The organism is Pseudactinotalea sp. Z1732 (assembly GCF_049724975.1).
In the GTDB taxonomy this organism is placed as follows: domain Bacteria; phylum Actinomycetota; class Actinomycetes; order Actinomycetales; family Beutenbergiaceae; genus CALKWS01.
In genome coordinates this window covers 1-56,096 of record NZ_JBMPQC010000010.1, presented here as the reverse complement: position 1 = coordinate 56,096, position 56,096 = coordinate 1, and the positions used below count along the sequence as shown (strand labels likewise).

Genomic DNA, 56,096 nt, shown 5'->3' with positions numbered 1-56,096 from the left:
CGGACCGCCTGTCGAGGAACCCTAGGGAGGCCGCGGATGGTGGCGTCTTGGTCACCCCGATCCGTTCGCATCGTGAGACGGAAGACTCAGCGAGAGAGTCGAGAACCCCCGTACCTCTTGTGCACCGCCTGCTTGGAGATCCCCAGTGAGGCAGCGATCTGGGCCCAGGACGCGCCGTCGTTCCGGGCGCGACGCACCAGCACGGCCTCGAGGCGATTGGCTTCGGTGCGCAGGGATTGCAGGGTGGCCAGATCGGTCAAGGGGGCGCCTGCGGAAACCTGGGCAGCGAGATCGACGAGGGATGCCATGGGGTCAGCATGGGCCGGGTGCCGACCGGGTGTCAATGTGCGTTGACGCGGCGGGCAGGGTCCGGGTATTCCCACGCCGGCAGGGGGTGCGTAGATTGGCCCGGTGACGTCTTACTGCGCGCTGTTGCGTGGGATCAGCCCGAGCAATCCGGACATGCGCAATGACCGGCTCCGCGCCGTGTTCACGCGGCTGGGCTACGCGGACGTGGCCTCGGTGATCTCCAGCGGCAACATCCTCTTCCGCACCAAGGAAGCCCACGCTGCCGCTCTGCTGGAGGACCGTATCCAAGCCGCGCTGCAGCAGGACCTGGGCATCGAGGGGGGAACGATTCTGCGCACCCGCGCCGAACTGCAGGCCCTGGTGGACCTGGACCCGTTCGCCGGATTCACCCACGGCAAGTCCACCTACCTGACGGTCACCTTCTGTAAGCACCCACTGGATCCGGTGCCCGAGCGCTTCCCCGAGCCAGACCTGCCCGGCGCGCGCGTGCTCGGTTACGACGCCGATGCCCGGGCGGTCCTGGCCATCACCGACACCACCGGGGTGAAGACGCCGGACCTGATGAGTTGGCTACAGCGCCGCCTGGGCACCGGCATCACCACGCGCACCTGGCTGACGGTCACCCGGATCCTGAATAAACTGCCGCAGGAGGACTGAGGCCTGCGGGTGTGGGCCCTCCGCGCGGTGACTAGCGGGGCGCTGGGGAGTCAGGGGAGAGTGGGTCCTCGGCGGGGGGCCGACGGCGTGGCTCGCCCGGGCGAGCCCGGTGCTCACAGGTAGCGGGCGTAGCCGCGCAGGGTGAAGAACTCCTCGAACTCCTCGCCCAGTGCCACCTCCCGGAAGAGTTCGATGGCATCGTCGAGACGATTGGACGATCCGTCACCGCCACCCTCGTCGGCGATCTCGCGGGAGATCCGGGCAGCCTCGTTGCCGATGAGGCGCTCCACCAACTCGGTGGTGACATCCAGGCCCTCCTCCAGACGCACGGCCTGGTTCACCCATTGCCACACCTGGGTGCGGGCGACCTCCACGGTGGCGGCATCCTCCATCAGGTGGTCGATCGCGACCGCGCCCTGGCCCTGCAGCCAGGCCTGCAGGTACCGCAGCGACACGGCGATGTTGGAGCGCAACCCTTCGTAGGTCACGCCGCTGCCGGCGGTGTGCAGCTCCAGCAGGTCGCCCGGGTCGAGGAAGTCCTCGCGCTGCCGCTCGAGCTGGTGGTCCCGGCCGCGCAGCGCCGGGCCGAAGGCGTCGCGTGCGGTGTCAACCAGCCCCGGGTGGGCCACCCAGCCGCCGTCGAAACCGTCCTCGGCGTCCCGGGCCTTGTCCGCCCGGACCCGCTGCAGCGCCCTGAGCGCCGCGGGCCGATCGGTGCGGCTGGGCAGGTAGGCGCTCATGCCCCCGATCGCGTGGGCGCCACGCTTGTGACAGAGAGCGATCATGCGTTCGCAGTAGGCACGCATGAACGGCGTGGTCATCGTGACCGCTGCACGGTCGGGCAGGACGGCCTCGCGGCCCCTGCTGCGCAGGGTTTTGATGATGGAGAAGATGTAGTCCCACCGCCCGGCGTTCAGCCCGGCGGAGTGCTCGCGCAGTTCATACAGGATCTCCTCCATCTCCAGGGCCGCCGGCAGGGTCTCCACCAGCACGGTGGCCCGCACTGTGCCACGCGGGATGCCGTAACGGTCCTGGAGGAAACAGAAGACCTCGTTCCACAGGCGTGCCTCCAGGTGTGACTCCAGTTTCGGCAGGTAGAAGTAGGGGCCCTGGCCGCGCTCGATCAGAGCCTGGGCGCAGTGGTGGAAGTACAGCCCGATGTCGACCAGTGCCGCTGCGGGGTGCTCGCCGTCGACGAGTAGGTTCTTCTCGGGCAGGTGCCATCCGCGCGGGCGCATCATCACGGTGGGCCGGTTCGGCCCCACCCGGTAGGCCTTGCCGGCCGTGGAGGTGAAGTCCAGTTGCCCGGTGGTGAACCGGATCAGGTTGAGTTGGGCGGCCATCAGGTTCGCCCAGGTGGGGGAGGTGGCATCCTCCAGGTCGGCCATCCACACATCGGCCCCGGAGTTCAGGGCGTTGATCGCCATGGAACGGCTCACCGGCCCGGTGATCTCCACCGTGCGGCGTGCCAACCCCGGTCCCGGCGGGGCAACCTGCCAGGTGGGGTCCTCGCGCACCGTGCGGGTCTGGTCCAGCAGGCCCAGGGCCTCACCGGCCGCGATGCGCTCCTGGCGCGCCACCCTGGCCTTCAGCAAGGTATGACGACGACGGCCGAACCGGCGGTGCAACTGCGCCACCGTGTCCTGGGCCCCGGGGGTGAGAACGGTCCCGGCCTCGGGCACCGGCGGTCCGCTGATCCGCACCGACGGCGTGGCCGGGCTGGCGCCGGGGTGTGCGGCCGGCGGCGTCTGGGTCGTTGGCGACATCGTGGGGGTGCTCATCAGAACTGCTCCTCTTCGGTCGAGCCGGCCAGCGCCAGCGTCTGGGAGGTGGGGTTGAGTGCGGTGGCCACCCGGTCGAAGTACCCGGTGCCGACCTCTGCCTGGTGCTTGACGCCGGTGTAGCCGCGCTCGGCGGCGGCGAACTCGGCCTGCTGAAGCGCGGCGTAGGCGCTCATCCCGGTGCGGGCGTAACCGTGGGCGAGTTCGAACATGGAGTGGTTCAGGGCGTGGAACCCGGCCAGGGTGATGAACTGGAAGGAGTAACCCATCGCGCCCAGTTCGCGTTGGAACCGGGCGATCTGGTTCTCATCCAACGCGGCCCTCCAGTTGAACGACGGCGAGCAGTTGTAGGCCAGCATGGTGCCCGGATGCTCGGCCTGGATGGCCTCGGCGTACCGGCGCGCGAAGCCCAGGTCCGGGGTTCCGGTCTCCACCCACAGCAGGTCCGCATAGGGGGCGTAGGCCAGTCCGCGAGCAATCGCCGTCTCCTCACCGGCACGGGTGTGGAAGAAGCCCTCGGCGGTGCGCTCGCCGGTGAGGAAGGGCTGATCGCGCTCGTCCACGTCGGAGGTGATCAGGGTCGCGGCCAGGGCGTCGGTTCGGGCGACGACCAGGGTGGGCACGTCGCTGATGTCCGCGGCCAGCCGGGCGGCACCGAGGGTGCGGATGTGCTGTGCGGTGGGCACCAGCACCTTCCCGCCCAGGTGGCCGCACTTCTTCTCACTGGCCAGTTGGTCCTCGAAGTGCACTCCGGCCGCACCGGCGGCGATCATGGACTTCATCAACTCGAAGGCGTTCAGGGGGCCGCCGAAGCCCGCCTCGGCATCGGCGACGATCGGGGCGAGGAAGTGCTGGCTCTCGCCGCCCTCGGCGTGGGCGATCTGCCCGGCCCGCAGCAGGGCGTTGTTGATGCGGCGCACCACCGCCGGCACCGAGTTGACCGGGTAGAGCGACTGGTCGGGGTAGGTCTGCCCGGCCAGGTTGGCATCGGCGGCGACCTGCCAGCCGGACAGGTAGATCGCCTGCAGGCCCGCCTTGACCATCTGCACCGCCTGGTTGCCGGTCAGCGCGCCCAGTGCGTTGACGTAGTCGGTGGTGTGCAGCAGGCCCCACAGCCGCTCCGCCCCGAGGCGGGCCAGGGTGTGCTCTTCGACCACCGGCCCGCGCAGGGCGATGACGTCCTCGGCGGTGTGCTCGCGGCGCACCCCGGCCCAGCGGGGCTCGGTGGCCCACCGATGGCGTAACTCCTGGGCGGGGTCCGCTCCTGCCCCGTCCGGCTGCGGGGCGCCGTTGGTGTCCGTCAGGTCGGTTCCGGTGCGGTGATCGCTCGCGGTCATGGTCATCGTCGTCTCCTTGGATCGGTGCGGGATGCCTTATCGGCCGGACTGGCCATGACCCGAGCCTGGACAACGTTGTGCCGTACTTCTACGCCAAAGTTCGTGAAAGAACGGCGCTTCTTTCGCTATGGTGAGGAAATGTCCCTCACATCCGCGACCAGAGCGGGAAACACCGTCCTGACCGTCGGGCGCCGCATCCGGCACTTCCGCACCGCGGCCGGCATGACGCTGGATCAGGTGGCCGCCCAGGTCGGCGTGGCCGCCAGCCAGTTGTCGCTGATCGAGAACGGCCACCGGGAGCCCCGCCTGACCCTGCTGCGCACCTTGGCCGAGGCCCTGGGCACCACGGTGGCCGACCTGCTCGATGAGTCACCGCCGAGCCGGCGCGACGCCCTGGAGATCGAACTGGACGCTGCCCAGCGCGGCTCGCTGTACCGGGCACTGGCGCTACCCACCGTGCGTCCCGGGCGCAAACTCCCGATGGAGGCCCTGGAGGCGCTGGTGGGTTTGCACGGCGAACTGGCCCGCCGCTCCAACGAGGCCAGTGCCACCCCGGAGGAAGCCCGTCGCGCCAACACCGAACTGCGCCGGGACATGCGCGCGCGGGACAACTACCTGGTCGAGATCGAGGAGGCCGCCGAGAGTCTGCTCTCCGCGGTCGGTTACACCGCCGGCCCGGTCACGCACCGCACCGTGGAGCGGATGGCCGACCACCTCGGGTTCACGTTGCACTACGCCAGGGACCTACCGTCGTCGACTCGTAGCGTCACGGACCTGGAGAACCGCCGGATCTACCTGCCGCCGCAGTCCATCCCCGGCGGGCACGGGCTGCGCTCCCTGGCACTGCAGGCGCTGGCGCACCGGGTGCTGGAACACACCCAGCCGCGTACGTATGCGCACTTCCTACGCCAGCGTCAGGAGATCACCTACTTCGCCGCCGCGGTGCTGATGCCCCGCCACCAAGCGGTGCAATTCCTCGCCTCCGCCAAGAAGGACCGGGAGTTGTCCATCGAGGACCTGCGCGATGCGTTCGGGGTGACCCACGAGGGTGCGGCGCACCGGTTCACGAACCTGGCTACCTCTCAGTTGGGGATCCGGGTGCACTTCGCCCGGGTGGGGCGGGACGGGACGTTGTACAAGGGATATGAGAACGATGACGTCACCTTCCCCACCGACGTGACCGGTGCGATCGAGGGGCAACTGGTGTGCCGGTACTGGACCTCCCGGACCGTGTTCGATCACGCCGACCGGCCGGGGGAGTTCCATCAGTACACCGACACTCCCTCCGGGACGTTCTGGTGCACCGCCCAGATCGGTACCGGCGCCGGCGGTGACTTCTCCATCACCATCGGTGTGCCCTTCGCCGACGCGAAATGGTTCCGGGGCAGGGATGCCACCTCCAGGTCGCTCTCGCGCTGTCCGGACCTGAGTTGCTGTCGTGAGCCCGAGCCTGCTCTGGCCAGGCGGTGGCGGGCCTCGTCCTGGCCGAGTGCCAAACTGCACACCCACATCATGCAGGCCCTGCCGGGCGGGACGTTCCCGGGTGTGGATGACTCCGAGGTCTACGCCTTCCTGCAGACACACGCTCCCGATCAGGAGTGATCGGACCCGTCCGCACGAGCCCGGGGGCGCGGTGGGATGAAAGCCGGAGCTCGATCGGTTGTCCCCATTGGCGGTGCCAGTCGGCACCGTCCCGTCTGTGAAAGGTGCCCGATGCCGCTTCCGCTCTCTATCCTCGACCTTGCCACCGTTGCCCGTGGTCAGACTGTTGCCGAGTCACTGGCTGGAACCGTGGCGCTGGCCCAGAAGGCGGAGGAGACCGGTTACCAGCGGGTCTGGTACGCCGAGCACCACAACATGGCCTCGATCGCGTCCTCGGCGACCTCGGTGCTCATCGCGCACGTCGCCGCCCACACCAACTCCATCCGGCTGGGCTCGGGCGGCATCATGCTGCCCAACCACGCGCCGCTGCTGATCGCTGAGCAGTTCGGCACCCTGGAGACCCTCCACCCCGGCCGGATCGACCTCGGCCTGGGCCGCGCCCCGGGCACCGACCAGAACACCCTGCGTGCGCTTCGCCGCAACCCCGCCTCGGCGGAGTCCTTCCCCCAGGACGTCCTGGAACTGCAGGCCTACCTGCGGGGCGAGAGCCGCATCGCCGACGTGGACGCCTACCCCGGCAAGGGCACCGACGTGCCCCTGTACATCCTGGGATCCTCGCTGTTCGGCGCGGAACTGGCCGCCGTCCTCGGACTGCCCTACGCCTTCGCCTCGCACTTCGCCCCGGCGGCACTGCACGAGGCGATCGCGCTGTACCGCAGCAAGTTCACGGCATCGGAGCAACTCGCCGAGCCCTATGTCATCGCCGCCTACAACGTCATCGCCGCTGATGACCAGGCCGACGCCGAGCGTCAGTTGCAGGAAGTCATGCGCAGCCGGGTGGCGCTCCTGCTGCGTCCGGGGGCCGAGTTCACCGACGAGCAGGCCGACGCGCTGCTGAAGTCACCGAAGGCCCAGCATCTGCACCAGATGATGACCTACAGCGCCGTCGGGACTCCGGACGTGGTGGGCCGGCAGGTGACGGAGTTCGCCGAGCAGACCGGCGCGGACGAACTGATGATCGCCCACCAGGGACCTCGAGTGGACGATCGGCTGCGTTCGGTCCAACTGCTGGCCGAGGCGTACCTCGCCTGAATTGATCGGGTTCACCCGCGGCGAGCAGTGTTCTGTAGCGACCTTCATCGACTCACATCGAAGGGAGAACCAGGTGCGAGCCTGGTCGACGCGGTCGAGGCCGCGACGAGCGGGCATCGCGCGACACCTCTGATCATCTGGGTCCGCGTATCGAGAGCCGTTGATGAACGAGGTGGGGCGTCTCGCCGCTCCGGACGCTGTGGCCGTGCGCGTGTGGGGAAGGACCTCCGCACTCGATCGTCGCACCGGGGACCACATGCCCGGCCGCGGCGATCCGCAACATCGTGCTCGGATTCGTTAACGAGCCTGGCGTCTCAAGGTGGCTTACCCACGCTGAGATCTCACAGGTGTGCTGGACGCTCTGGACGGACCTGACGGGGCACATCTCATTTGACAGGTCGACCCGTGGGATGCCCTATGCAACCCGGCAGTCCGAACCCCGCACCCGTCCGCTAGGAGCGAGGCGAGAACGGGGCCGATCAAGCCCGGAACGTCACAGGCCTGAACAACGACGCTTGGGTGCCCCCGGCAGGACTCGAACCTGCAACCTACGGATTAGAAGGCCGTTGCTCTATCCATTGAGCTACGGGGGCGCACCGAGCAGAATACCGCCGCGCCGGATCCCAACCCCCACCAGGGACCCGGCTCGTTCGAGTTGCAGGCACGCACGTCTGGTTGTTGGGTGAGCAGACGTCGTCGTACGAGGGAGCGCAAGGAGGCCACGTGTCCCGAGTTCGTGTGGTGGGGCCGCTGCTGGCCGTTGCCGTGGTGATGTCGCTGGCGGCCTGCGCCGACGACTCCGGGCCACCGACGCTGACCTGGTACATCAACCCCGACGACGGGGGCCAGGCCGAGATCGCCCAGACCTGCACCGAGGAATCCGACGGCGCCTACGTGATCCAGACCGCCCTGCTGCCCCGGGAGGCCTCCGATCAGCGCGAACAACTGGCCCGCCGCCTGGCCGCCCAGGACGCCTCCATCGACATCATGAGCCTGGACCCCCCGTTCATCCCCGAGATGGCCGAACCGGGCTTCCTGGCCGAAGTGCCCGAGGAACTGCAGGACACCGACGGCGTGGTTCAGGGCGCGATCGACTCGGCGACCTGGGAGGACGAACTGGTCACCGTCCCCTTCTGGGCCAACACCCAGTTGCTCTGGTACCGCGAATCCGTCGCCGAGGAGGCCGGGTTGGACATGAGCGAACCGGTCACCTGGGAGCAGTTGATCGAGGCTGCCGCCGAGAACGACCTGTACCTAGGGGTGCAGGGGGCCCGTGCGGAGTCCCTGACCGTGTGGATCAACGCGTTGGTGGCCTCCGCCGGGGGAGAGATCCTGACCAACCCCGAGGCCACCTCGGACGAGTTGGAACTGGACCTGGACTCCGAGGCGGGCCGGCAGGCCGCCGAGGTGGTCAGCCGGATCGGTTCGGAGGGCCTGGGCGGCCCGGGGCTGCCCACCGCCGATGAGAACGCCTCGATGAACCTGTTCCAGGGAGACGGTGGCTCGTTCATGGTGAACTGGCCGTTCGTATACCCCGCGATGATGGACGCGGAGTCCGACGTCATCGACGACCTCGCCTGGACCGCTTACCCGCGCATGGACGCCGATACCGAATCAGCCCCACCGGTCGGGGGCATCAACCTCGGCGTCGGTGCCTTCTCCAGCAACATCGAGGAGGCCTGGGAGGCGGTGGCCTGCATCGTGCAGCCCGAACACCAGGCCGAGTACTTCGTCACCAACGGCAACCCGCCCTCGGCGATCGAGGCCTACGACGACGAACGGGTGCAGGAGGAGTTCCCGATGGCAGATGTGATCCGGGACTCCCTGGAACAGGCTGCCCCGCGCCCGCAGACCCCGTTCTACAACGAGATCTCGATCGGGCTGCAGACCACCTGGCACCCGGTCTCCGGGGTCGACCCGGAGAACACCCCGGGCAGTTCCCAGCAGTTCATCACCGAGGTGCTGCGAGGGGAGCGGTTGCTGTGAGCGCCTCGGCCACGACCCGTCCGAGGGACCATAGCCAGGACCGGCCCCGCAAGAAACGTGCCTCCGACCGGACCCGCTCCGAGGCGCGGCTGGGCTGGTGGCTGGCCGGCCCTGCCTTCGGCCTGATGCTGCTCGTGACGCTCTATCCGATCGGTCAGGCCACCTTCGACTCGCTGTTCTCGCTGCGGTTGACCGCCCCGGACGAACGGGAGTTCATCGGGCTGAACAACTACGCGATGATCCTGACCGATTGGGCCTTCTGGCGTTCGATGCTGGTGACCCTGTTCATCACGGTCACCACGGTGGCGATCGAGTTGGTGCTCGGCTTCGCCCTGGCGATGATCATGCACCGGGCGATCAAGCGCCTGCGCGGGATCGTCAGGACCGCGATCCTGGTGCCCTACGGGATCATCACCGTGGTCTCGGCGTTCGCATTCTTCTATGCCTTCGACATCAACTCCGGGTACATCAACAACTGGTTCAGTTGGGTGCCCGGCATCGACGATGGCTTCAACTGGTTCGCCTCCCAAGGGCCTTCACTGTTCGTGATCGTGCTGTCGGAGGTGTGGAAGACCACCCCGTTCATCTCCCTGCTGCTGCTGGCCGGTCTGGCCCAGGTGCCCGGGGAACTGGAGGAGGCCGCCAAGGTCGACGGGGCCCGGTCCAGGCAGGTGCTGCGCAAGGTGACCCTGCCGAACATGAAGGCCGCAATCATGGTCGCGGTGCTGTTCCGGGCGCTGGAGGCGTTCCGGATCTTCGACAACATCTTCATCATGACCGGCGGCGCCAACAACACCGAGGCGCTGTCCCTGTTGGCCTACAACACCTCGATCGGACGCCTGGAGATCGGGATGGGTTCGGCGATCTCGGTGCTGCTGTTCCTCAGCGTGCTCTTGATCAGTTTCATCGCGATCAAGGGGTTCCGCGTGGATCTGTCCGGCGGGAAGGGGGACGACTGATGGGTATGACGACGAAGGGCAAGGTCGGCTGGGCCGTCGCCACCGTGCTGGTGCTGGTCTGGTCGCTGTTCCCGGTCTTCTCCATCCTGATGACCTCGTTCAAGACCCAGGCCGGGCTGTTCTCCGGCACGCTGCTGCCTCGGGAGTGGACTTGGGAGAACTACGCCGAGATCCTGGCCCCCGGGGGCAGCGCCCAGGACCTGTTCCTGCCTGCCCTGCGCAACTCCATCGGCATCTCGCTCATCGCCACCGTGATCGCGGTGGTGCTGGCCACCCTGTGCGCATACGCCATCGCCCGGCTGGACTTCCGCGGTAAGAAGATCATCCTGACCTCGGCGCTGGCCGTCTCGGTGTTCCCGGTCGTGTCCATCGTCACCCCGCTGTTCAACCTCTGGCGCGTGGTGGGCCTGTACGACACCTGGGCCGGGCTGGTCATTCCCTACCTGTCGTTGACGCTGCCGATCTCGATCTGGACGCTGTCGGCGTTCTTCCGGCAGATCCCCTGGGAGTTGGAGCAGGCCGCCCAGGTCGACGGCGCCACCCCTTTCCAGGCGTTCCGTAAAGCGGTGGTTCCGCTGGCCGCACCCGGGGTCTTCACCACCGCGATCATCGCCTTCTTCATCGCCTGGAACGATTTCGTCTACGGCATCTCGCTGACCTCCACAACCGCCGCACGCCCGGTGCCGGCGGCGCTGTCCTTCTTCACCGGGGCCTCCCAGTTCGAGGAGCCCACCGGGGCGATCTCGGCCGCGGCGATCGTGGTGACGGTGCCGGTGGTGGTCGTGGTGCTGATCTTCCAACGCCGGATCGTCTCCGGCCTGACCCAAGGCGCCGTCAAGGGCTGAGTCCCGCGGCCACACCAGCCACACAAGAGGAGGAGTTCCGATGGCGTCGATCACCCTCGACAATGTCGTCAAGACCTACCCCGATGGGTTCACCGCCGTGCGCGGTATCGACCTGGACATCGCCGACGGCGAGTTCGTCATCCTGGTCGGGCCCTCCGGCTGCGGCAAGTCCACCCTGCTGCGCATGATCGTGGGCCTGGAGGACATCACCGACGGGGAGTTGCGCATCGGGGACGAGGTGGTCAACGACAAGGCCCCCCGGGACCGGGACCTGGCGATGGTGTTCCAGAACTACGCCCTCTACCCCCACCTGAGCGTGTACGAGAACATCGCTTTCCCGCTGCGCCTGACCAAGGGCGAGCACACCGACACCGAGATCGATGAGCAGGTCCGGCGTGCCTCGTCGCTGCTGGAGCTCGATGAGCACCTGGAGCGTAAGCCCGCGAACCTCTCCGGTGGTCAGCGCCAGCGGGTGGCGATGGGCCGGGCGATCGTGCGGGACGCCCAGGCCTTCCTGTTCGATGAACCGCTGTCGAACCTGGACTCGAAGTTGCGTGGGCAGATGCGCACCGAGATCGCGCGGTTGCAGCGCAACCTGGGCACCACCACCGTCTACGTCACCCATGACCAGACCGAGGCGATGACGCTGGGGGACCGGGTGGCGGTGCTGCGCCGGGGGGAGTTGCAGCAGGTGGCCAGCCCCCGCGGGCTGTACGAGGAGCCGATGAACCTGTTCGTGGCCGGCTTCATCGGTTCCCCGCCGATGAACTTCCTGCCCGCCACCGTCGAGGGGGACACCCTGCGGCTGCCGTTGCTGGAGGTGCCGCTGGACGAGCGGCTGCGCAAGGCGGTGGGGGACCGGGAGGTGCTCATCGTGGGGATCCGGCCCGATGCCTTCGAGGATGTCGACGTCATGCAACCCACCGAGCGCGAGGGCGTGACGTTCGAGGCCGAGGTGGATGTGACCGAGTGGCTCGGGGAGGTGCTCTATGCCTACATCCCCTTCGAGGCTCATGCCGACCTGGCCGACAAGTTGGAGGAACTGGACCGGGACCTGGACGGGGAGAACCTGCGCCCTCAGGTGGTGGTGGCGCTGGATTCGGTGAGCGGGGTACGTGCCGGCGACGTGGCGGAGTTGTGGCTGGACCCGGACTCTCTGTACGTGTTCGATCCGGAGTCCGGGGAGAACCTGACCCGGGAGAGTGAGCGGGCCGAGAAACTGGAGGCCGAGGCGCGTGACCAGCGCGCCCGTGCCCTGGAGCGTGCCAAGAAGCGCCAGCAGAAAGCAACAGCGGCCGACGACGGTGCGCGCGGCTCCGCGGCGTGAGTCACCGGCCGTGGCACCCTCCCCGCCCGGGCGGGTGGCCGGAGCGTCTCAGCCCAGGGCGTCCCGGAGCGCCGGCACCACGTTCCCGCCTGGGCCGGTGACCGGGTCGGCGGCGACCAAAGCGTTCAGGACCGCTTCCTCGGTTGCGTCCAGTCCGGCCTCGAACACCGGGCTCAGCGCCCGATCCGGTGGTGGTAGACGCCCGGCGGAGGTGGAGACCGCGATCGCGTAGTCCCCGGAGCCGTGGGTGTAGGCCGCACCCAGGCGGCCCAGGGCGAAGACCGCCCGCGCGGCCAGGCGGGAGAGCTGGCGCCCGTCCAGTGGGGCGCTGGTGGCCAGCACCACCATGCACGAGCCCAGATCGGGTTGGGGTGCAGAAGGTGTCGGTGGACGTACCTGCCGGCCGTGCACCCGCAGTACCCCGGCGAAGTTCGCCTGCACCAGCACACCCAGGGTGTGCTCGTCGTCGACCTCGATGATCCGGGAGGCGGTACCGATGCCGGCTTTGAAACCCAGGGCGACCAGGCCGGTGCCCGCACCCACGCTGCCCTCGGGAACCGCGCCGTCGTCGGCCTCATCCAGGGCGGCATGCACGTGCTCCGGGCGCACCGGCCGGGCCCGGATGTCGGAGAGCACCGAGTCGTTACACTCGCCCACCACGGGGTTCAGCGTGCGCACCTGCTCATTGCCGGGCTGGTCCAGCACCCAGGTCAGCAGGGCATCGGCGGCCCGGAACGCCGACAGCGTCGACGTCAGCACGATCGGGGTCTCCAGGTGCCCCAGTTCGGCCAGCTGGGTGGCGCCGATGAGTTTGCCGAACCCGTTGCCCACGCTCAGCCCGGCCGGAAGCGCTCGCCCCGGGCTCACCCCGTCGCCGAACCGGATCGCGCTCACCCCGGTGCGTATGCTCGGCGCCCGGATGATCGTGGTGTGGCCCACCCGCACGCCGGGGACGTCGGTGATCGCGTTGTGGGCACCGGTGCGCCCGGTAGCGGGGTAGAGGCCCAGGTCACGGGCCCGGGCCGGGTGGGCCTGCGGTGCTGCCATCGCCCCCGATCCTGCCCACAACGCAACTCAGTCGGGGTTCCGCCACGCCGTCCGGGGCGGCACAGCGGTAACCGGACGCTCCGGTGCAGCGATGCACCACACCAAGATCGAGGACACCGGCGCGACGCATGGAAGTTCAGGCCCAAACCAGGCAGGCTAGGAGGGTGAGCACCGATCCCGCCCCCCGCCCCGCAGACGACGGCCCGGGCGAGAGCGGTACCGGTGAACGATTGCCCATGGTCGAGGTGATCGAGGACCTGCTCGCCAACCTCGAGGCCGCGCCGCTGCTGCTGGATGCCGACGACGTCGCCCAGGCCCGGGAACTGCGCGCCCGCCTGGTGGCCCAGGTGCGCAACCACTTGATCCCCCGGTTGCGGGAGGTGGCCGCACCGGTGCTGGTAGTGATCGGTGGCTCCACCGGGGCGGGCAAGTCCACGCTGCTGAACTCGGTCCTCGGCGAGGAGGTCAGCCCGGCCGGGGTGCTGCGGCCGACCACCCGCCAACCCGTGCTGGCGACCCATCCCGCCGACGCCCATTACCTGGAGGGCCACCCGGTACTCGACCTGGCCGACGTGGTCACCCACGAGCAGGTGCCGCGCGGGCTCGGGCTGCTGGATGCCCCCGACCTGGACTCGGTGCGTGCGGCCAACCGGAACCTGGCCCTGGAACTGATCGAACTGGCCGACCTGTGGGTGTTCGTGACCACCGGCTCCCGGTACGGGGACGCGGTGCCGTGGTCGAGGCTGCGTGAGGCCATCGAACGGGGGCTGTCCCTGGCGGTGGTGCTGAACCGGATCGAACCCGATGCCCTGATCGAGGTGCGTCGCGACCTGTTCCAGCGACTGCAGGCGCAGGGCTTCGGTGCGCTGCCCTTGTTCGTGGTGCCGGATGTCGGTCCGCACCAGGGCCTGCTGGAGCCGAAGCTGGTGGGGGAGTTGGTGGCGTGGTTGAAGATCCTGGGCGCCCAGAGCCAGTCGCGAGCCGTGATCGCCCGGACCGTGCGCGGCGCCTGGCCGTCGCTGCGCCGCGACGTCCAGGAGGTGGCCGCGGCGGTGGAGATCCAGCGGCGCACCTCCCGGTCCCTGCGCGGGCAGGTCGTGGCCGCGGTACGTCCAACCGCTGAACAGATCCACGCCGACCTCGGCTCGGGGGCGGCCGCGATCGGGGCCCCGAGCACCGCGTGGCTCTCCAGTGCGGGTTCCGGTGGTGTCCTGGCACCGCTGGTCGACGAACCTGCCGGCCCGCGGCAACGCTGGCGCGCCAAGCGCTCCACCGCCGCCCGGGTGGAATCGGTGCGGTCCCTGCGTGACACCGCCGTCGGTGCGGCCGGATCGATGGTTCGTGAGGCCGGCACCGCGGCCGAGTTGTCGGTGCGTCGGATGCTCGCCGAATCCGCCGCCGGGCGTCAGATCGCCGAGCTGGTGGACGTCGACGAGGCAGCCCGGGCCCGGGAGCAACGGGTGGAGACCCTGATCAGCGAATGGGGCACCGAGGCCGAGCGGCGCGGCGGCGAACTGGGTCTGAGCGCGGAGCAGGTGGGCCTGGACGATCAGGGGGCCGCGTCCCTGGTGGAGGTGGCCGCGGTGGGCGTGGACGGAGCCGAGCGGGCGGTGGGGCGGCTGTTCGGCACCAGGGGTGAGACGATGGTCGCCGAGATGCGAAAGATGCTGGCCGAGTGGGCCGGGGCCGCGGTGGGCGCCGAGACGACGCCGTACCTGGATGCGCTCGATGAACTCAGTATCGATGACGCACCGGCCCGGAGCCTGCGGCTACGCGCCAGTGAACTCAGGGGGTACGTGTGAGCACCACGATCGAAGACAGGGTCGCCGACGGTGCGGACCAGGGCTTCGATGCCGATGCCCTGATCCGTCTGCGGGCGCAGATAACCGAGGCCCTGGATGTGGCCGGCGATCGGATCCCCGCTCCGGCGCGCGAGCAGGCGCAGGTGAATCTGGATCGGGTGGATCAGCGCTTGCAGTTGGGCGTGGGGCACACCGTGGTGGCCCTGGTGGGCGGGACCGGCTCGGGTAAGTCCTCGCTCTTCAACGCGCTCTCGGGCCTGGACTTCGCCGATGTGGGCGTCATCCGGCCCACAACCGCTCAGGCGGCGGCCTGTACGTGGGGCAGCAGAGCCGAGGAACTGTTGGACTTCCTCGGGGTGGCACCCGGACGGCGCATCCAGCGCGACTCGGTACTCGATCACGATGAGCACACCGGCCTGCACGGCCTGGTGCTGATGGACCTGCCCGATCACGATTCGGTGGAGCAGGGGCATGCCCGCCAGGTGGACCGGCTGCTGCCGTTGGTGGACCTGCTGATCTGGGTGGTGGACCCGCAGAAGTACGCCGACAACGTGCTGCACGAGCGTTACCTGCGTACCCTGTCCGAACGGCAGGGAGCGATGCTGGTGGTGGTGAACCAGGTCGACACCATCCCCGCGCACACCGAGGGGCAGATTCGCGACGACGTGGGCCGGCTCCTCAGCGAGGGGGGCCTGGATCAGGTGCAGATACTGCTCACCTCGGTGCGCGAGGGCACCGGGCTGGGCCAGCTGCGCGAGCGGATCGCCCAGGTGAGCGCCTCCGCTTCGGTCTCGGCCCGCACGGCCCGCGCCCAGTTGGAGGCCACCGCTCGGACGCTGATGGAGCACCTGGGCCCAGCGCAGCCCGAACCCGACGACGCCGAGACGGTCGCGGAGAACCTGGCCACCGCATCGGGGGTGGCCTCGACGTCCGAGGCCATCCGCGAGGCCGTGGCCAGCCCGCGACAGGTGCTGCTCGACCCCCTCCGGCGGCCTGCTCGCTCCCGGATCGACGCCATCCGGGAGCGATGGCTGGCCAAGGCCACCGTGGGCCTGCCCCGGGCGTGGCAGGAGTCGGTGACGCGGCACGTGGCATCGCCGCAGACGTTCTACGACCACCTGTGGCGGGCGCTGAGCAAGGTGGAACTGTCTGCCACCACCGAGCACCGTTCACGTCGGATGCGTGCCTTCGCCCAGGGGTTGCTGGGGCTTGGCGTCCTTGCCCTGATCACCGGGGTGGCGCTCTGGGTACTCGGGATCGCCGGTGTGCTCACGGGTCTGTCCGTGGCGGCGTGGGTCGGCGTCGGTGCGGGTGCGGCCGCGATCGTGGCCGGGCTGGCGCTGCGGCTCTGGGCCAGACGACGCCGGCGGGCCGCGGCCGCAGAGCGCGCGAGCAGCTACTTGTCCAGGGCCACCCACGAGATCCGTCAGGTGGTCGCCGCCGATCTGATCGAGCCCACGGCCGGGCCCCTGGCCGAGCACGATCAGGTCCGCCGGGCACTGACCACGTTGTAGCCGGAGCCCGCCCGCGCGGTGGCGAGGCTCGGCGCCGCACGTGCGCCTGGGCGGTGGCATGGCCGCAGCGGCGCCGCGCACGCATCGGTGCCGGCCATCCACAGGGCGGGCGTGACGTTGCCGCCGTCCACAGGCCGCCCGCTCTTCCCGGCGGCCTTCGGTGGTCACCGGCATCGTCGTCGGTGCCGGAAGTCCCGGCAGCTCGACACCGGCGGCGCAGACCGCAGGGAAGGACCAATCATGCGAGAGACGATGATCACCGTGACCGGCAACGTCGGGGGCGCCCCGACCTTCTTCGAGGCCGAGGCGAACGGGGACCCGCGGCTGCGGCTGAGTGTGGCCACCACCCCGCGGTTCCGGGACCGCGGCTCCGGCGAATGGCGGGACGGTCGTACCTCCTGGTACGACGTGTGGATGCACGGGAGGATGGCCCTGAACGCCAAGGACAGCATCAGCAAGGGCGATGCGGTGGTGGTGACCGGGTCCGTGGAGTTCGTGCGCTGGGAGGACGGGGAGAAGTCCGGCCGCAAGGCGGTCATCAACGCCCGTGCGTTCGGCCCGGACCTGAACAAGTTCCCGGTGACCATCTCCCGGGTACGCCTGGTGGAAGCAGCCGGTGACGGTGCGGCCCAGGACTCCGGACCAGGTACGGAACATGATGGCAACGGTTCGGACCAGATTCCGGACGTGACCGGGTATGCCGAGGTGGACGAGGACGGCAACCCCCTCCCCGCCCTCGATCCCGATGCCGACGCCGACGGCGACCCGCAGGACCCGGCCGATACCTCCTCGATCGCCGGCAGGATGGTGGCCGGCCTGTGACGCAGGGGCGGCCCCGGTAGGCACTGGTGGTCACGGCGCCTATAGTTGGGGCTGGCCCGGGCCGTGCCGAGAGTGTGCGTTGCCCGGCATCAGACCAGGTAACAGGCCCGCACCTGCCGCGCAGGCCCGGGGGCCGCTTCTGCGAAAGGTTCTTCACCTGTGGCCGAATACATCTACTCGATGGTCCGCGCGCGCAAGGCGCACGGGGACAAGGTCATCCTCGATGACGTGACGATGTCGTTCCTGCCCGGGGCCAAGATCGGCATGCTCGGGCCCAACGGCGCAGGTAAGTCCACCATCCTGAAGATCATGGCCGGTCTGGACACGCCGTCCAACGGGGAGGCCCGGCTGAGCCCCGGCTACACCGTGGGCATCCTGGAGCAGGAGCCGCCCCTGAACGAGGACAAGACCGTGCTCGGCAACGTCGAGGAGGGTGTGGCCGGGATCAAGGGCAAGGTGGATCGGTTCAACGAGATCGGTGAACTGATGGCCGAACCCGATGCCGACTTCGATGCCCTGATGGCGGAGATGGGCACCCTGCAGGGAGACATCGACGCCGCCGACGCATGGGATCTGGACTCCCAGCTCGAGCAGGCCATGGACGCCTTGCGCACCCCACCGGGCGATGCGCCGGTGTCCAACCTCTCCGGTGGTGAACGGCGCCGGGTCGCACTGGCGAAGTTGCTGCTGGAGAAGCCCGATCTGCTGCTGCTCGATGAGCCCACCAACCACCTGGACGCCGAGAGCGTGTTGTGGATGGAGCAGCACCTGGCCAAGTATCCCGGCGCGGTGATCGCCGTCACCCACGACCGGTACTTCCTGGACCACGTGGCCGAGTGGATCGCCGAGGTCGACCGCGGCCGGCTGTACCCGTACGAGGGCAACTACTCCACCTACCTGGAGAAGAAGCAGGAACGGCTGAACATCCAGGGTAGGAAGGACGCCAAACTCGCCAAGCGCCTGGCCAGTGAACTGGAGTGGGTGCGCCAGGGCACCAAGGGACGCCAGGCCAAGTCCAAGGCCCGGCTGGCCCGGTACGAGGAGATGGCCGCTGAGGCCGAGCGCACCCGGAAGCTCGACTTCGAGGAGATCCAGATCCCGCCCGGCCCGCGGTTGGGCTCCCAGGTGATCGAGGCGGAGAACCTGCGTAAGGGCTTCGGGGACCGGGTGCTCATCGACGGCTTGAGTTTCAACCTGCCCCCGAACGGCATCGTGGGTGTGATCGGTCCCAACGGTGTGGGTAAGACGACGCTGTTCAAGACGATCGTGGGAATGGAACCGCTCGATGGTGGCGACCTGAAGATCGGCGACAGCGTGAAGATCTCCTACGTCGACCAGACCCGCGGCGGGATCGACCCGGACAAGACCCTGTGGGAGGTGGTCTCCGACGGCCTGGACTTCATCGAGGTCGGCAAGGTGGAGATCCCCTCCCGGGCCTACGTCTCCCAGTTCGGGTTCAAGGGCGCCGACCAGCAGAAGCCGGCCGGGGTGCTCTCCGGTGGCGAACGCAACCGGCTGAACCTCGCCCTGACGCTCAAGCAGGGTGGCAACCTGCTGCTGCTGGACGAACCGACCAACGACCTGGACGTGGAAACCCTCGGCAGCCTGGAGAACGCGCTGCTGAACTTCCCCGGTTGCGCGGTGGTGGTGTCCCACGATCGGTGGTTCCTGGACCGGGTGGCCACCCACATGCTCGCTTGGGAGGGCACGGAGGAGAACCCGGCGAACTGGTACTGGTTCGAGGGCAACTTCGCCGCTTACGAGGAGAACAAGGTCGAGCGCCTGGGAGCCGATGCCGCGCGCCCGCACCGGGTCACCTACCGCAAGCTCACCCGCGACTGACCCGTGGGACGCATCACGGTGCCCGTCCCGATTCGCTGGAGCGATATCGATGGGTACGGCCATGTGAACAACGCCGCCATCCTGACCTTGCTGGAGGAGGCCCGGGTCGCCACGTTCTGGGACACCGGCACCGGCTCCGGTGGTGCCGGCACCGCGGCCGGGACGGGTGGCGCCGGCCCCTCCGGTGCCGCGGGTCCGGAGCAGTCCGAGGGCGACGTCCGCAAAGCGGCGCAGGTGCTGGCCGGAGGCGTGCACGCCGACAGCCACACCCTGGTGGCCCGCCAGGAGATCGAGTACCTGGCACCGCTCACCTACTCCCAGGAGCCGGTGAGCGTGCAGTTATGGATCGGCAGGATCGGGGGCGCCAGCCTGGAGGTCTGCTATGAGGTGTACGCACCCAACGGAGGGCTGTGCGCCCGGGCCGCCAGTTCGATGGTGATGGTCGAGGCCGCCACCGGACGCCCGCGCCGGCTTACCGAGCACGAACGCTCCGCGCTACAGATCCTGGTGGAGGAGCCGCTGACGTTCCGGCGCCGCTGAACCCGGCGCGACTGCCGACCTGACGCCGGGGGTGCCCGCCGCTTCGAAGCAGGCCCAGCCGCTTCGGTGGCAGCGAGGGCGATCCGGTGTATCTTCGGTGGATCAATGTCGATCCCAGGGGGGTTCATCTTGACCTGTGTTTTCTGTGCCCATGTGAGCGCGTTCCGGTGAGCCCCGAGGGTGACAAGTTGTGCCGGGACATCCACGGGGTGCTCCTGCCAGGGTTCAACGGCGCTACACCGCCGCCGTGGTTGTGGGCAGCCGCCGAACAGGGGCTGGCCGGCGTGCTGTTGTTCGGACACAACACCGGTTCCCCGGAGCACACCGCGGAGATCACCGCCCAGTTGCACCATCGCGCCCCGGACTTGATCATCAGTTCCGATGAGGAGGGCGGGGATGTCACCCGCGTGCAGATGGGCACCGGGTCCTTCCTGCCCGGGGCATGTGCCCTCGGCGAAGTCGACGACGTCGCCCTGACCCGCCGCGCGGCCGTGGCTCAGGGCCACCTGATGCGGGCCGTGGGCGTGGACCTGCCGCTCACGCCGGTCCTCGATGTGGCCTCGCAGCCGGCCAACCCCGTGATCGGAGTGCGCTCGTTCGGCCCCGACCCGTACCTGGTGGCCCGGCACGGCGTGGCCACGGTGCGCGGTCTGCAGGAGGCCGGGGTGGCGGCGTGCGCCAAGCACTTCCCCGGCCACGGCGACACCGACGTCGACTCCCACCTCGCCCTACCCAGGCTGGAGGTGGGCGAGGAGTTGCTGCGCGGTCGGGACCTGCCCCCGTTCACCGAAGCGATCAGCGCGGGACTGGACACCGTGATGACCGGCCACCTGGTGGTGCCGGCCCTGGGTGAGCTGCCCGCCTCCCTGGAGCCGAAGGTGGCCGCCCTGCTGCGCCGGCTCGGGCACAACGGCCCGATCGTCACCGACGCCCTGGACATGGCCGCCCTGCACGCCGATGACGGGGCCGGCCCCGGCACCACCGCGGCGGAACTGGTCGGCATCGCCGCTGTTCGCGCGCTGGCGGGGGGCGCGGATCTGCTCTGCCTGGGGTCAACCCCGGATCGTGACGACGCGGCGTTGTTCCAGACGGTGTACGCGGGGATCCGCCGCGCGGTGCAGGAAGGCCGCCTGGACGCCGCCGCACTGGCGCGTAGCGCGGCCCGTAACCGCGCCCTGGCCGCCGGCATCCGCAGCCGCCAGGCCCGGACCGAGGCCCCGGACCTGCTCACCGCCCTGACCGACCTGGAACACGTGGGGGCCCGGGTGGCCGCCGCTGCGGTGCGTACCACCGGGCGGGTGCGACTGGCGCGCGATGACGCGCTGGTGGATTTGCGTGCGGGGGTCAATATCGCAGCCGGGCCGCGCGCGGGCGCGGTCGTGGACCTGCTCACCGCCCGAGCCGGCCTGGTACCGGTGGCTGCGGCGGAGCTGCCCTCCTGGCTGTCGGACCACCCGGGAAAGGGGGTCGCGCTGCTCACGCGTGGGCCCGCCGACGCGGTGGCGCCGGTCCTGGCGCGGGCGCCGCACGCCGTCGTCATCCACCTGGGGGTACCCGGCTCCGCACCGCGGGCGCCCAACCTGGTGCTGGCCCACGGATCGGCGGTGGCGAACGGTCGCGAGATCCTGGCTCGGACCGCCGGCTGAGTCGCGAGCCCATGGCGGCGGGCTCAGTCGCCGCCGCGGACCATGCCCTCCTGAGCGATGGTGGCCACCAACAGGCCGTTCCGGTTGTACACCCGCGCAGTTCCCAGGCCCCGGCCGCCCTGGGCGGAGGGGGAGTCCTGGACGTAGAGCAGCCAGTCGTTCATGTCGACATCCCGGTGCCACCACATCGCGTGGTCCAGGCTGGCCACCGCGATCCCGCGGGCCCGCCAGTGCAGGCTGTGGGCGCGTAGGACCGGCTCGAGCATGATCTGGTCACAGGCGTAGGCCAGCACCGCCCGGTGGTGCATCTGGTCCCCGGGCACCGGGCCGCGAGTGCGCATCCACAGGTGCTGGGCCGGCTCGGGGCGCGTGGGTTCTCCCAGGAACAGCCCTCCCTCGACGTGGCGGACGTCGAAGGCGAAATTGCGATAGAAGTACTGGGCGAGTGGATGTTCGATGGTGCGGAACATCTCCACCGAACTGGGCAACTCCTCCGGTTCGGGCACCCGCGGCGGCCGGTCGGCGTGCTCAACGCCCTCCTGGTCCTCCTGGAAGGAGGACATCATGGTCAGGATCGGTTTACCGAACTGCAGCGCGTGCACCCGGCGGGCGCTGAAGGAACGCCCATCACGCAGCCGCTCCACGGTGAAGGTGATCGGCTCCTCCAGGTCCCCGGGGCGGAGGAAGTACCCGTGCACCGAATGCGGTAGCCGGCCCGGGGCCGTCGTGGCCGCGGCCGCGATCATCGACTGCGCCAGCACCTGCCCGCCATAGACCCTGCCGTGCACCTGCGGAACCGAGCGAGCCGTGTAGGTGTCGGCCTGCGCACCCGGGGAGAGTTCCAGGTAGGTCAGCAGCGCGCCCAGGGGATCCGGCTCGTCGTCCGCGAAGGCTGGCCCCGGACCCGTTGCGCCCATCAGACCTCGTCCTCGTCGGCGCTGTTGATCATGAAGTGTGCGGCCCGTTCCAGGTAGTCCCACAGGGTGGCCTCATGGATCGGGCTCAGGTCCGCCTCCCGCACGGCCACCCGCATGTGCGCCAACCACCGGTCCCGGGCGGCGGGGGTGACCCGGAAGGCCGCGTGGCGCATCCGCAGGCGAGGATGACCGCGCTGCTGCTGGTACGTCGTCGGACCTCCCCAGTACTGCTCCAGGAAGGTACGCAGCCGGTCCTCGGCCGGACCCAGATCCTCCTCGGGGTACATCGGACGGAGCAGATCGTCGGTGGCGACCAGTTCGTAGAAACGGCTCACGATCGCCCGGAACGTGGGCTCCCCGCCCACCGCCGCCCAGAATGAGTCGGCGCGCTCGGCACCGCGCACGCGGCGGGTCAGACCGAGTTGCCGATGCTGACCGGGCGTCGGTTGTGTGGGCTTATCGGAAGGCTGGGATGAGGCGGACACGGCACCAGCGTAATCGGCTCACAGGCCCAGTTCGTCCAGCACCGGCAGTTGCTCGCGGATGCGCAGGCGCGCGTCCTGGGCACTCTCGGCCGCCAGTGCCAGGGCGGCCACCTGCGCGCACTGCGTCATCGACAACTCGCCCAGCACCGCCGCCACATCACCCAGGGCCCGCGGCGTCATCGACAGGCTACGCACCCCCAGCCCCACGAGCACGGCGGCCAGTGCCGGGTCCGCCGCGGCCTCCCCGCACACGGTCACCGGCCGGTCCTGCGCCTGGGCGCCGGTGCAGGTGGCGTGCACCAGCGCCAGCACCGCCGGGTCCCACGTGCTGGCCATCTTCGACAGCGATCCCAACAACCGGTCAGCGGCGAGGGTGTACTGGGTCAGATCGTTGGTGCCGATCGAGGCGAAGTGCGCCCGGGCCAGGATCCGGCCGGCCAACAGCGCGGCGCTGGGCACCTCCACCATCACCCCGGCGGTCTCCAGCCCGTGGCCGGAGGCCCGTGCCACGAACTCCTCGGCCTCGGCCACGGTCGAGATCATCGGCGCCATCACCCACACCCGGGCGTCCTCGGCCCGCGCCGCCTCGGCGATCGCGGCCAACTGGCGGTCGAGCACCTCGGGGTGGGCCGCGGCGGTGCGGTACCCGCGCACGCCCAGGGCGGGGTTGGTCTCCACCTCGGGGTTCAGGAACAACATCGACTTGTCCGCCCCGGCGTCCAAGGTGCGCACCACCACCTTCTTGCCGGCGAAGGAGGCAAGTACCTGCCGGTAGGCGCTCACCTGTTCGTCGTGGTCCGGTTCGTCCTGGCGCTCCAGGAAGCAGAACTCGGTCCGGAACAGGCCCACCCCCTCGGCCCCGGCCTCGGCGGCCTCCGCGGCGGCGGCGGGGTCGCCGATATTGGCCAGCAACTCGATGCGCTGCCCGTCCGTTGTTACGCAGTGGCCCTCGTACCGGCGCTGGGTGACCGGGCGCAACGCCTGGGCGACCGTCTGCTCATCCGGGTCGATGCACACCAGGCCGGAACCGCCATCGACCAGCACCATGTCACCGTCGGTGAGGCGGTCCAGCTGCTCGTCCAGGCCCACCACGGCCGGGATGCCCAGCGCCCGTGCCAGGATCGCGGTGTGGGAGGTGGGCCCACCCTCGGCGGTGAGCAACGCGTGCACGCTAGCGGGGTCCAGTGCGGCGGTGTCGGCCGGGGACAGATCGGTGGCCACCAGCACGAACGGCTCCCGGCGGCGCGGCACCCCCGGCATCGGATCGCCGGTGAGTTTGGCGATGATGCGGTCACGCACATCGCATACATCGGGTACCCGCTCGGCGAAGTACCCGCCCAGCGAGGCGAACTGCTCGGTGACCGCGCCGGCGGAGTCCCAGACCGCGCGCTCGGGGGTCAGCCGCTGCTGCCGAGTCAAGCGTTGGGCCTCTTTGACCAGGGTGGGATCCTGGGCGATCTGGGCGGTGGTGCGCAGCAACTCCTGCGCCGGGGCCTGCTCGCAGGAGTCGGCCCGAACGCGCAGGTCCTCGGCCACCTCGGCGGCCGCCACGGCGATCCGCTCGGCGGCCTTGTCCACATCCACCCGCACCGGCAGTGCGGAGGGCTCCTCACGGCCGGTGACCATCCGCGCAACGGGCGCGTGCACCCGCCCGGGACTGACCCCGACACCGCGCAGTTTCGCGGTGGCCGAATCGGTGTTCATCACAGCACCCTTCGCAGCGGACAGCGGCCGGTGGTCCCATTGTCCACGGCGGCACGAGTGGATGAGCACATGTAGAGTGGGATGCATCACACGGGAGACAGCGCGCGAGCGCCCCCGTCACATACCGACTGAGCCTGGGAGCGAACGTGAGCAAGGCCGATGACATCCTCGCGGCACTGGGCGGTACCGAGAACGTCGTGGATCTCGAACCGTGCATCACCCGACTGCGGGTGGAAGTCAAGGACCCCGAACTGGTGCTGGAAGAGGACCTTCGCACGAGCGGGGCCTTCGGTGTGGTGCGTTCGGGGCGGGTGGTGCAGGTGGTGGTCGGGCCCGAGGCGGACGACCTGGCCGGCAGTATCGACGAACTGCGCACCTGAAGACCCCCGGATCCGTCGACCCAAGTCTGCAACCGTGACCACTTTCACGGCCGATCAGGTGCGCGCTGCGCTGAGCGCGGGCCCTCTGGACGCGCTGCTGACCCGCCTGCGGTTGCGGGCCGAGGACCATGCCGCCGTGGTCCAGCACGTCGCGGCGTTGGGCGAGGACGATCTGCAGGCCGTGGCCGAGGCCGCGACCGCCCTCGGTGGCACGCTGGGCCAGTGGGGGTACACCGAGGATCGGGTGTTCGCTCCCTGGCCGGACCTGCAGGGGCGGCCCCGCGGGCTGATCCCGATGCTGGCCCTGTTGGTCGGGGTCCCGGTGGTGCGGCAGTACCACGCAGACCGTGGTATCGCCGCGGAGTACACCTACGCCGCACTGGCCGATCTGGGTCAGCAGATCTGGGTGTTCCGGCAGGTCTTCGGCGAGTTCGGCCTGGACAACCAGGAGTGGCTGACCGCTGCGTGGTCCGGGGCGCTGTTCTGGCTCGGGCGGTTGCAGGTGAACCTGTTGCCCTATGGCGGCGGGCACGTCATCTCCACCCACATCCCACAGACCGGACCGCTGCGTGCGGAGGAGGTGGATGACTCCTTCGCCCGGGCCCGGGACTTCTTCGCCACCCACTTTCCCGACGCCCCCGCCCGCGCTCTGCACTGTGACTCCTGGCTGCTCGACCCCCACCTTGCCGAGGTGCTTGACGCCGGCTCCAACATCGTCGACTTCGGGCGGCGGTGGCGCCTGGTGGGGGAGGCCCGTGAGTCCGATGCGGCCGTGCTGTACTTCGTGTTCGGCTACCGGCCCCGCCCGGGTCAGGAGCCCGACCGGAGCGGGCTACCCCGGCGTACCAGCCTGGAACGGGCGGTACTGGACCATCTGGACGCCGGCGGGCACTGGTATGCCCGGACCGGCCTGATCGATCTGGACGAGCGGCCGGCCTGATCGATCTGACCGCGCCCCGCCGCGTCTGGCAAGATCGCAGGTGGGCGGCCCTGGGCCGCCGATCAGTTGTCCGTAGACCGACCAGACGCCGGGAGACCCAAGAGCACCGTGGACGAAGCACAGGTGGATCCCACCGCCCCCGATGAGTCCCTGCGCGCACTGGCGCAGGCGCACGGCGTGGCGGTGCAGTTCTGGGACTTCCACGGCAACCGGCGCGACGTGACGGCTGCGACCATCCGCGAGGTGCTGACCGCCCTGGACGTGGCGGCCGAAACTCCCGAACAGGTGCAGCAGGCGCTCGAGGCCCACCGGCTGGCCCCGTGGCGCCAGGTCTTGCCGCCCAGCATCGTGACAGCGGCCGGCCAGGAGCGCGAGTTCGCGGTGCACGTGCGCCACGGCGCCGCCGTGGCCGTGCATGTGGACCTGGAGGATGACGGCGGAAACCGGGAGTTGGCACAGATCGACAAGTGGGTGGAGCCCGAGCATGTGGACGGGGTCCTCACCGGTCAGGCCACGTTCGTCCTGCCCGGTGATCTGCCGCTGGGCTGGCACCGGATCGTGGCCGAGGTCGACGACGGCACTCGCGCGGAGTGCGTGCTGGCCGTAAGTCCGGCCCGGCTCCAGTCCCCGCCGCTGCGGCCGGCGTTCGCGGACCGCGCCTGGGGGCTGATGGCCCAGCTGTACTCGGTCCGATCGGAACGCTCCTGGGGTGTGGGGGACTTCGCCGACCTTGCCGAACTGGGATCCCTGGGCGCCGAACTGGGCGCGGACTTCGTGCTGGTCAACCCCCTGCACGCAGCCGAACCATCGACGCCGCTGACACCCTCGCCCTACCTGCCCACGACCAGGCGGTTCATCAATCCCATCTACATCCGGCCCGAGGACATCCGAGAGGCCGCCTACCTGCCCAACGCCCAGCGCACCCTGCTGGAATGGGGTCTGGAGGCAGTGTCGGAGCAGAACACCGACCCCGGCCCGATCGACCGCGACGCGATGTGGCAAGCGAAGAAGCCGGCGCTGGAGACGATCTACGCCGCCGGGCGCTCGCGTTCGCGCCAGCGGGACCTGGAGGCGTTCCGCAGGGAGCAGGGACAGGGCCTGGAGGACTTCGCCCTGTGGTCCGCGGTCAAGGAGTCCTACACCGGTGCGGACTGGCCCCTGGACGATGCCATCACCCGTGCCGGGTTAGCCCGGCTGCGCCGGGAACTGGCCGAGCGGATCGATTTCCACGTCTGGTTGCAGTGGGTGGCCGACGCCCAGCTGTCCCGGGCCCAGGCGGTGGCCAAGGCACGCGGGATGAGCATCGGCATCATGCATGACCTCGCGGTGGGCGTGCACCCCGAGGGCGCCGATTCCTGGTCGCTGCGCGGAGCGCTGGCCTCCGGGATCAGCGTGGGTGCACCCCCGGACATGTACAACCAGCAGGGCCAGGACTGGTCCCAGCCCCCGCTGCGCCCGGACCGCCTGGCACAGCAAGGCTACGCCCCGGTACGGGACATGATCCGTACCGTGCTGCGCCACGCCGGTGCCCTACGGGTGGACCACATCATCGGGATGTTCCGGCTGTGGTGGATTCCGGCCGGCCAGCCCCCCGGGGCCGGCACCTACGTCACCTACGACCACGAGGCGATGGTGGGGGTGCTGGCGCTGGAGGCCCACCGGGCCGGTGCGTTGGTGATCGGGGAGGACCTGGGCACGGTGGAGCCCTGGGTGCGGACCTACCTGACCGAACGGGGGATCCTGGGGACCTCGGTGCTGTGGTTCGAGCGGGAAGCCGACGGCGCCCCGCTGGCCCCGGAGCGGTACCGCCGACTCGTGCTGGGCACGGTGACCACCCACGATCTGCCACCCACCGCCGGCTATCTGGCCGAGGAGCACGTGGATCTGCGGGAGTCCCTTGACCTGCTCACCGAACCGGTCGAGCAGGTGCGTCTGGCCGCCCGGGCCGAGCGGGCACAGATGGACCAGGCTCTCGTCGAACGCGGGCTGCTGCCCGATTACCCCACCGAACGCGAACGCGTGGAAGCCCTGCACCGCTACGTCGCCTCGAGTCCGGCGATGCTGGTCGGGGTGTCCCTGGCCGACGCGGTGGGGGAGCGGCGAGCACAGAACCAGCCGGGCACCGACACCGAGTACCCGAACTGGAAGATCCCCCTGGCCGATGGGGCGGGGCGGTGCGTGCTGGTGGAGGACCTGCCCGGCAACGCCCGATTCGCCTCGCTGGTCTCAGCCCTGGACGAGCAGTTGCGCGAGCCGACCGGGCCGGCGTGATGGGCGTGGGCGCCGGGAACAACCGGGAGGTCGTGGTGGCCCCGATCAGCGGGGTGGTGCGCGACCTCGCACAGGTACCCGACCCGGTGTTCGCCCAGGAGATGGTCGGACCCGGGTTGGCAATCGAGCCCGACGGGCAGCACACCATGCAGGTGCTGGCGCCGGTGACCGGAGTACTGCTGAAGGCGCACCCGCACGCCGTGGCCGTGGCAGTGCCGGCCGCCGGTGAAGGAGCAGGGGTCCTGGTGCACCTGGGCCTGGACACCGTGGGCCTGAACGGCGCCGGGTTCACCCTGCACACCGGCGCCGGGGCGCAGGTGCACCGTGGCGCCCACCTGATCGACTGGGATCCGGCGCCGGCGCTGGCCGCCGGGCTCGACCTGATCAGCCCCGTGATCGTGCTGGGCGCCACGAGTGGGCAGCTGACGGTCCTGGCCCGCCCGGGCGCCTCGGTGCGCGCCGGGCAGGCCCTGTTGTCCTGGACCGCCCCGGCGCAGGCCTGAACCGGCGTCCACGGGGCGAGCAGTTCAGCGGGCGGCGCGGTCCACTCGTTGGGCGTGCAGGGCCCTGCGGACACCGTCCGCCGACTCGGTGACCAGGCGGCGCAGCGCCGGGGCGCGATCGCCCAGGGCGTCGAGGAACTCCTGCGCCATCCCCGGCACATCCACCCCGGTGGAGGTATCGATGTCGGCCAGGACGTTCGGGAACAGGCCCACCACGATGTTCTGCGCCATCTCGTGGGTGTGGGTGTTCCACACCTCCTCGATCACGTCGAAGTAGCGGTGCGCGAACGGGGCCAGCAGGCTGCGGTCCCGCACCCGGCTGAACCCGGCGATCACCGCCCGCTGCAACGCGTTCGGCAACCCGTCGACACGCACTGCATCGGCCCAGACCCGCTCCTTCGCTTCGGGGGTGGGGACGCCGGCTCGGGCCCCGGCCGCGGCGCGCTGACCGGTGGCGGTGGGGTCGAGTTCCAACTCCGCATCGATCCGGGCCTCATCGGCCCCGCCCGCGGCCACGAGTGCGGTGAGCAACTCCCAGCGCAGGTCGGTGTCCACCGCGAGCCCCGGCAGTGACTCCGACCCATCGAGCAGACCGCTGAGGGTCTGGACGTGTGCCGGCGCGACCGCGTGGGTGGCGAAGGCCCTGACGAACTGGAGTTGGGCGTCCGAGCCCGGGTCGGCGGCACCGCCCAACTCCCACAGCCGGTCCGCCACGGCGACCTCGGTCTCCTCGCGGTGGGCCGGGTCCACGTAGGCCGAGACCGCGGTGGCCAGTTGGCGCAACAGCACCAGCACCACCGAGGAGTCGGTCTCGGCGGCGATGTTCGTGGTGACCAGGTCGATGAACTTCGCAGCCGGCCACTCCCCGTCGCGGGTCATGTCCCAGGCCGCGTTCCACACCAGGGTGCGGGGAAGTGAGAGGCGGAAGTCCTTCAGGTGCTCCACCGCGTTGGCCAGCGACCGCTCATCCAGGCGCACCTTGGCGTAGGCCAGGTCGTCATCGTTGATCAGGATGAGGGTGGGTGAGTCCAGCCCGACCAGGTCCGGCACCGGGGTGGCCGCACCGTCGATGTCCAGTTCCACCCGGTGCACCCGCTCCAGCGTGCCGGCGTCGGTCAGGGTGTAGCAGCCCACCGCGATGCGGTGCGGGCGCAGCACCGGGTGCTCCTCCGGTGCCTCCTGGGTGATCGCGAAGGACGTGATCCGGCCCTGGGAGTCGGTCTCGACCTGTGGACGAAGCAGGGTCACGCCCGCTTCTTCCAGCCACACCTTCGACCACGCGGTCAGGTCCCGCCCGGAGGTGGCCTCCAACTCGGCCAGCAGATCGCGCAACTCGGTGCTGCCCCAGGCGTGCTTGCGGAAGTAGGCGCGCACACCGGCGACGAAGGCGTCCCGGCCCACCCAGGCCACGAGCTGCTTCAGTACCGAGGCCCCCTTGGCGTAGGTGATCCCGTCGAAGTTGACCAGCACGTCCTGCAGGTCGTTGATCTCGGCCACGATCGGGTGGGTGGAGGGCAACTGGTCCTGTCGGTAGGCCCAGGACTTCTCCAGTGACGCGAACGTGGTCCAGGCCTGGGTCCACTGGGTGGCCTCGGCGGTGGCCAGCGTGGAGGCATACTCGGCGAAGGACTCGTTCAGCCACAGATCGTTCCACCATCTCATGGTGACCAGGTCCCCGAACCACATGTGCGCCATCTCGTGCAGCACCGTCACCGCGCGCCGCTCCACCATCGCCTCGGGGACCGCAGAGCGGAACACGTAATTCTCCAGGAACGTCACCGCGCCGGCGTTCTCCATCGCCCCGGCGTTGAACTCCGGTACGAACAACTGGTCGTACTTGGCGTAGGGGTAGGGGTAGTCGAAGGCCTCCTCGAAGAAGGCGAAGCCCGCCCTGGTGAGTTCCATCAGGTCATCGGCGTCGAGATACTGCGCCAGCGAGGTGCGGCAGAACAGACTCAGATCGATCGTGCGCCCGTCGGAACTGGTGAACTCGTCGGTGACCCGGTGATAGGGGCCGGCGATGATCGCCGTCACGTAGCACGGCAGCACCTCGGTGGGCTCGAACGCCCAGGTGGCCGTACCGTCGTCGTCCGTGGTCGGAGTGGGAGTGGGGGAGTTGGACACCACCTGCCAGTGCTTCGGGGCCCGGACGGTGAAGGTGAAGGTGGCCTTGAGGTCGGGCTGTTCGAATACGGCGAAGACCCGGCGGGTGTCGGCCACCTCGAACTGGGAGTACAAGTAGGTCTCGGAGTCCACCGGGTCGACGAACCGGTGCAGGCCCTCACCGGTGTTCATGTAGGCGCAGTCGGCGTGCACCACCAGTTCGTTCTGCTCGGCCAGGTCCGCCAGGGCGATCCGGGAGCCGGCGAAGACCTGGGCAGGGTCGAGTTCGCGCCCGTTCAGCACCACCTTGTGCACCGCCGGGGCGATCAGGTCGATGAACGTGTCCGACCCCGGCTTCGCGGTGAAGGTGACGGTGGTGTGGGAGGCGAACGTGGCACCCGTTCCGGTCAGGTCCAACTCGACCTGATAACTGGACACCTGCACCCGTTCGGCGCGTGTGATGGCTTCGGCTCGGGTGAGGTTCTCTCCAGGCACGGGGGGCGTCTCCTCGACGTCGCATAGGATGGGCGGCGGTCTGCCACCAGCGATCCTGTCACGAACAGCGGGGCAGACCGAGTTGATTCCCGTTCTGCGAAGGAGTGCGTGTTCATGACCGACGACGTTGCCGACTTCTGGTTCGACCCCGCTTGCCCGTGGGCTTGGATGACGTCCCGCTGGATGGACGAGGTGGCCAAGGTCCGTAACATCACGGTGAACTGGCACGTGATGTCCCTGACGGTGCTGAACGAGGACAAGGACGACATCTCCGAGTCCTACCGCGCCTCCCTTGCCACCGCGATGGCCCCGGTCCGCCTGATCAACGGCATCCGGGAAGTCCATGGACAGGAGTACGTCAAGCCGCTCTACGACGCGATCGGCACCCGGTACCACCCGCAGGGCCGCCGGGACGACCAGCGTCAGGTGCTGATCGAGTCGGTGGCGGAGGTGGGTCTGCCGGCGGAAGCGATCGACCTGGCCGACTCGGGGGCCCACGACGAGTCCCTGCGGGCGTCGCACGACCGGGGCATCGGACTGGTGGGTCAGGACGTGGGGACCCCGGTCGTGGCGTTCAACGGCATTGCCTTCTTCGGCCCGGTGGTCACGCCGGCACCCAAGGGTGAGGAAGCCGGTAAGCTCTGGGACGCGGTAGTGCAGGCCGCCGGCTTCGAGGGCTTCTTCGAACTCAAGCGCACTCGTACCCGGGGCCCGATCTTCGACTGAGGTACCGGCGGCGGGTGGCCGGAAGTGCCCGGCCGACCGCCAACCGGTGAAGGAGGTGCTGACTATGGCGGCGCGTGGTCTGAGCCGCGGCGTGATGGCGTTGATCGTGGTGGACTCGATCCTGGTGGTCGTGCTGATCGCACTGCTGATCAGCCACCCCAGACCGGAGGGTGAGCCGACCCCAGCCGCCACCGAGCCGGCTGCTACCGCCGACGAGGAACCCGGGCGGGAGGAGCCAGAGGCCGAGGAACCCGAGGAAGACGAGGAAGACGAGGAAGACGAGCCCGCCCTGCAACCCCCGGAAGACGCAGTCAGCGAGGCCGCATTCGTCACCCCGTCGGGCAACATCTGGTGCGAACTCGGCGCCGACTCCGCCACTTGCACGATCGGCTCGCACTCCTACAGCGTTCCGGATCAGCCCTGTGACGGCCCGTACGGCCGGGTGCTGCAGGTGTCCGAGGACGAGGCGACGCTGCCGTGCCTGAGCGAGGAGCCGGCCACCTCCGCCCCGGACGGCCTGGCCGAACTCGACTACGGCGAGTCCACCGTCGTGAACGACTTCTGGTGCACCAGCGAGGAGAGCGGGGTGACCTGCTACTCGGTGATGAGCGGTCGCGGCTTCTCCGTGGCTCGGGCCAACTACACCACCTTCTGACGGGTCCGCTCCGGGGAGTGCCCGGCGGCGACTCCGGGTCGGTGCGGGCAGCGGCCTCGCCCAGCCCGACCCGGACCGCGGCGCCATCTCAGTATCCGAGAGGGCCGGGCCGGCGGTTCCGATTCCACCACGAGAGTGATCCACTGCTGGCATGCCTTCGATCGACTGCGCCACGGACCGGGCCGCCGTGCCCGGAGCGTCGTCATGGGCTGCACCGAGGTGTACCGGCGGGATGCGAATGCCCATCCCGCCCCGCGCCCCGCACCCCTGATCGAAGAAGGACACCGCACATGGCCGTCGTCACCGGCACCCCCTGGGATCTGGCCCTGGACCAGAGCGCCTACCCGGCCCGGGCCCGCACCCCCTCCTCCTCCGGATCGCGCGCACCCACGGCGCTCCGCACGCGCGCACCCCGTCTGTTCGCGGCTCGGACCGGCCCCGCCCGCGGAGCTCAGGCGGCCCCGGAGGCGATCACGCCCAGAGCCGCCTACCAGGACGCGTTGCACGGCAGGGCCGTTCTGGTGGACATCCGGCCGGCGTGGCACCGGGCCCGTGATGGCCAGTTGACCGGCAGCGCACCGGGCGGCGTCACACCCGAGGTGGTGCAGATCGAGGCGCACCTGCTCATCACCTGGTTGGTGCGCCACCGCGAGGGTGGCGGCGCGATCCTGGTCAGCACGGACGGCGTGGAGGCCGCCGCGCTCGCCCAGGCGCTGGGCGAGGTGGACCTGGCTCGTCCGGCGTTCCTGGCCGGGGGCTTCGAGGAGTGGCGCGCAGCCGGCCTGGCCACCGGTTGAGCAGCCGGCGGGTGAGTCGCGGGCGTGCTGGACGCGGGTGCGCCCAGCACGCGGCACAATGGAAGCCATGCGCATCCACATCGCGGCGGATCACGCCGGCTACGAACTGAAGACCGTCCTCCTGCAGCACCTGCGCACCGCCGGCCACGACGTCGTCGACCACGGTGCCCATTCCTATGACGCCGAGGACGACTACCCGGCGTACTGCTTCGCTGCCGCCGAGGCCACGGTCGCGGAGCCGGGCTCGCTGGGATTGGTGATCGGCGGCAGCGGCAATGGCGAACAGATCGCGGCGAACAAGGTCGACGGCGCGCGGGCGGCCCTGGTCTGGGGCGTGGAAACGGCCACCCTCGCCCGCGCCCACAACGACGCCAACGTCGCCGGCATCGGTGCCCGCCAGCACACCGAGGCCGAGGCGATCGAGATCGTTGAGGCGTTCCTGGCCGAGCCGTTCAGCGGCGCCGAGCGCCACCAGCGCCGCATCGACCTGGTCGGCGACTACGAGTCGTCGCGCTGACGCAGTTCCACCCGGCGATGGTGGGGTTGGCGAACTGCGGTGCGCCGCAATAGCGCCACGATCGCCACGTGCAGGGGCACCAGCACGAGCACCAGCAGTGGGAGCACCCCGGTCGCCCATACGTAGCCGCCCACCAGCACCGCCAATGCTGCGGTCGCGGCCAGGTCGGCCAGGTCCCGGTCCTGGTGACGGGTGATCGTCGCGGAATCGCGCGCCACCTCACCCTCCCGGGTGTCCTGGGCCAGCAGCGCCCGCAGCCGCCACAGGCGTACGGCCTCGGCGGCGAAGGCACCGGTCAGGTAGCCCACCGCGATCGCGGCGGCAAACGTCCAAACCATCGGATCCATCCGCGCGGCGATCGCGGCCAACGCGGGCGTCAGCGCCGCCGCGAGGAGTGCCCCGAGCATCAGCGCCCGGGTCCGCCCCAGCCGGCTTGCCAGAAGCGCCGAGGTGAGCACCCCTGCCGCGGTACTCAGCGCCCACAGGGCGATGCCGGCAGCGAGACCGGCCGCCGCCGCGGGGGTCGGCAGGGCCAACAGGATCGTCAGTATCGCCGCGACCACCATCACCGCGCGTGCGGCGACGGCGTACAGCAGCGCACGACGCCGGGACCGAGCGTGCTCGGCACTGTCCAGATGGACGTGATCATCGGTGTCGCCGCAGTGGACGCAGGCGGTGCTGTGACTCATCCCCTCTAGGGTAGGCCGGGATGGACGCCGCGGAAGACCCGCCCAGCGCGGGGGAGGAGTACGCCGACCTGGTGTTGGACCTGGTGGCCCAGATCCCCCCGGGCCGGGCCAGCAGTTACGGCGCGATCGCCGACGCCGCCCGGGTCCTGACCGGACGCGGCTCGGCGCGAACTGTGGGCCGGATCATGTCCATCCATGGCCACCAGGTGCCCTGGTGGCGGGTGGTTCCGGCCACTGGGTTGGTACCGGAGCACTTGCGCGAGCGGGCCGCGGTGCACTACCGCAACGAAGGGACCGCGCTTCGCAGCGCGGATCCCCTCCGGGTGGATCTACGGGGGGCGGGCTGGCAGCCCGGGCTCTGACTCAGATGTACAGGGCCGGGTCCTCCAGGTCCCCGAACGCCGACGTCGTCGGCCGGTTGCGCACCTGCCCGGGGACCCCCACCACCACCGAGTTCGCCGGTACGTCCCGCACCACGACCGCGTTGGCGCCGACCTGGACGTCATCACCGAGGGTGATCGGGCCGAGGACCTTCGCTCCGGCACCGATCATCACCCGGTCGCCGACGGTGGGGTGACGCTTGCCCTTGGACATCGAGCGCCCACCCAGGGTGGAGGTGTGAAACATGAGGACGTCATCACCGACCACCGCGGTCTCCCCGACCACGACACCCATCCCGTGGTCGATGAAGAAGCGCCGTCCGATCGCCGCACCGGGGTGGATCTCCACCCCGGTGAATATCCGGGCGAAGTGGGAGATGAGCCGCGCGGGCAACTTGGCCGGGCCACCCAGGTTCCACAGATGGTGGGCCAGCCTGTAGATCCACAGGGCGTGCACGCCCGGGTAGGTCAGCGCAACTTCGACAGAAGTCCGGGCGGCCGGGTCGCGCTGCTTGGCCGTCTCGAGGTCCTCGCGCACCCGCGCGCGCACCCCGGACCAGGTGGTGCCGGAGGCTGCGGGGTGCATCGCTGCGGTGTGGGTGATGTAGGGGTAACTCATTCGGCGAGGTCGGCGTACAGGATGGTGGACAGGTACCGCTCACCGAAGGAGGGGATCACCACCACGATGGTCTTGCCCTCGTTCTCCGGACGCGCGGCCACCTGCAGCGCGGCGTCGATCGCGGCACCGGAGGAGATGCCGACCAGCAAACCTTCCTCGGTCGCCGCGCGCCGGGCCTGCTTGACCGCGGTCTGGGCGTCGACGTCGATCACCTCGTCGTAGACGGAGGTGTCCAGGATCTCCGGGACGAAGTTGGCGCCCAGGCCCTGGATCTTGTGCGGCCCGGGGTCTCCGCCGTTGAGGATCGGGGACTCGGCCGGCTCCACCGCGATGATCTGCACCTGCGGCTTGCGCTCCTTGAGTACCTGGCCGACTCCGGTGATCGTGCCACCGGTGCCGATCCCGGAGACGAAAATGTCGATCTCGCCGTCGGTGTCGTTCCAGACCTCCTCGGCGGTGGTCTTGCGGTGGATGGCGGGATTGGCTTCGTTGGCGAACTGGCGGGCCAGAACGGCGCCCTCACGCTCGGCCGCCACCTGCTCCGCCTTGGCCACAGCCCCCTTCATGCCCTCCGAGCCGGGGGTGAGGATGAGCTCGGCGCCGTAGGCCTTGAGCAGCATCTTGCGCTCGTTGGACATGGTCTCGGGCATGGTCAGCACGACGTTGTAGCCACGGGCAGCACCGACGAAGGCCAGCGCGATACCGGTGTTCCCACTGGTGGCCTCCACGATGGTGCCACCCGGGGGGAGTTCACCGGAGGCTTCGGCCGCGTCGACGATCGACACCCCGATCCGGTCCTTCACGCTGGAGGCGGGGTTATAGAACTCGAGCTTGGCCAGCACGGTGGCCCCAAGTCCCTCGGTGAGTTTGTTCAACCGCACCAGCGGCGTGTTACCGACCAGGTCGGTGGCGTTGTCGTAGATGCGAGCCATAGGTTTCCTCCTGTTCGGCGGGCACCGTTCTGCGCCCGGACGAGATTCCGCTGCCAGCCTGCCATGCTCGGCGCCCGATGTCGTCGCCAGCCCGGATCGTCTCGAATCACGAACGCGAGCCGCAGTTCCTGCGAACGCGAGCCGCAACTCATCCCGGGCGACGGCTGCCACCCGCTACAGCCAGGGAGGGCACGGGTTTATTCCTTGACCACCTTGCTTCAACTGTTACAGTTCTTATATAACAGTCAGATGTTGATCCGGGTCGACCAGTCGAGCGAGACGCCCCTGTTCGAGCAGGTGGCGGCCTCGGTACGGGCCGGCGCGGCCGCAGGCCGGATCCGGCCCGGCGAACGGCTGCCCTCGGCCAGGGAGGTGGCCGCCGCACTGGATGTCAACCTGCACACCGTGCTGAAGGCCTACCAGGACCTGCGCGATGAGGGTCTGGTGACGATGCGCCGTGGCAGGGGCGCAGTGCTGACAGAAGCCGCGGGCCAACTGGCCCAGATCCATCGCGACGTTCTCGACCTCGTCGAACGGGCCCGGGCCCTGGGTTTGTCCACCGAAACACTTGCCTCGATCGTGAAGGAGCTCTCCGATGACCGCTGAACCCACCAGCAACGGCACGGTCAGCAGGTTCGGCCTCGTCACCATCCTGATCCCGGCGATGCTGACGGCCGCGGCCGTGATCGTCCAGGTGGCCATTGCCCCCGCACTACCGAACCCGGTGGCCATCCATTGGGACGCCGCCGGCGCGCCCGATGGGTTCGCTCCGCTATGGACCGTGATTGCGGTGACCGTGCTGACCGGCTTCGGTGTGCCCGCGCTCATGGGCCTGAGCGCCCTGCCGGGGCTCAAACTGGGTGATCAGGGCGTGACCTACCGGTTCCTGGGCGCCACCGCAGCCGGACTGTCGGCGATGCTCACGGTGCTGAGCACCTGGTCGCTGATGGTCCAGCGGGGCCTGGACGATGCGACACAGGTCGCCACGATCACCCCGGCGGTGCTGATCAGTTCGCTGGTGGGACTGGCCGCCGGGGCCGGTGGCTGGTTCGCCCAACCGCACATGCCTGCGGTCACCAAGCCGGAACGCTCCTCCGAACCCCTCGATCTTGCTGAGGGAGAGGACGTGGCCTGGCTACGCGTCACGACCTTGGGCGGATCGGGCATGGGCATCCTCGCGGTCAGCCTGGTCGCGCTGCTGCTGGGCACCATCGCGGCCTGGTTGATCCCCACCGACCCGACGATGCCGTGGATCCTCACCGGCACGCTGGCGATCCTGATGGTGGCCGCCGCCGTAACCGGGGCATTCCGGGTCCGCGCGGGCCGGGATGGGCTCACCGTGACCTCGCTGGTGGGATTGCCCCGGTTGCGGGTGCCGCTGGCGGACATCGACTCCGTCGGTGTGGTGGATGTCAATCCGGCCGGGGAGTTCGGGGGAGTGGGTCTGCGGTTCGTGCCGGGACGGTTCGGAGTGGTGCTGCGCACCGGAGAGGCCATCCAGGTCACCCGCCGCAACGGGCGCCAGTTCGTGGTGACGGTCGACGACGCCGCTACCGCCGTGGCGGTGTTGGCGGCCTATCGGGTGCGCAGCCGCGCGGACACCCGGGAGAATGGGTGAGGAGCCGACCGGACGTCGCGTGCACGGGCCGGCAGGATGCGGGGGCGGCGGTCCGGGTGTGCGCGGTGCCACATCGGCGACGCATCGCTGTCGGGGTCGGGATGTGGGTATGATGTCCCGGGCGCAGCGTGACTGGCAATCCTTGCTGCGGCGTGCAATCCGGTCCGAACGGACCAGCGCACGCGCCTGACTCGTTGTCTGGGCCTTGTCCGGAGCCACCAGCCCGCTGGCAACCAGAGCCCGCGCCGTCGAACTACGTAGGAAGCAGACATGAAGAAGGACATTCACCCGGAGTACCACCAGGTGGTGTTCCGCGACATCTCCGCCGACTTCTCGATCCTGACGAAGTCCACCATCACCTCGGAGAACACCGTGGAGTGGGAGGACGGCAACACCTACCCGGTGGTCGACGTCGACATCTCCGCCGCTTCGCACCCGTTCTACACGGGCAAGCAGAAGATCATGGACACCGCGGGCCGGGTGGAGAAGTTCCGCCGCCGCTACGCCAAGCCCGAGGGCAAGTAGGCGTCCCCGCTCGGTGACCCACGCCGTCGGCCCTTCGTGGCCGGGGCGACCATCACACAGACAACTCTCGACGGAAGGGGAGGTAGGGCTCATGGCAGTTCCCAAGCGCAAGCTCTCGCGCAGCAACACCCGCTCGCGCCGCTCGCAGTGGAAGACCAAGGCCGCGGACCTCGTACCCGTCCGCGCCGGCGGGCGTGAGGTCAAGGTGCCGCGGCGCCTGGCCCGCGCCGTCGAGCGTGGCCTGGTCGATACCGACGACTGAGTCGGCCACCGCACGGATTCCAGGGCCGTCACCCCAGCGGGTGGCGGCCCTGAGTCGTCCCTACCTCCCGGGGCTTGCACGTGGGGCTGCGCCATCCTTGCGGCAGCAGCAGCGTGCCCGCAGACGGCGCGCCCCACGCGCACCGCGTCGGAGACCGTCGGGGCCCGGCCCACGTCGATGTGGGCACGGCCTGCTCCGACCTCATGGAGCGGGTGACGAGAATCGAACTCGCACCATCTGCTTGGAAGGCAGAGGCTCTACCATTGAGCTACACCCGCGTGCGGCAGCAATTCTACATCCTTCGCGCGGCCGATCGAGCAGCCCCCTTCGGTGGTGCCGGGTAGGGGGTTGGCAGGGATAGAATCCCTGATTGGCGCCGTGTGGTTGCCTCGGGATGTGGCGCAGGTTGGTAGCGCGTCCGCTTTGGGAGCGGAAGGTCGCAGGTTCAAATCCTGTCATCCCGACCAGCAGGACAGGTCTCAGCCCTTCGCATCGAGAGGTGAGGCCGAAGCGCCGCTGAGCGATGTCGCGACGATGAGGTCGCGCACCGCGCCCTCGTCGCCGGACACGCGCACATCCGGCAGTTCCTCGAGTGGGACATCCCCGATCACGCACGCCCTCCAGTCCCGGGTGGTGGCTGAGGCCTGCGCATCGGTCCGTTGCGGTTCCGGCGACCGCTCGATGGTCGTGGCTCGCGCGGTCATCCGCGCCGTATAGGTGACCGGTTGGGCGTCCGGCCGCCTGGAGTCGGTGAGCACCAACGCGACACATCGCTCACCTCGGCCCCTGGAGGCCGGCCGTGCGTGGGCGCGCATCGCGAGGGTCACGGTGTCGGGGCTCATATCCGCCTCGCGGGGCAGTGCGGGCGATGTCACGGCCCACCGGGACAGAGCCGTGTTGACGGCTTCCAGTCGGTAGCCCCATTCGGTCAGTTCGTAGACGTCGATGCGCCCTGGTCCGGGCCAGCGGCGTCGTTGCGCGATGCCGCTGGCCTCCAGGTGATGCAGGCGCTGGGTCAGGACGGTGGGCCCGATACCGATGACGTCTCGCTGGATGTCGGAGAAGCGCTTGGGCCCCAGTAGGAGTTCCCGAACGACGATCATCGTCCACCGTTCGCCGATGAGGTCGAGTGCGTGGGCGGCGGCGCAGCCGTCGTTGTACGAGCCGTATGACCTTCGGGATGCCATTGACACATGTTACTACTGATCCTGTAGCGTGCACTATGCTATCCGTAGTGACACCGGTAGGTGGCACCCACACCCGAGGAGGAGCCAGCATGGGGGCATTGGCGGCGGCTCCGGCGTCGCGAGGAGGGAAACTAACACCATGGGGAGAAGCGACGGCGGCCTGTGGGCGCTGATGCGGGCCGAGCGGGCCGCGCTGGCGGAGGACCTGTCGACCCTCAGTGCGGACCAGTGGCGACACGACACCTTGTGCGGGCAGTGGGACGTCGAGCAGGTCGTCGCGCACCTCACGGCGGCCGCCAGCCTGAACCAGTGGCAGTGGCTACGGAGCATGTGTGGCGCACGTTTTCGTCCCGACGTCCACAACGAGCGGCGGCTCACCGAGTACCGCGGCGACACTCCCGCCGCAACGCTCGACCGGTTCCGTGCTGTGATCGGTAGCACCACGGCACCGTCCGGCCACACCGCGGCCTATCTCGGTGAGGTCGTCGTGCACTGCCAGGACGTCCGCTGGCCGTTGGGGCTGCCCAGGAGGCCCAGCATCGAGGCGCTGACGCCCGTGGCCGACTTCTTCGCCCGACGGGACTTCGCCGTCGCCAGCCACACGCGGGCGGCCGGTCTGCACCTGCGGGCGGACGATGGGCCGTTCGCCACTGGCTCCGGACCGCTGGTCACCGGTTCTACCCTCGCCTTGGTGATGAGCATGGCCGGCCGCGCACCGTACCTCGACCAGCTCCACGGGCCAGGAGTGCCGATCCTGCAGGCACGCCTGGACGGCAGCACAGCCTGAACCACCGTCGCAGGGCTCACCATCCGCGCGAACCCATCACCTCACGAAAGGGCGCAATGACCGACTTCCCGCAGAACCTCGACCACACCTTCACCGCTCCGATCGGCGTCGACGTCAAAGGAGAAGTCTGGTCGTGCGTCGAGATGCCGGGCTCAGCCGGGTTCTTCGGGACCAGGAAGAGCGTGCGGGTAGACGCCAGCGTGGACGAGATCCCGATGCCCGACGTCGGACTGATGGTCACCGGTCGTGGCGGACACATGCTCTCACTCAGTGCCGCGATGCGTAAGCGGCTCGGCAAGAGCCTGGGCGACGACGTCGTCGTTCACCTGCAACGCCGTCTCCGCTGAGCTCAAGCCTGCCCGTTCAGGTATCCCGCCAGGCGGGTATGGCGCTCGGCACTGGCTTCGTTCAGGCCGGTGATGGTCACACTCTTGCCCTTGTCCCGGTACTTCTGCGTGATGGCATCCAGGGTCGCGACGGTCGAAGCGTCCCAGATGTGGGATCTGGACAGGTCGATGACGACGTTCGCGGGGTCACCGGTGTAGTCGAACTGGTAGATCAGGTCGTTGGAGGAGGCCCACAGCAATTCACCGACCACGCCGTACACGCGGGTGTTCTCATCCGGGCGGTCCAGTTCGACCACGTGGGTCAGGTGGGCCACCCGGTTGACGAACATGACGGCTGCGACCACGACACCGGCGAGCACCCCGTAGGCGAGGTTCCCGGTGGCCACCGTGATCACCACGGTGGTGACCATGACCGCGGTCTCGCTCTTGGGCATCCGGCGCAGCGTGCGCAGTCGCACCGAGTGCCAATCGAAGGTTCCTACCGAGACCATGATCATCACGGCCACCAGGGCAGCCATCGGGATCTGCCCGATGACATCGCCGAAGCCCACCACCAGGATGAGCAGGAAGACCCCGGCCAGGAAGGTGGAGATGCGGGTGCGGGCGCGGGATTCCTTGACGTTGATCATGGTCTGGCCGATCATCGCGCATCCGCCCATGCCACCGAAGAAGCCGGTGATGATGTTCGCCACGCCCTGCCCCCAGGACTCGCGGGTCTTGTTGGAGTGGGTGTCGGTGATGTCATCGACCAGCTTGGCCGTCATCAGCGACTCCATCAGCCCCACCAGGGCCATCCCGATGGCGAACGGGGCGATGATCCGCAACGTCTCCAGCGTCATGGGCACATCGGGCAGGAACAGCGTCGGCAAGGAGTCGGGCAGTTCCCCCTCGTCGGCCACATCGGGCACCCGCAGGGAGAACGCCAGCGTCACCGCCGTGAGCACCACGATCGCCACCAACGGGGCGGGCACCACGGTGGTGAGTTTGGGCAGGAACACCAGGACTCCGATGCCGACGGCGACCATCAGGTACACCATCCAGGAGACCCCGGTCAGATAGGGCACCTGGGCGAGGAAGATCAGGATCGCCAGGGCGTTGACGAACCCGACCATCACGCTGCGCGGTATGAACCGCATCAACCGGGCCACCCCGAGCACACCGAAGAGCACCTGGATGATCCCGGCCAGGATCACCGTGGCGATCAGGTAGTCCATCCCGTGCTCGCGCATCACCGGGGCGATCACCAGCGCGACCGCGCCGGTGGCCGCCGAGATCATCGCCGGCCGGCCTCCCACGAAGGCGATCGAGACCGCCATCGTGAAGGAGGCGAACAGCCCCACCCGCGGGTCCACCCCGGCGATGATGGAGAAACTGATCGCCTCCGGAATCAGTGCCAGGGCCACCACCAGCCCGGCCAGCACCTCGGTGCGCAACCTCCGCGGGTTCCGAAGCGCCCCGAGCACGGAGGTGACGTCCTCCGTACGGGCCTGACGCCGCTGCATCGGGGTGCGCCGCGGTGGACGCGGCGCAGCAGAGGATGAGGTCATGACAACTCCGTGCTCGTGGTGGATGCCCGACGTCCTGGGCGGATCGCCGGACACGGGCCGGGCGGGACGGGGCGCACCGGGACGAGGCCCGGCCCAGCGCTCAACCCTACCCACCCGATTCGCCGGAGCGCCCACGGGCCGTGGGTGGGGACCTCTGGTGAGGAACGGCGTCACGGGCCGGCAGCGCCCTGGCCGGCGAACAGTGCCCTACGGCCGGGGTCTGCGGGATGTCTGCGCCACCAGCGCCAGCACCGAGGCGGCCGTCACGACGGTGATAGCCAGGGGGAGCGAACTGGCCGAGCTCATCGCGCCGATCGCCGGGCTCAGACCGATCGCGGTCACGCGAATGGACAGTGCGATCCAGGTCACCCCGCTATGCGGGCGAAGACCCGGAACCTGATCGGCGCGGGCGAAAGCCAACGGGATGGTGATGGCGCTGCTCAACCCGGCCAGTGCCAGCCCGGCGACCGTCAGGGTTGCCGACGGCACCCAGGCCAGCAGCAGCAGGCCGGCGATCATGCCGATCAGGCTGGTCATCAGCGCGGTGTGCTCCCCGACCCGGTCCACGAACCGGTCTCCGAGCATCCGTCCGATGAACTGCGCGATGAGCAGCGCGCTCAGCCCGATCCCGGCGGAACCAAGCGCCACTCCTCGTTCGGTGGCCAGGAGCACGGCGGACCAGTTGTTGCCCACGTCCTCCACCGACATCCCGGCCAGTGCCAGCAGCCCCAGGGGCAACAGCAGCCGGAGCGAGAACCAGTTCGGACGCCGCGAGGCCCGCATCGGTGCGTCACCTGATCCTTCGCCTCTACCGGTGCCGTCAGTGACTGCGGTGCTGCGATCCGGGAGGAACGCCCGGCCGGCCACCGTCATCGCGGCCACGCAGGCCAGCCCCCAGCCACCAAGGTGAATCGGCAACGGCACCGCTGCGGTGGCCGCGAGGGTGCCGACCACGCCGCCGGCTGCCGCCCCCACGCTCCACCCGGCGTGCATCGAGTTCAGCACCGAGGAGCCCCGAGCGGCCTGCACGGCCAGGCCCTGGGCGTTCTGGGCCACGTCCACGATGGCATCGGCCCACCCGGCCAGGGCCAACCCGGCCAGCACCAGCCAGACGTTGCCCGCACTCACCCCGAGGGTGGCCAGGAACAGGCAGACGGCGACCCAGGCGGTGCCGGCGGTCGTGGTGGCCCGCGTGCCGATCCGGCGCAGCACGATCCCGGGCAGGTTCAATGCCGCCGCGGCGCCGACGGCGTATCCGGCCACGAGCAGCCCGAAGGTGGCATCGGAGAGGGCGAGCAGACCCTTGACCTCGGCGTACCGGGCCAGCAGCGTCGCCGGGAGTGCGCCGTTGGTGGCGAAGGCGATGGTGACCGCGACCCGGGCGCGGCGGACGTCGGTGGGCACGCTCGGCAGCCTTGCATCAGCGCCTCGTGCGGGCCAAATCGTCACCCCACCTAGTTGAAGGGGCACGGGCCTGCTGTGAGACGTGCTACCCGGCCACGCGGGCACTGGTAGTGGGCGGGTAGGATGGATCCGCTGCGCGTGTCGGTGAGCCCTGCCATGCCCAGGTTTCTGTGCCGTCCGCTGTCTTGACATGGGTGGCGTCAGGACCGAGAGCGGGCCCACGGCGGGTGCAGGCCACCGACGCCGGCCCTGAAGACCCCAAGTGAGACATGGAGCCAATCAAAGTGAAGAGCGCAGTCGAGAACCTCGACCAGACCCGCGTGAAGCTGACCGTGGAGGTCCCGCTCACCGACCTGCAACCCAGCCTGGACCGGGCGTACAAGGAGGTCGCCCAGCAGGTCAGCATCCCCGGCTTCCGCAAGGGCAAGGTGCCCCCGCGCATCATCGACCAGCGCGTCGGTAAGGCTGTGGTGATGGAGCAGGCGGTGAACGAGGCGCTGCCGGGGCTCTACCGCGACGCGGTGGTGGAGGCCGGGATCAAGCCGATCGGCCAGCCCTCCGTCGAGGTCACCGGACTGCCGGGGGTCGCTGAGTCCGAGGACCTGGTCTTCACCGCCGAGGTGGATGTGCGCCCGGAGATCACCCTGCCGGACCTGTCCGAGATCACCCTCACCGTCGACGACGTGGAGGTCACCGATGAGGACGTGGAGACCGAACTGACGACCCTGCGCGAGCGGTACGCCACTCTGGTCGGTGTGGAGCGGCCGGCTGCGGACGGGGACTTCGTCACGCTGGACCTGACCGCCACCATCGAGGAGGAGGAGATCGACTCGGTCTCCGGTGTCTCCTACCAGATCGGCGCCGGCAACATGCTCGAGGGACTCGACGAGGCGCTGACCGGGCTCTCCGCCGGGGAGACCACCACGTTCTCCTCCGCGCTGGTGGGCGGGGACCATGCCGGTGAGGACGCCGAGGTCACCGTGACCGCCAGCGTGATCAAGGAGCAGGAGCTGCCCGAGGTCGATGACGACTTCGCCCAGATGGCTTCCGAGCACGACACCGTCGAGGAGCTCAAGGAGTCGCTGCGCACCCAGGCCGCCGACGCCAAGCGCAACGAGCAGGCGATCCAGGCCCGCGACAAACTGATCGAGCACCTGCAGGAGGCCGCCGACTTCCCGATCCCCACCGGTGTGGTGGAGGACGAGGTCACCCGACACCTGGCCGCCGAGGGTCGCGAGGACGACACCGAGCACGGCGAGGAAGTGCGGGTGGAGACCACCGAGGGGCTGCGCCGGCAGTTGCTGCTGGATGTCCTGGCTGAGCAGGTCGACGTCAAGATCGGTCAGAACGAGGTGCTGGAGTTCATGCTGAACACCGCCCGTCAGTACCAGATGGACCCCAACGAACTCATCAAGAACGCCTCCGAGAACGGGCAGATGCCTTCCTTCATCGCCGAGGTCACCCGGAACAAGTCGGTCGCCACCGCGCTGCGGCAGGTCAAGGTGGTGGACTCCACCGGGGCCGAGGTGGACCTGACCGACTACATCGGTTCCGATGAGGAGGACGCCCAGATGGAGGCCGAGGCGCAAGCCGCGGCTGTCCAGGCCGCCGCAGGCCCGGCCACCGAGTTGGTGGACGTGGACCTGGACGAGGGCGACGACGACGCGGCCGCCGAGGCGGTCGAGGGCACCGACGCCGGGGACCAGACCGAGGAAGCCGAACCGAGCAAGGACTGATCCGCTCGTCGGCTGCTGCGCCGACAGCGAAACCGACCCGCCGCCGGCATGGCTTTGCCGGCGGCGGCGTTAGTGTCAACAGCAGGAGTTTTCCAGCCCGTCGACGATCAGGAGAAGGTACGTGAGCGAGATGCCTAAGGCTGCCTCGGCCGATTCCAAGAACTTCGCCCTTGGTGACCACATCTACAGCCGTCTCATGTCCGAGCGCATCATCTGGCTCGGTTCGGACGTGCGTGATGACAACGCCAACCAGATCTCTGCGCAGATGATGCTGCTCGCCGCAGAGGACCCGGACAAGGACATCTGGCTGTACATCAATTCACCCGGCGGTTCGATCACCGCCGGCATGGCCATCTACGACACCATGCAGTTCATCAAGCCCGACGTGGCCACCGTGGCCATGGGTATGGCAGCCTCGATGGGTCAGTTCCTGCTGTCCTCGGGAACTCCGGGGAAGCGGTTCGCCACCCCGCACGCACGGGTGATGATGCACCAGCCCTCCGGTGGGATCGGTGGCACGGCCACCGACATCAAGATCCACGCCGAATTGATCCTGCACATGAAGAAGGTCATGGCGGAGTTGATCGCCGAGCAGACCGGCAAGAGCGTTGAGCAGATCAACCGCGACTCCGACCGGGACCGCTGGTTCACCGCCGAGGAGGCCCTGGAGTACGGCTTCATCGACGAGGTGGTCTCCTCCGCCAAGTCCGTCGGCAACTGATCAGTCCACCCAAGACCAGGAGATGCACACGTGAACATCCCCCACATCCAGGGCTTCGGTGGCCGGGCCGCCAGCCCCTCTTCCCGCTATGTGCTGCCCCAGTTCGAGGAGCGCACCGCCTACGGCTTCAAGCGCCAGGACCCCTACACCAAACTGTTCGAGGATCGAATCATCTTCCTCGGGGTGCAGGTCGATGACGCCTCGGCCGACGACGTGATGGCCCAGTTGCTGGTCCTGGAGGCCCAGGACCCGGACAGCGACATCATCATCTACATCAACTCACCCGGTGGTTCCTTCACCGCGATGACGGCGATCTACGACACCATGCAGTACATCAAGCCGCAGGTGCAGACGGTGGTGCTGGGCCAGGCCGCCTCCGCCGCCGCGGTGCTGCTGGCGGCCGGGACGCCGGGCAAGCGGCTGGCGTTGCCGAACGCTCGCGTGCTCATCCACCAGCCTGCGATGGAGGGCGGCTACGCCCAGGCTTCCGACATCGAGATCCACGCGAACGAGATGCTGCGTATGCGCGAGTGGCTCGAGGCCACCCTGGCCAAGCACTCCAGCACGCCCCAGGAACAGATCACCCAGGACATCGAGCGGGACAAGATCCTCTCTGCCGCCGAGGCGCTGGATTACGGTCTGGTCGACCAGGTCCTGGAGAGCCGCAAGGCCCCGTTGCCGGAACTGGGCCCCGGAGACGACGCCTGACCGGGTCTGTTCCCACCGCCTCCCTCCGGTCCCGTCCGACCGCCGAGCGCCCCGCCCGCGACTACCGCCGGCGGGGCGCTCCGCATCGGCGCCCCGCGTCGTCGTCCGCTGCCGTGCCGGGCGCCGGCCCGCAGCGCCGGCGGGGACATGGACGCACCAGACACGCGCTGAGCCTGCGCCCGCCCATCCCGACCGCGCCGTAGAGTGCAAGAGGCGCTTCCCACCTCGTGAACACAGCGCGATGTGGGAGGGGCGGCTTAGAATTGATCGAGCGCACGATCCGCAGCACCCGCTGGTGCGGACCCAAACTCCACGTCAGGAAGGCGGCACCCATGGCACGAGTCGGAGAGGGCGCTGACCTGCTCAAGTGCTCCTTCTGCGGGAAGAGCCAGAAGCAGGTGGTCAAACTGATCGCCGGCCCCGGTGTCTACATCTGCGATGAGTGCATCGAGTTGTGCAACGAGATCATCGAGGAGGAACTGGCCGAAGCCGGGGAACTCGGCCTGGTGGACCTGCCCAAGCCCAAGGAGATCTACACCTTCCTGGAGGAGTACATCGTGGGCCAGGACAGTGCCAAGAAGGCACTGGCGGTGGCGGTGTACAACCACTACAAGCGCGTCCAATCCGGTGAGGCCCCCGGCGGCGCCGACGACGACGGTGTGGAGTTGAGCAAGTCCAACATCCTCATGGTCGGTCCCACCGGGTGCGGTAAGACCGAACTGGCCCGCACGCTCGCGAAGATGCTGAACGTGCCGTTCGCGATCGCCGACGCCACCGCCCTCACTGAGGCCGGGTACGTGGGCGAGGACGTGGAGAACATCCTTCTCAAACTGATCCAGGCCGCCGACTTCGATGTGAAGAAGGCCGAGACCGGGATCATCTACATCGACGAGATCGACAAGATCGCCCGCAAGTCCGAGAACCCCTCCATCACCCGCGACGTCTCCGGAGAGGGCGTGCAACAGGCACTGCTGAAGATCCTGGAGGGCACCCAGGCTTCGGTGCCGCCGCAGGGTGGTCGCAAGCACCCGCACCAGGAGTTCCTGACCATCGACACCACCAACGTGCTGTTCATCGTGGCCGGGGCCTTCGCCGGACTGGACGACATCATCTCCTCCCGGGCGGGTAAGCGCGGGATCGGTTTCGGCTCCCCGCTCAAGAGCGCCGACACCATGGGGATGATCGAGGACGTCATGCCCGAGGACCTGCTCAAGTACGGGCTGATCCCGGAGTTCATCGGGCGCCTGCCGGTGGTGGCCACCGTGAGCCCGCTCGACGTGGCGGCGCTGAAGCAGATCATCACCGAACCGCGCAACGCCCTCGTGAAGCAGTACAAGCGAATCTTCGAACTCGACGGCGTGGAACTGGAGTTCACCGACGACGCCATCGAGGCGGTGGCCGAACAGGCCGAGTTGCGTGGCACCGGCGCCCGGGCGCTGCGCTCGATCATGGAGGAAGTGCTCCAGCCGGTGATGTTCGACATCCCCTCCCGGGAGGACATCGCCCGGGTGGTGATCACCCGTGAGGTGGTGCTGGAGAACGTCAACCCGACCCTTGTCCCGCGGGACCGGGACACCAAGGAAGAACCGCGCGAGAAGAGCGCCTGACCGTAACCCTACTCGCGGCTCGGTCCCGCTCGGCAGGGCGGTTGGGGGAGTGGAGGTGTCCCCGTGGACCAGTCCGGGATCGATGTGACGGTTCCCCCGAGCGGAACCGCCTGCGCGGAGTGTCTCGCCGACGGCGGGTGGTGGATGCACCTGCGCCGGTGCGCCCAGTGCGGCCATATCGGTTGTTGCGACAGTTCACCCAGCCGGCACGCCACCGCCCATTATGAGTCGACCGGGCATCGCTATATCCGGTCCTTCGAGCCGCACCAATCCTGGTACTGGGACTATCGCACCGAGCAGCGGATCACCGGGCCGGACCTGGCCCCGCCGCAGCATCGCCCACCGGAGCAGCCCGCCCCCGGTCCGCGCGGTGCCGTACCGCCGGACTGGCGCGACCACGTGCGCTGATCGAAGACCGGCGGCCTCTCGAGTCGCGAGCCGGCGCAGGCGTTGTTTGACTGGCACCGGACCTATCCCGAGACGCAGGAGGTTACCGATGCGACTGCAACTTCCGGACCTGCCCACCGATACCGCCGTGGTGACCGTGGTGTTCGACGCCACCCGCACCGGACCGAAGGCGCAGGAGGAGATGGACGCCCGCTGGCGCTCGCTGTCCTCGCAGTTGTCCGAGCAGGGTGCGAGTGCGGAGTTGCTGGAGGTCCTGGCCGAGCGAGTCCGGGAGAACACCGGCGCCTCCGGGACCCATGGGCGCATCCTGGTCGCCACCACCGAGGGCGTGCAGATCGACCGCCTGCTCTCCGAGCCGCCCGCAACGGACTCAGCGGTACTGGGCCGCGGTGTGGATGTGCTCTCGCTGGCGTGGCAGGCCGATGACACCGTGCGGGCGGTCCTGGTGGAGGTGGACCGCTCCGGCGCCGACCTGAGCACCCTGGACACCTCCACGGCCGCGGACCGCTCCGCCGAGCGCACCGTTACCGGGGACCAGGACGAGCTGACCAAGAACCGCGAAGGCGGCCTGGCACATCGCCGCATCCACTCCCGCGCGGAGGACTCCTTCGAGCGCAATGCCACGCAGATCGCGGAGGAGATCGAGCGCTACGTGCGCAGCAAACAGCCCGAACTGGTGCTGCTGACCGGTGAACTCCGGATGGTGGCGCTCCTGCGTGAGGCCGCCACCGAACAGGTCGCCGGAATCACGCACGTGCTCGAATCCGGTTCCAGAGCAGACGGGGTGCACGAGGGCGCATTCACCGAGGAGATCGCCGGAGTCTTCCACCAGTACCGGATGCGGCGCAGGGAGCAGGTCCTGGAGCGCTTCAAGGAACAGGCAGGCCGGGACGGTGCCGCCGTGGCCGGTGTGGACGACGTGCTCGATGCGCTGCGCCGAGGCCAGGTCGAGGAGGTCCTGCTGGCCGAGACGGTGCTGCACACTGATTCGGCGCTGCGCACCACCACGGCGTGGATCGGGCCCGAGGCGGTCCAGGCCGGGATGAACGAGGAGGAGGTTCGCGGACTCGGCGCGGACCAGCCCCAACAGGTCACCGCCTCGGTGGCCCTGGGCCGACTGGTCGCGGCCACCGATGCCGGGATCACCCTGGTGGATGAGGCCGCCCTGGACGTGCCTGACGACGTCGCAGCCCTGCTGCGTTGGGACGATGACTCCACACCTGGCCAGTCGACCTACACGATGAGCCGGGACGCCGGGGCGACCAGCGGCTCGCGGGATGGCGCCGGGGCCCACAGTGGCCTCACACGGTGATGGTCCGCCAGGTGTCGGGCTGAACGTCTCGGGGGCCCCCGCTGTGGATACCCAGGGCTGGGGTGACCAGATCCAGGGCGATCGTCGCCTTGGTGACGCTGTCCTCATGTGCGGGCACCCCCGGGCTGCGGCGCACACAGATGGCCACCTCCGGCGCGCGGCGCAGTGCCGCGATCCGCTGTAACGGATCGGCGATCGAGAGTGCTTGCGACTGCCCGTCCAGGTACTCCAGCCGGCGCCCGGAGGTGCTCCCGGATGCAGCGGGCTGCGCTCCGGACGCCAGTTCGGGGTCCAGGAAGTGGTTGGTGTGGTTCAACGCCGCCCCTTCGCCGCCCTCGACGACCCCGACTCCCACCGGTGTCACCTCCACACAGGCCGCTCGCAGGTGCCCGCTGCGGGACGCAAGGGTGAACACGCTGGAGGCGCCGAAGGTCAACGAGCGGGCTACCTCGACGGCCTCGGAGACGGTGGTCGCGACCTCCAGGATGTGCCGTGCCGCCACGTGCACCGGGGTCCCGATCCGGGACCCGTCGCTGCGGTGGCGCAGGATGTTGAAATGTAGTCCCAGGCCGTGACTGTTCACTCCGATCTTGCCGACCTGCCCGAACTCGGCGAAGGTCACCACCTGGGAACTCGCCTCGGCGGTCGGAAAGGCCGACACCAACGACTCCGTCGCCAGACCCGGCCGCCAGTCCCATGTCTGCATGGTGTGCGGGATACCGCCGCTGGGCCAGAACACGGTGGCCGAGCACTCCTGCGCAGGTGGGGCCAGGGCCAGGATCTCGGTGCGCGCATTGAGCATCATGACCTGCCAGGGCGGCAGGTCGGCGCCGGCGGCGATCTGCTCGATCTCCTCCGACAGATCCGGCATCCCGGCCCGGATACCCTCGCCCGCCGACTCACTGACCCGGCGGACCGTGTCGGCATCGATACCGACGGTCCTGAAGTGCTGGCGGTACTCGCCCACCGCAGCGCGGATCTGCCTCGACCATGTGCTTCCGTACTCCCGGCCGCGCTCGGCCGGATTGATGGTCGCGGTGCGGTGGGTGTGGATCGTCATCGCCGTCATGACACCTGACTCTGCCACGTCCGCCGGTGCGACCGAGGGGGCCGGTGCGCATACGATGAGACGATGAGTTCCTCACCTGACGGCGGAGCCGGCATTCCTTCCGAACTCCTCAGCCTGCGGGGCAGCATCGACAACATCGACGCCGCACTGGTGCACCTGCTCGCCGAACGGTTCAAGTGCACCCAGAGCGTGGGCCGACTCAAGGCCGAGCTGGGACTGCCGCCCTCGGATCCGGCGCGGGAGGAACGCCAGATCGCCCGCTTGCGCGCGCTCGCCGAGGATGCCGGGCTGGACCCGGTGTTCGCCGAGAAGTTCCTCAATTTCATCGTGGCCGAGGTGATCCGCCACCACGAGGACATCGCCGGCGCGCGGCCCTGACCGACGCGATACCCGCACCCGCACACTCCCGACCCGAAGGACCCCGTGATGCTGCCCCTGAAACTCGGTTACAAGGCTTCTGCCGAACAATTCGATCCGCGCGAGTTGGTGGAGATCGCCGTCGCCGCCGAGGGACACGGCATGGAGTCGGTGTTCGTCTCCGATCACTTCCAGCCCTGGCGCCATGAGGGTGGACACGCGCCGGCCTCGCTGGCCTGGATGGCCGCGGTGGGGGAGCGGACCTCCTCGGTGCAGATCGGCACCTCGGTGATGACCCCGACGTTCCGGTATAACCCTGCCGTGATCGCCCAGTCATTCGCCACGGTGGGGTGCCTCTACCCGGGCCGGGTGATCCTGGGAGTGGGTACCGGCGAGGCGCTGAACGAGATCGCCACCGGGTGGGACGGTCCCGGGGACCAGCACTGGCCCGAGTTCAAGGAACGTTTTGCCCGGCTGCGCGAGGCGGTCCGGTTGATGCGCGAGTTGTGGACCGGTGAGCGAGTGAGTTTCAACGGGGACTACTACTCCACCCACGACGCCAGCATCTACGACGTCCCCGAGGGCGGCGTGCCGGTCTACATCGCCGCGGGCGGGCCGATGGTGGCCCGGTACGGGGGGCGGGCCGGTGACGGGTTCATCTGCACCTCCGGTAAGGGTGCAGAGCTGTACACCGAGAAGCTGCTGCCGGCGGTCGACGAAGGGGCAGCCAAGGCGGAGCGTGACGCGGAGGGTATCGACCGGATGATCGAGATCAAGGTCTCCTACGACACCGATCACGACGCCGCGCTGGAGAACTGCCGGTTCTGGTCACCGTTGTCGCTGAGTGCGGAACAGAAGCACTCAATCAACGATCCGATCGAGATGGAGCGGGCAGCCGACGCCCTGCCGATCGAGCAGATCGCCGAGCGCTGGATCGTGGCCTCCGACCCCGACGAGGCGGCGAGCAAGGTGCTGGAGTACCACCGAATGGGCTTCAACCACCTCGTCTTCCACGCACCGGGGCACGACCAACGCCGATTCCTGGAGTTGTTCGAACGTGACCTGGCCCCGCGCCTGCGTGCCGTGACGGGCTGAGGCATGCCGACCCGGGGGAATGGAACCTGACGGCAGGCGGTTACCTCACGTGTGAGTACTCCGATCGCTGTGAACATCTGGTCCGACATCGCCTGCCCGTGGTGCTTCATCGGCAAGCGCAAGTTCGAGGCAGGACTGGCCGCCTTCGACGGCGCCGACGACGTCGAGATCACTTACCACTCCTTCGAACTCGCCCCCGATACCCCGGTGGACTTCGAGGGCAGCGAGGCCGACTTCCTCGCCTCGCACAAGGGTATGGACGTCACCCAGGTCGAGCAGATGCTCCGGCAGGTCACCGCCGTCGCGGCCGACGTCGGCCTGGACTACGACTTCGACTCGGTCCAGCACACCAAGACGCTGCTGGCCCACCAGGCGTTGCACTACGCCAAGGCCCACGGCAGGCAACTGGATCTGGTCGAGCGGTTGTTCGCCGCCTACTTCGAGCAGGGCCGGCACGTGGGCCGTGCCGACGAACTGGCGGACCTCGGCGCCGACGTCGGACTGGACCGTGAGGAGATGCTCGCGGCCCTGGAGGCGGGCACCTATACCGGGGCCGTGGACGCCGACATCGCCCAGGCCCGCGCCTACGGCATTCAAGGCGTGCCCTTCTTCGTCGTCGACGGGCGCTACGGCATCTCGGGAGCCCAGAAGCCCGAGGTCTTCACCCAGGCGCTGGAGCAGGTGCGCTCCGAGCGTGCCGGAACTCCGGCATGACCGGAACCCGCCGCGACGATCAGGCCCCCTCGCCAACCGCGGGCACCGCTGCCCGGCCCGCCGTAGACCTCACGGCCCCACGTTCCGGACTGATCAATGTCGGGGATCCCGAGGCCGGGGTTTGCGTCGACGGAGTCTGCGCAGTACCCGAGTCGGAGTGAGGAACCGTGGCGAGCCAGGCGGCTAGGGCCGAGTTGACCGTCGCCGGCGCCTCCACCGGGGTGAGGTGACCGACCCCGTCCACCAGGGCAAGGGGCGGGGTGCCCGGTAGCAACTCCTGCAATCGGGTGGCGTGCTCGACGGCGATCCACGGATCCTGCTGCCCCCAGCCGATCGCCACGGGGCAGCGCACCCGGTCCAGACGTTCGACGATCGGGAAGGTGTGCTCGGTGCGTAGCGCGGCGATCTGTCGATAGAAGGCTCGCTGCCCCTCGGTACCGAGCCACGGATCGCTCAGCGTGGCCAGCCAGGTGGAGTCCAGGTGGTGAGTGGCTCCGGTGATGTACGCCTTCAACAACGCCGAATGCAGGTCCGCCGGCAGCGCAGCGAAGACGTCCGGATGCCCCGCGACCAGTTCGAAGAACGGCGACCCCCACGGGTCGAGCACGACGACGTCCCACAGGTACAAGCCGCTGAACTCCCGTTGGTGCAGCAGATGCGCGCCCAGGGCGACCGCGCCCCCGATGTCATGCGCGACGACATATGGCCGCTCCACGCGCCAGGCATCCAGCAACTGCGCGAACCGGGATGTCTGTTCGGGCAGGTCGACAGGGACGTCACCGACCTTCGGCGAGGCTCCGTAGCCGGGCATGTCCCACAGGAAGACCCGGTACCCCGCGCTCAGGTGGTGGGCGGTGCTCGCCCATACCTGTGCCGACCACGGCGTCCCGTGACAGAAGACGACGTCCCCGCGCGCGTCGTCGCGGTCGGCCCCCATCGTGTACGTCATCACCGTCTCGCCACCTATCACGAGGGGGTGTGGATGCGGGAGTGCGTCGCGGGTCGAGTCCATAGACAGGAACGCTAGAAGCTCAGGTTGACCTGAAGTCAACTGTCATACTGGTGTCTATGAGGATCGGGCAGGCCGCGCGACGCCTCGGTGTGGCCACACATGTGCTCCGGCACTGGGAGGACGCCGGCGTGGTGGTACCGGACCGCACCGGTACCGGCCACCGCGACTACAGCGAGGAGCATCTGCACCGGCTCCGCATCCTGCAAGCCTGTCAAGGCGTGGGTATGTCCCTGGCGGACATCCGCCTGGTCCTGCACCGTGACGAGCCTGGCCGGAACGCCGTGATCGCGCAGCAGGTGCGCGCGATCCAGGCCCAACGGTCTCGCCTGGCCGGTGCGGAACGTTTCCTTGCCCATGTCCTTGCCTGCCGGCATGACCTGGTGACCCGCTGCCCGTCCTGCTCCACCTACGCCGGTGCGGCGTCGCCCGGTTCCGCACCCTGAGATCCGCCGCAACTGCGGGCTTGCTCAACCCGGGTGCGTCTAGGGCGTGTCTGCCAAAGATTCGCGGTGTGAGTGAACCATGGTGGGAGTCATGGTTCGTGATGGTGAGATCAGTGATGAATTGTGGGAGATCCTGGCCACGGTGATGCCCCAGGATGCCGGCCGCAGGGGCCGGCCGTGGAACGATCACCGCCTGATGTTGGAAGGGATCATCTGGCGGTTTCGTGCCGGTTCGCCGTGGCGGGATCTGCCGGCATGCTTCGGGCCGTTCCAGTCGGTGTGGCAACGCCACCGGCTCTGGTCGGTCGATGGCACCTATGAGCGGATGCTGGCCGCCGTCGGTGCCCACACCGGGCTGGATGCCGAGCAGGTCGCCCAAGTCTTGTCCATCGATGCCACCAGTGTGCGGGCCCATCAGCACGCCGCTGGCGCCCGCCGGGACTCGGTTGCCGAGGAGGGTGGATCACACACAGGGGGCAGATTCGAACCACAAGAATTCTCGCCTCGTGCCCGGGGAGCCGCCTGATCACGCCCTGGGACGCTCCCGCGGTGGGCTGACCACCAAGATCCACGCCCTGGCCGATGCCAGCTGCACCCCGGTGCTGGCCATGCTCAGCGCCGGACAGGCCGGAGACAACCCGATGCTGGCCCCGCTGATTGAGGCCCTGGGCCAGGCTGGCGGGCAGATGAATGGGCATCTGCTGGCCGACAAGGCCTACTCCCACCCCAGCACCCGGGAGTTTCTGCGAGGCAAACGGATCAAGCACATCATCCCCGAGCGCTCCGACCAGATCACCCGCCGCAAGACCAAGGGCACCAAGGGCGGACGGCCCCCAGGATTCGACGCCGAACTCTACGGCCTGCGCAACACCATCGAGAGAGCCTTCAACCGGCTCAAACAGTGGCGAGCACTGGCCACCAGATACGACAAGTACGCCGTGACCTACCTCGGCGGCGTGCTACTCGGGATGACCATCCTGACCTACCGAGCCAAGCATTAGCAGACACGCCCTAGT

General features: G+C 69.2%; 53 protein-coding genes, 3 tRNA genes and 2 pseudogenes. 40 read left to right on the top strand and 18 right to left on the bottom strand.

Annotated features, from left to right (window positions below; all coding sequences use genetic code 11):
• Window positions 1-86: 86 nt before the first annotated feature.
• Entirely contained in the window at window positions 87-308 is a 222-nt protein-coding gene (locus ACPL7H_RS15575) for a helix-turn-helix domain-containing protein (protein ID WP_424797716.1), read from the bottom strand.
• Window positions 309-411: 103 nt separating this feature from the next.
• On the opposite strand from ACPL7H_RS15575, the gene ACPL7H_RS15570 reads away from it, so the two are divergent.
• Entirely contained in the window at window positions 412-966 is a 555-nt protein-coding gene (locus tag ACPL7H_RS15570; protein ID WP_424797715.1) for a DUF1697 domain-containing protein, read from the top strand.
• Window positions 967-1,079: 113 nt separating this feature from the next.
• Here ACPL7H_RS15570 and aceB read toward each other — a convergent pair whose 3' ends face one another.
• Together aceB and aceA are read right to left on the bottom strand one after the other, a co-directional pair.
• Window positions 1,080-2,747, bottom strand: a complete 1,668-nt coding sequence (aceB, locus tag ACPL7H_RS15565) for a malate synthase A (RefSeq protein ID WP_424797714.1) — start codon at window positions 2,745-2,747, stop codon at window positions 1,080-1,082.
• Window positions 2,747-4,084, bottom strand: coding sequence for an isocitrate lyase (gene aceA / locus ACPL7H_RS15560; RefSeq protein ID WP_424797775.1), 1,338 nt, complete (start codon window positions 4,082-4,084; stop codon window positions 2,747-2,749). The genes aceB and aceA overlap by 1 nt, the downstream gene beginning before the upstream one ends.
• A gap of 138 nt (window positions 4,085-4,222) precedes the next feature.
• Here aceA and ACPL7H_RS15555 point away from each other — a divergent pair, with 138 nt between their 5' ends.
• Window positions 4,223-5,686: a helix-turn-helix domain-containing protein gene (locus ACPL7H_RS15555; RefSeq protein WP_424797713.1), complete on the top strand. Its 1,464-nt coding sequence runs from the start codon at window positions 4,223-4,225 to the stop codon at window positions 5,684-5,686.
• A gap of 111 nt (window positions 5,687-5,797) precedes the next feature.
• Window positions 5,798-6,778, top strand: a complete 981-nt coding sequence (locus ACPL7H_RS15550) for an LLM class flavin-dependent oxidoreductase (protein WP_424797712.1) — start codon at window positions 5,798-5,800, stop codon at window positions 6,776-6,778.
• Between the two features lie 520 nt (window positions 6,779-7,298).
• Here the strand turns inward: ACPL7H_RS15550 and ACPL7H_RS15545 are convergent.
• Window positions 7,299-7,371 (bottom strand) — tRNA-Arg (locus ACPL7H_RS15545).
• 178 nt (window positions 7,372-7,549) lie between these two features.
• On the opposite strand from ACPL7H_RS15545, the gene ACPL7H_RS15540 reads away from it, so the two are divergent.
• From ACPL7H_RS15540 to ACPL7H_RS15525, 4 genes are read left to right on the top strand one after another with little or no spacing between them, the layout of a single operon-like run.
• A complete protein-coding gene (locus ACPL7H_RS15540) occupies window positions 7,550-8,764 on the top strand; it encodes an extracellular solute-binding protein (RefSeq protein ID WP_424797774.1) in 1,215 nt (404 codons plus the stop codon).
• A complete protein-coding gene (locus ACPL7H_RS15535; protein ID WP_424797711.1) occupies window positions 8,761-9,723 on the top strand; it encodes a carbohydrate ABC transporter permease in 963 nt (320 codons plus the stop codon). The genes ACPL7H_RS15540 and ACPL7H_RS15535 overlap by 4 nt, the downstream gene beginning before the upstream one ends.
• A 5-nt stretch (window positions 9,724-9,728) precedes the next feature.
• Complete coding sequence (locus ACPL7H_RS15530; protein ID WP_424797710.1) at window positions 9,729-10,568, top strand: carbohydrate ABC transporter permease; 840 nt, start codon at window positions 9,729-9,731, stop codon at window positions 10,566-10,568.
• A 40-nt stretch (window positions 10,569-10,608) separates the two neighbouring features.
• Window positions 10,609-11,895, top strand: a complete 1,287-nt coding sequence (locus ACPL7H_RS15525) for an ABC transporter ATP-binding protein (protein WP_424797709.1) — start codon at window positions 10,609-10,611, stop codon at window positions 11,893-11,895.
• Window positions 11,896-11,943: 48 nt separating this feature from the next.
• Here the strand turns inward: ACPL7H_RS15525 and ACPL7H_RS15520 are convergent, their stop codons facing one another.
• Window positions 11,944-12,942 (bottom strand): P1 family peptidase, encoded by a 999-nt coding sequence (locus ACPL7H_RS15520; protein ID WP_424797708.1) that lies wholly within the window; start codon window positions 12,940-12,942, stop codon window positions 11,944-11,946.
• A 164-nt stretch (window positions 12,943-13,106) separates the two neighbouring features.
• On the opposite strand from ACPL7H_RS15520, the gene ACPL7H_RS15515 reads away from it, so the two are divergent.
• The 6 genes from ACPL7H_RS15515 (at window position 13,107) to ACPL7H_RS15490 (ending at window position 21,108) form a co-directional block, all read left to right on the top strand.
• Window positions 13,107-14,744 carry a hypothetical protein gene (locus tag ACPL7H_RS15515; RefSeq protein ID WP_424797707.1) on the top strand — a complete coding sequence of 546 codons (1,638 nt, stop codon included), beginning with the start codon at window positions 13,107-13,109 and terminating at the stop codon, window positions 14,742-14,744.
• On the top strand, window positions 14,741-16,258 hold the full coding sequence (locus ACPL7H_RS15510; RefSeq protein ID WP_424797706.1) for a GTPase: 1,518 nt from the start codon (window positions 14,741-14,743) through the stop codon (window positions 16,256-16,258). The genes ACPL7H_RS15515 and ACPL7H_RS15510 overlap by 4 nt, the downstream gene beginning before the upstream one ends.
• Before the next feature lie 240 nt (window positions 16,259-16,498).
• On the top strand, window positions 16,499-17,080 hold the full coding sequence (locus tag ACPL7H_RS15505; RefSeq protein ID WP_424797705.1) for a single-stranded DNA-binding protein: 582 nt from the start codon (window positions 16,499-16,501) through the stop codon (window positions 17,078-17,080).
• A 159-nt stretch (window positions 17,081-17,239) separates the two neighbouring features.
• Entirely contained in the window at window positions 17,240-18,922 is a 1,683-nt protein-coding gene (gene ettA / locus ACPL7H_RS15500) for an energy-dependent translational throttle protein EttA (RefSeq protein ID WP_424797704.1), read from the top strand.
• Between the two features lie 18 nt (window positions 18,923-18,940).
• On the top strand, window positions 18,941-19,462 hold the full coding sequence (locus ACPL7H_RS15495; RefSeq protein WP_424797703.1) for an acyl-CoA thioesterase: 522 nt from the start codon (window positions 18,941-18,943) through the stop codon (window positions 19,460-19,462).
• A gap of 167 nt (window positions 19,463-19,629) precedes the next feature.
• The gene (locus ACPL7H_RS15490; protein ID WP_424797702.1) at window positions 19,630-21,108 is read left to right on the top strand and encodes a glycoside hydrolase family 3 N-terminal domain-containing protein; all 1,479 of its coding nucleotides are present in this window, start codon (window positions 19,630-19,632) and stop codon (window positions 21,106-21,108) included.
• Window positions 21,109-21,131: 23 nt separating this feature from the next.
• Here the strand turns inward: ACPL7H_RS15490 and ACPL7H_RS15485 are convergent, their stop codons facing one another.
• The 3 genes from ACPL7H_RS15485 to ptsP all read right to left on the bottom strand — a co-directional run bounded on the left by ACPL7H_RS15485 (window position 21,132) and on the right by ptsP (window position 24,214).
• Window positions 21,132-22,025, bottom strand: coding sequence for an acyl-CoA thioesterase (locus tag ACPL7H_RS15485; protein ID WP_424797701.1), 894 nt, complete (start codon window positions 22,023-22,025; stop codon window positions 21,132-21,134).
• Window positions 22,025-22,441, bottom strand: a complete 417-nt coding sequence (locus ACPL7H_RS15480; RefSeq protein WP_424788529.1) for a globin — start codon at window positions 22,439-22,441, stop codon at window positions 22,025-22,027. Before ACPL7H_RS15480 ends, ACPL7H_RS15485 begins: the two co-directional genes overlap by 1 nt.
• Window positions 22,442-22,528: 87 nt before the next feature.
• The gene (ptsP, locus tag ACPL7H_RS15475) at window positions 22,529-24,214 is read right to left on the bottom strand and encodes a phosphoenolpyruvate--protein phosphotransferase (protein WP_424797700.1); all 1,686 of its coding nucleotides are present in this window, start codon (window positions 24,212-24,214) and stop codon (window positions 22,529-22,531) included.
• A 104-nt stretch (window positions 24,215-24,318) separates the two neighbouring features.
• Between ptsP and ACPL7H_RS15470 the strand changes: the two are divergent.
• From ACPL7H_RS15470 to ACPL7H_RS15455, 4 genes and pseudogenes are all read left to right on the top strand, one after another.
• Window positions 24,319-24,594, top strand: a pseudogene (locus tag ACPL7H_RS15470) (glucose PTS transporter subunit EIIB); the annotation flags it as partial.
• A 34-nt stretch (window positions 24,595-24,628) separates the two neighbouring features.
• Window positions 24,629-25,534: an acyltransferase domain-containing protein gene (locus tag ACPL7H_RS15465; protein ID WP_424797699.1), complete on the top strand. Its 906-nt coding sequence runs from the start codon at window positions 24,629-24,631 to the stop codon at window positions 25,532-25,534.
• Window positions 25,535-25,642: 108 nt separating this feature from the next.
• Window positions 25,643-27,805, top strand: coding sequence for a 4-alpha-glucanotransferase (malQ, locus tag ACPL7H_RS15460; protein ID WP_424797698.1), 2,163 nt, complete (start codon window positions 25,643-25,645; stop codon window positions 27,803-27,805).
• Between the two features lie 5 nt (window positions 27,806-27,810).
• A complete protein-coding gene (locus tag ACPL7H_RS15455; RefSeq protein ID WP_424797697.1) occupies window positions 27,811-28,308 on the top strand; it encodes a PTS sugar transporter subunit IIA in 498 nt (165 codons plus the stop codon).
• A 24-nt stretch (window positions 28,309-28,332) separates the two neighbouring features.
• Here the strand turns inward: ACPL7H_RS15455 and pepN are convergent, their stop codons facing one another.
• On the bottom strand, window positions 28,333-30,906 hold the full coding sequence (pepN, locus tag ACPL7H_RS15450; RefSeq protein WP_424797696.1) for an aminopeptidase N: 2,574 nt from the start codon (window positions 30,904-30,906) through the stop codon (window positions 28,333-28,335).
• A gap of 114 nt (window positions 30,907-31,020) precedes the next feature.
• Between pepN and ACPL7H_RS15445 the strand changes: the two genes are divergently transcribed.
• The 4 genes from ACPL7H_RS15445 (at window position 31,021) to ACPL7H_RS15430 (ending at window position 33,601) form a co-directional block, all read left to right on the top strand.
• A complete protein-coding gene (locus tag ACPL7H_RS15445; RefSeq protein WP_424797695.1) occupies window positions 31,021-31,632 on the top strand; it encodes a DsbA family protein in 612 nt (203 codons plus the stop codon).
• Window positions 31,633-31,696: 64 nt separating this feature from the next.
• Complete coding sequence (locus ACPL7H_RS15440) at window positions 31,697-32,287, top strand: hypothetical protein (RefSeq protein WP_424797694.1); 591 nt, start codon at window positions 31,697-31,699, stop codon at window positions 32,285-32,287.
• Window positions 32,288-32,577: 290 nt separating this feature from the next.
• Window positions 32,578-33,084, top strand: coding sequence for a rhodanese-like domain-containing protein (locus ACPL7H_RS15435; protein WP_424797693.1), 507 nt, complete (start codon window positions 32,578-32,580; stop codon window positions 33,082-33,084).
• A gap of 67 nt (window positions 33,085-33,151) precedes the next feature.
• Complete coding sequence (locus ACPL7H_RS15430; RefSeq protein WP_424797692.1) at window positions 33,152-33,601, top strand: ribose-5-phosphate isomerase; 450 nt, start codon at window positions 33,152-33,154, stop codon at window positions 33,599-33,601.
• Here the strand turns inward: ACPL7H_RS15430 and ACPL7H_RS15425 are convergent.
• Complete coding sequence (locus tag ACPL7H_RS15425; protein WP_424797691.1) at window positions 33,583-34,290, bottom strand: hypothetical protein; 708 nt, start codon at window positions 34,288-34,290, stop codon at window positions 33,583-33,585. The genes ACPL7H_RS15430 and ACPL7H_RS15425 overlap by 19 nt on opposite strands.
• A 20-nt stretch (window positions 34,291-34,310) precedes the next feature.
• Between ACPL7H_RS15425 and ACPL7H_RS15420 the strand changes: the two genes are divergently transcribed.
• A complete protein-coding gene (locus ACPL7H_RS15420; protein WP_424797690.1) occupies window positions 34,311-34,652 on the top strand; it encodes an MGMT family protein in 342 nt (113 codons plus the stop codon).
• A 1-nt stretch (window position 34,653) separates the two neighbouring features.
• On the opposite strand, the gene cysE is transcribed toward ACPL7H_RS15420, so the two are convergent.
• Together cysE and cysK are read right to left on the bottom strand one after the other, a co-directional pair.
• Window positions 34,654-35,256, bottom strand: a complete 603-nt coding sequence (cysE, locus tag ACPL7H_RS15415) for a serine O-acetyltransferase (protein WP_424797773.1) — start codon at window positions 35,254-35,256, stop codon at window positions 34,654-34,656.
• 29 nt (window positions 35,257-35,285) lie between these two features.
• A complete protein-coding gene (gene cysK, locus ACPL7H_RS15410) occupies window positions 35,286-36,221 on the bottom strand; it encodes a cysteine synthase A (RefSeq protein WP_424788481.1) in 936 nt (311 codons plus the stop codon).
• Window positions 36,222-36,470: 249 nt separating this feature from the next.
• Between cysK and ACPL7H_RS15405 the strand changes: the two genes are divergently transcribed.
• From ACPL7H_RS15405 to rpmF, 4 genes are all read left to right on the top strand, one after another.
• Window positions 36,471-36,827 carry a GntR family transcriptional regulator gene (locus ACPL7H_RS15405; RefSeq protein WP_424797772.1) on the top strand — a complete coding sequence of 119 codons (357 nt, stop codon included), beginning with the start codon at window positions 36,471-36,473 and terminating at the stop codon, window positions 36,825-36,827.
• A complete protein-coding gene (locus ACPL7H_RS15400) occupies window positions 36,817-37,839 on the top strand; it encodes a DUF1648 domain-containing protein (protein ID WP_424797689.1) in 1,023 nt (340 codons plus the stop codon). Before ACPL7H_RS15405 ends, ACPL7H_RS15400 begins: the two co-directional genes overlap by 11 nt.
• 270 nt (window positions 37,840-38,109) lie before the next feature.
• A complete protein-coding gene (locus ACPL7H_RS15395; RefSeq protein ID WP_424788478.1) occupies window positions 38,110-38,364 on the top strand; it encodes a type B 50S ribosomal protein L31 in 255 nt (84 codons plus the stop codon).
• A 91-nt stretch (window positions 38,365-38,455) separates the two neighbouring features.
• Window positions 38,456-38,626 carry a 50S ribosomal protein L32 gene (gene rpmF, locus ACPL7H_RS15390; protein WP_424788477.1) on the top strand — a complete coding sequence of 57 codons (171 nt, stop codon included), beginning with the start codon at window positions 38,456-38,458 and terminating at the stop codon, window positions 38,624-38,626.
• A 204-nt stretch (window positions 38,627-38,830) separates the two neighbouring features.
• On the opposite strand, the gene ACPL7H_RS15385 is transcribed toward rpmF, so the two are convergent.
• Window positions 38,831-38,904, bottom strand: a tRNA-Gly gene (locus ACPL7H_RS15385).
• A 112-nt stretch (window positions 38,905-39,016) separates the two neighbouring features.
• On the opposite strand from ACPL7H_RS15385, the gene ACPL7H_RS15380 reads away from it, so the two are divergent.
• A tRNA-Pro gene (locus ACPL7H_RS15380) sits at window positions 39,017-39,093 on the top strand.
• Window positions 39,094-39,105: 12 nt separating this feature from the next.
• On the opposite strand, the gene ACPL7H_RS15375 is transcribed toward ACPL7H_RS15380, so the two are convergent.
• Window positions 39,106-39,813 (bottom strand): winged helix-turn-helix transcriptional regulator, encoded by a 708-nt coding sequence (locus ACPL7H_RS15375; RefSeq protein ID WP_424797688.1) that lies wholly within the window; start codon window positions 39,811-39,813, stop codon window positions 39,106-39,108.
• A 139-nt stretch (window positions 39,814-39,952) separates the two neighbouring features.
• On the opposite strand from ACPL7H_RS15375, the gene ACPL7H_RS15370 reads away from it, so the two are divergent.
• Window positions 39,953-40,600, top strand: coding sequence for a maleylpyruvate isomerase family mycothiol-dependent enzyme (locus tag ACPL7H_RS15370; protein WP_424797687.1), 648 nt, complete (start codon window positions 39,953-39,955; stop codon window positions 40,598-40,600).
• 56 nt (window positions 40,601-40,656) lie between these two features.
• Window positions 40,657-40,947: a DUF1905 domain-containing protein gene (locus ACPL7H_RS15365; protein WP_424797686.1), complete on the top strand. Its 291-nt coding sequence runs from the start codon at window positions 40,657-40,659 to the stop codon at window positions 40,945-40,947.
• Window positions 40,948-40,949: 2 nt separating this feature from the next.
• Here the strand turns inward: ACPL7H_RS15365 and ACPL7H_RS15360 are convergent, their stop codons facing one another.
• Both ACPL7H_RS15360 and ACPL7H_RS15355 read right to left on the bottom strand, forming a co-directional pair.
• Complete coding sequence (locus ACPL7H_RS15360) at window positions 40,950-42,494, bottom strand: SulP family inorganic anion transporter (RefSeq protein WP_424797685.1); 1,545 nt, start codon at window positions 42,492-42,494, stop codon at window positions 40,950-40,952.
• Window positions 42,495-42,701: 207 nt separating this feature from the next.
• Complete coding sequence (locus ACPL7H_RS15355) at window positions 42,702-43,898, bottom strand: MFS transporter (RefSeq protein ID WP_424797684.1); 1,197 nt, start codon at window positions 43,896-43,898, stop codon at window positions 42,702-42,704.
• Window positions 43,899-44,182: 284 nt separating this feature from the next.
• Here ACPL7H_RS15355 and tig point away from each other — a divergent pair, with 284 nt between their 5' ends.
• The 6 genes from tig (at window position 44,183) to ACPL7H_RS15325 (ending at window position 50,390) form a co-directional block, all read left to right on the top strand.
• Window positions 44,183-45,634: a trigger factor gene (gene tig / locus ACPL7H_RS15350; RefSeq protein ID WP_424797683.1), complete on the top strand. Its 1,452-nt coding sequence runs from the start codon at window positions 44,183-44,185 to the stop codon at window positions 45,632-45,634.
• A gap of 130 nt (window positions 45,635-45,764) precedes the next feature.
• The gene (locus tag ACPL7H_RS15345) at window positions 45,765-46,355 is read left to right on the top strand and encodes an ATP-dependent Clp protease proteolytic subunit (protein ID WP_424797771.1); all 591 of its coding nucleotides are present in this window, start codon (window positions 45,765-45,767) and stop codon (window positions 46,353-46,355) included.
• A gap of 30 nt (window positions 46,356-46,385) precedes the next feature.
• Window positions 46,386-47,063, top strand: coding sequence for an ATP-dependent Clp protease proteolytic subunit (locus tag ACPL7H_RS15340; protein ID WP_424788469.1), 678 nt, complete (start codon window positions 46,386-46,388; stop codon window positions 47,061-47,063).
• A gap of 332 nt (window positions 47,064-47,395) precedes the next feature.
• The gene (clpX, locus tag ACPL7H_RS15335; RefSeq protein ID WP_424791839.1) at window positions 47,396-48,670 is read left to right on the top strand and encodes an ATP-dependent Clp protease ATP-binding subunit ClpX; all 1,275 of its coding nucleotides are present in this window, start codon (window positions 47,396-47,398) and stop codon (window positions 48,668-48,670) included.
• A gap of 63 nt (window positions 48,671-48,733) precedes the next feature.
• Complete coding sequence (locus tag ACPL7H_RS15330) at window positions 48,734-49,078, top strand: UBP-type zinc finger domain-containing protein (RefSeq protein WP_424797682.1); 345 nt, start codon at window positions 48,734-48,736, stop codon at window positions 49,076-49,078.
• A gap of 88 nt (window positions 49,079-49,166) precedes the next feature.
• Window positions 49,167-50,390, top strand: coding sequence for a Vms1/Ankzf1 family peptidyl-tRNA hydrolase (locus tag ACPL7H_RS15325; RefSeq protein ID WP_424797681.1), 1,224 nt, complete (start codon window positions 49,167-49,169; stop codon window positions 50,388-50,390).
• Here the strand turns inward: ACPL7H_RS15325 and ACPL7H_RS15320 are convergent.
• Window positions 50,380-51,450, bottom strand: coding sequence for a C45 family autoproteolytic acyltransferase/hydolase (locus ACPL7H_RS15320; protein WP_424797680.1), 1,071 nt, complete (start codon window positions 51,448-51,450; stop codon window positions 50,380-50,382). The genes ACPL7H_RS15325 and ACPL7H_RS15320 overlap by 11 nt on opposite strands.
• 72 nt (window positions 51,451-51,522) lie before the next feature.
• Between ACPL7H_RS15320 and ACPL7H_RS15315 the strand changes: the two genes are divergently transcribed.
• The 3 genes from ACPL7H_RS15315 to ACPL7H_RS15305 are packed head-to-tail and all read left to right on the top strand — an operon-like array spanning window position 51,523 to window position 53,625.
• The gene (locus tag ACPL7H_RS15315; RefSeq protein ID WP_424788465.1) at window positions 51,523-51,837 is read left to right on the top strand and encodes a chorismate mutase; all 315 of its coding nucleotides are present in this window, start codon (window positions 51,523-51,525) and stop codon (window positions 51,835-51,837) included.
• 48 nt (window positions 51,838-51,885) lie between these two features.
• Entirely contained in the window at window positions 51,886-52,911 is a 1,026-nt protein-coding gene (gene fgd, locus ACPL7H_RS15310; RefSeq protein ID WP_424797679.1) for a glucose-6-phosphate dehydrogenase (coenzyme-F420), read from the top strand.
• Window positions 52,912-52,962: 51 nt separating this feature from the next.
• A complete protein-coding gene (locus ACPL7H_RS15305) occupies window positions 52,963-53,625 on the top strand; it encodes a DsbA family oxidoreductase (RefSeq protein ID WP_424788463.1) in 663 nt (220 codons plus the stop codon).
• A gap of 19 nt (window positions 53,626-53,644) precedes the next feature.
• Here the strand turns inward: ACPL7H_RS15305 and ACPL7H_RS15300 are convergent, their stop codons facing one another.
• Window positions 53,645-54,574 carry an alpha/beta fold hydrolase gene (locus tag ACPL7H_RS15300; protein WP_424797678.1) on the bottom strand — a complete coding sequence of 310 codons (930 nt, stop codon included), beginning with the start codon at window positions 54,572-54,574 and terminating at the stop codon, window positions 53,645-53,647.
• A 119-nt stretch (window positions 54,575-54,693) separates the two neighbouring features.
• Here ACPL7H_RS15300 and ACPL7H_RS15295 point away from each other — a divergent pair, with 119 nt between their 5' ends.
• The gene (locus tag ACPL7H_RS15295; protein WP_424797677.1) at window positions 54,694-55,080 is read left to right on the top strand and encodes a MerR family transcriptional regulator; all 387 of its coding nucleotides are present in this window, start codon (window positions 54,694-54,696) and stop codon (window positions 55,078-55,080) included.
• A gap of 91 nt (window positions 55,081-55,171) precedes the next feature.
• Window positions 55,172-56,081 (top strand): annotated as a pseudogene (locus ACPL7H_RS15290) (IS5 family transposase).
• Window positions 56,082-56,096: the final 15 nt, after the last annotated feature.

Bases quoted from the DNA above. Each gene is read 5' to 3' on its own strand.
- ACPL7H_RS15575 (WP_424797716.1), bottom strand. From the start codon at position 308: ATGGCATCCCTCGTCGATCTCGCTGCCCAGGTTTCCGCAGGCGCCCCC.
- aceB (WP_424797714.1), bottom strand. From the start codon at position 2,747: ATGAGCACCCCCACGATGTCGCCAACGACCCAGACGCCGCCGGCCGCA.
- aceA (WP_424797775.1), bottom strand. From the start codon at position 4,084: ATGACCGCGAGCGATCACCGCACCGGAACCGACCTGACGGACACCAAC.
- ACPL7H_RS15555 (WP_424797713.1), top strand. From the start codon at position 4,223: ATGTCCCTCACATCCGCGACCAGAGCGGGAAACACCGTCCTGACCGTC.
- ACPL7H_RS15550 (WP_424797712.1), top strand. From the start codon at position 5,798: ATGCCGCTTCCGCTCTCTATCCTCGACCTTGCCACCGTTGCCCGTGGT.
- ACPL7H_RS15540 (WP_424797774.1), top strand. From the start codon at position 7,550: ATGTCGCTGGCGGCCTGCGCCGACGACTCCGGGCCACCGACGCTGACC.
- ACPL7H_RS15530 (WP_424797710.1), top strand. From the start codon at position 9,729: ATGACGACGAAGGGCAAGGTCGGCTGGGCCGTCGCCACCGTGCTGGTG.
- ACPL7H_RS15525 (WP_424797709.1), top strand. From the start codon at position 10,609: ATGGCGTCGATCACCCTCGACAATGTCGTCAAGACCTACCCCGATGGG.
- ACPL7H_RS15520 (WP_424797708.1), bottom strand. From the start codon at position 12,942: ATGGCAGCACCGCAGGCCCACCCGGCCCGGGCCCGTGACCTGGGCCTC.
- ACPL7H_RS15505 (WP_424797705.1), top strand. From the start codon at position 16,499: ATGCGAGAGACGATGATCACCGTGACCGGCAACGTCGGGGGCGCCCCG.
- ACPL7H_RS15485 (WP_424797701.1), bottom strand. From the start codon at position 22,025: ATGGGCGCAACGGGTCCGGGGCCAGCCTTCGCGGACGACGAGCCGGAT.
- ptsP (WP_424797700.1), bottom strand. From the start codon at position 24,214: ATGAACACCGATTCGGCCACCGCGAAACTGCGCGGTGTCGGGGTCAGT.
- ACPL7H_RS15445 (WP_424797695.1), top strand. From the start codon at position 31,021: ATGACCGACGACGTTGCCGACTTCTGGTTCGACCCCGCTTGCCCGTGG.
- ACPL7H_RS15440 (WP_424797694.1), top strand. From the start codon at position 31,697: ATGGCGGCGCGTGGTCTGAGCCGCGGCGTGATGGCGTTGATCGTGGTG.
- ACPL7H_RS15435 (WP_424797693.1), top strand. From the start codon at position 32,578: ATGGCCGTCGTCACCGGCACCCCCTGGGATCTGGCCCTGGACCAGAGC.
- ACPL7H_RS15430 (WP_424797692.1), top strand. From the start codon at position 33,152: ATGCGCATCCACATCGCGGCGGATCACGCCGGCTACGAACTGAAGACC.
- ACPL7H_RS15425 (WP_424797691.1), bottom strand. From the start codon at position 34,290: ATGAGTCACAGCACCGCCTGCGTCCACTGCGGCGACACCGATGATCAC.
- ACPL7H_RS15420 (WP_424797690.1), top strand. From the start codon at position 34,311: ATGGACGCCGCGGAAGACCCGCCCAGCGCGGGGGAGGAGTACGCCGAC.
- cysE (WP_424797773.1), bottom strand. From the start codon at position 35,256: ATGCACCCCGCAGCCTCCGGCACCACCTGGTCCGGGGTGCGCGCGCGG.
- cysK (WP_424788481.1), bottom strand. From the start codon at position 36,221: ATGGCTCGCATCTACGACAACGCCACCGACCTGGTCGGTAACACGCCG.
- ACPL7H_RS15405 (WP_424797772.1), top strand. From the start codon at position 36,471: ATGTTGATCCGGGTCGACCAGTCGAGCGAGACGCCCCTGTTCGAGCAG.
- ACPL7H_RS15400 (WP_424797689.1), top strand. From the start codon at position 36,817: ATGACCGCTGAACCCACCAGCAACGGCACGGTCAGCAGGTTCGGCCTC.
- ACPL7H_RS15395 (WP_424788478.1), top strand. From the start codon at position 38,110: ATGAAGAAGGACATTCACCCGGAGTACCACCAGGTGGTGTTCCGCGAC.
- rpmF (WP_424788477.1), top strand. From the start codon at position 38,456: ATGGCAGTTCCCAAGCGCAAGCTCTCGCGCAGCAACACCCGCTCGCGC.
- ACPL7H_RS15375 (WP_424797688.1), bottom strand. From the start codon at position 39,813: ATGGCATCCCGAAGGTCATACGGCTCGTACAACGACGGCTGCGCCGCC.
- ACPL7H_RS15370 (WP_424797687.1), top strand. From the start codon at position 39,953: ATGGGGAGAAGCGACGGCGGCCTGTGGGCGCTGATGCGGGCCGAGCGG.
- ACPL7H_RS15365 (WP_424797686.1), top strand. From the start codon at position 40,657: ATGACCGACTTCCCGCAGAACCTCGACCACACCTTCACCGCTCCGATC.
- ACPL7H_RS15360 (WP_424797685.1), bottom strand. From the start codon at position 42,494: ATGACCTCATCCTCTGCTGCGCCGCGTCCACCGCGGCGCACCCCGATG.
- ACPL7H_RS15345 (WP_424797771.1), top strand. From the start codon at position 45,765: ATGCCTAAGGCTGCCTCGGCCGATTCCAAGAACTTCGCCCTTGGTGAC.
- clpX (WP_424791839.1), top strand. From the start codon at position 47,396: ATGGCACGAGTCGGAGAGGGCGCTGACCTGCTCAAGTGCTCCTTCTGC.
- ACPL7H_RS15325 (WP_424797681.1), top strand. From the start codon at position 49,167: ATGCGACTGCAACTTCCGGACCTGCCCACCGATACCGCCGTGGTGACC.
- ACPL7H_RS15320 (WP_424797680.1), bottom strand. From the start codon at position 51,450: ATGACGATCCACACCCACCGCACCGCGACCATCAATCCGGCCGAGCGC.
- ACPL7H_RS15315 (WP_424788465.1), top strand. From the start codon at position 51,523: ATGAGTTCCTCACCTGACGGCGGAGCCGGCATTCCTTCCGAACTCCTC.
- fgd (WP_424797679.1), top strand. From the start codon at position 51,886: ATGCTGCCCCTGAAACTCGGTTACAAGGCTTCTGCCGAACAATTCGAT.
- ACPL7H_RS15300 (WP_424797678.1), bottom strand. From the start codon at position 54,574: ATGACGTACACGATGGGGGCCGACCGCGACGACGCGCGCGGGGACGTC.
- ACPL7H_RS15295 (WP_424797677.1), top strand. From the start codon at position 54,694: ATGAGGATCGGGCAGGCCGCGCGACGCCTCGGTGTGGCCACACATGTG.